60 protein-coding genes and 7 pseudogenes are annotated in these 55,333 nt (G+C 71.3%); 32 read left to right on the top strand and 35 right to left on the bottom strand.

Annotated elements, in window-relative coordinates:
• Positions 1-457: 457 nt before the first annotated feature.
• Complete coding sequence (locus U6N30_RS00355) at positions 458-808, bottom strand: P-loop NTPase family protein (RefSeq protein WP_324275684.1); 351 nt, start codon at positions 806-808, stop codon at positions 458-460.
• Positions 802-1,941: a Wzz/FepE/Etk N-terminal domain-containing protein gene (locus tag U6N30_RS00350; RefSeq protein ID WP_324275683.1), complete on the bottom strand. Its 1,140-nt coding sequence runs from the start codon at positions 1,939-1,941 to the stop codon at positions 802-804. The genes U6N30_RS00355 and U6N30_RS00350 overlap by 7 nt, the downstream gene beginning before the upstream one ends.
• 398 nt (positions 1,942-2,339) lie before the next feature.
• Between U6N30_RS00350 and U6N30_RS00345 the strand changes: the two genes are divergently transcribed.
• Together U6N30_RS00345 and U6N30_RS00340 are read left to right on the top strand one after the other, a co-directional pair.
• Positions 2,340-2,564, top strand: a complete 225-nt coding sequence (locus U6N30_RS00345) for a hypothetical protein (RefSeq protein ID WP_324275682.1) — start codon at positions 2,340-2,342, stop codon at positions 2,562-2,564.
• Positions 2,558-3,586: a CDP-glycerol glycerophosphotransferase family protein gene (locus tag U6N30_RS00340; protein WP_324275681.1), complete on the top strand. Its 1,029-nt coding sequence runs from the start codon at positions 2,558-2,560 to the stop codon at positions 3,584-3,586. The genes U6N30_RS00345 and U6N30_RS00340 overlap by 7 nt, the downstream gene beginning before the upstream one ends.
• 122 nt (positions 3,587-3,708) lie before the next feature.
• On the opposite strand, the gene U6N30_RS00335 is transcribed toward U6N30_RS00340, so the two are convergent.
• The 11 genes and pseudogenes from U6N30_RS00335 to U6N30_RS00285 all read right to left on the bottom strand — a co-directional run bounded on the left by U6N30_RS00335 (position 3,709) and on the right by U6N30_RS00285 (position 15,228).
• Entirely contained in the window at positions 3,709-4,320 is a 612-nt protein-coding gene (locus U6N30_RS00335) for an SDR family NAD(P)-dependent oxidoreductase (protein ID WP_324278582.1), read from the bottom strand.
• A gap of 172 nt (positions 4,321-4,492) precedes the next feature.
• Positions 4,493-5,128 (bottom strand): annotated as a pseudogene (locus U6N30_RS33000) (IspD/TarI family cytidylyltransferase); the annotation flags it as partial.
• A gap of 114 nt (positions 5,129-5,242) precedes the next feature.
• Entirely contained in the window at positions 5,243-5,929 is a 687-nt protein-coding gene (locus U6N30_RS00325) for an alkaline phosphatase PhoX (RefSeq protein ID WP_324275679.1), read from the bottom strand.
• A gap of 14 nt (positions 5,930-5,943) precedes the next feature.
• Positions 5,944-6,530: pseudogene (locus U6N30_RS32995) on the bottom strand (alkaline phosphatase PhoX); the annotation flags it as partial.
• Between the two features lie 182 nt (positions 6,531-6,712).
• A complete protein-coding gene (locus U6N30_RS00315; RefSeq protein ID WP_324278581.1) occupies positions 6,713-10,180 on the bottom strand; it encodes an Ig-like domain-containing domain in 3,468 nt (1,155 codons plus the stop codon).
• The gene (locus U6N30_RS00310) at positions 10,177-10,470 is read right to left on the bottom strand and encodes a hypothetical protein (RefSeq protein WP_324275677.1); all 294 of its coding nucleotides are present in this window, start codon (positions 10,468-10,470) and stop codon (positions 10,177-10,179) included. The genes U6N30_RS00315 and U6N30_RS00310 overlap by 4 nt, the downstream gene beginning before the upstream one ends.
• Positions 10,467-11,336, bottom strand: coding sequence for a hypothetical protein (locus U6N30_RS00305; protein ID WP_324275676.1), 870 nt, complete (start codon positions 11,334-11,336; stop codon positions 10,467-10,469). Before U6N30_RS00305 ends, U6N30_RS00310 begins: the two co-directional genes overlap by 4 nt.
• Positions 11,337-11,695: 359 nt before the next feature.
• A complete protein-coding gene (locus U6N30_RS00300; protein ID WP_324275675.1) occupies positions 11,696-12,622 on the bottom strand; it encodes a hypothetical protein in 927 nt (308 codons plus the stop codon).
• The gene (locus U6N30_RS00295; protein ID WP_324275674.1) at positions 12,619-13,158 is read right to left on the bottom strand and encodes a hypothetical protein; all 540 of its coding nucleotides are present in this window, start codon (positions 13,156-13,158) and stop codon (positions 12,619-12,621) included. The genes U6N30_RS00300 and U6N30_RS00295 overlap by 4 nt, the downstream gene beginning before the upstream one ends.
• Before the next feature lie 217 nt (positions 13,159-13,375).
• Positions 13,376-14,515 (bottom strand): ABC transporter ATP-binding protein, encoded by a 1,140-nt coding sequence (locus tag U6N30_RS00290; RefSeq protein WP_324275673.1) that lies wholly within the window; start codon positions 14,513-14,515, stop codon positions 13,376-13,378.
• Positions 14,512-15,228 carry an ABC transporter ATP-binding protein gene (locus tag U6N30_RS00285; RefSeq protein ID WP_324275672.1) on the bottom strand — a complete coding sequence of 239 codons (717 nt, stop codon included), beginning with the start codon at positions 15,226-15,228 and terminating at the stop codon, positions 14,512-14,514. The genes U6N30_RS00290 and U6N30_RS00285 overlap by 4 nt, the downstream gene beginning before the upstream one ends.
• A 260-nt stretch (positions 15,229-15,488) precedes the next feature.
• Between U6N30_RS00285 and U6N30_RS00280 the strand changes: the two genes are divergently transcribed.
• Genes U6N30_RS00280 through U6N30_RS00265 form a run of 4 tightly spaced genes read left to right on the top strand, consistent with a single transcriptional unit; the run spans position 15,489 to position 17,858 of the window.
• On the top strand, positions 15,489-16,133 hold the full coding sequence (locus tag U6N30_RS00280; protein WP_324275671.1) for a hypothetical protein: 645 nt from the start codon (positions 15,489-15,491) through the stop codon (positions 16,131-16,133).
• A 50-nt stretch (positions 16,134-16,183) separates the two neighbouring features.
• Positions 16,184-16,816 (top strand): nucleoside/nucleotide kinase family protein, encoded by a 633-nt coding sequence (locus U6N30_RS00275; protein ID WP_324275670.1) that lies wholly within the window; start codon positions 16,184-16,186, stop codon positions 16,814-16,816.
• Positions 16,813-17,688 (top strand): phosphotransferase, encoded by an 876-nt coding sequence (locus U6N30_RS00270; protein ID WP_324275669.1) that lies wholly within the window; start codon positions 16,813-16,815, stop codon positions 17,686-17,688. Before U6N30_RS00275 ends, U6N30_RS00270 begins: the two co-directional genes overlap by 4 nt.
• The gene (locus tag U6N30_RS00265; protein WP_324275668.1) at positions 17,670-17,858 is read left to right on the top strand and encodes a hypothetical protein; all 189 of its coding nucleotides are present in this window, start codon (positions 17,670-17,672) and stop codon (positions 17,856-17,858) included. Before U6N30_RS00270 ends, U6N30_RS00265 begins: the two co-directional genes overlap by 19 nt.
• A 292-nt stretch (positions 17,859-18,150) precedes the next feature.
• Here U6N30_RS00265 and U6N30_RS00260 read toward each other — a convergent pair whose 3' ends face one another.
• Positions 18,151-18,303, bottom strand: coding sequence for a hypothetical protein (locus U6N30_RS00260; RefSeq protein ID WP_324275667.1), 153 nt, complete (start codon positions 18,301-18,303; stop codon positions 18,151-18,153).
• A 90-nt stretch (positions 18,304-18,393) separates the two neighbouring features.
• Here U6N30_RS00260 and U6N30_RS00255 point away from each other — a divergent pair, with 90 nt between their 5' ends.
• The 5 genes from U6N30_RS00255 (at position 18,394) to U6N30_RS00235 (ending at position 21,881) form a co-directional block, all read left to right on the top strand.
• Entirely contained in the window at positions 18,394-18,531 is a 138-nt protein-coding gene (locus U6N30_RS00255) for a hypothetical protein (RefSeq protein WP_324275666.1), read from the top strand.
• A 560-nt stretch (positions 18,532-19,091) separates the two neighbouring features.
• Complete coding sequence (locus U6N30_RS00250; RefSeq protein WP_324275665.1) at positions 19,092-19,946, top strand: hypothetical protein; 855 nt, start codon at positions 19,092-19,094, stop codon at positions 19,944-19,946.
• Positions 19,943-20,575, top strand: a complete 633-nt coding sequence (locus U6N30_RS00245; RefSeq protein WP_324275664.1) for a glycosyl hydrolase family 28-related protein — start codon at positions 19,943-19,945, stop codon at positions 20,573-20,575. Before U6N30_RS00250 ends, U6N30_RS00245 begins: the two co-directional genes overlap by 4 nt.
• Positions 20,576-20,595: 20 nt before the next feature.
• Positions 20,596-21,444 (top strand): hypothetical protein, encoded by an 849-nt coding sequence (locus U6N30_RS00240; protein WP_324275663.1) that lies wholly within the window; start codon positions 20,596-20,598, stop codon positions 21,442-21,444.
• On the top strand, positions 21,414-21,881 hold the full coding sequence (locus tag U6N30_RS00235; RefSeq protein WP_324275662.1) for a hypothetical protein: 468 nt from the start codon (positions 21,414-21,416) through the stop codon (positions 21,879-21,881). The genes U6N30_RS00240 and U6N30_RS00235 overlap by 31 nt, the downstream gene beginning before the upstream one ends.
• Here U6N30_RS00235 and U6N30_RS00230 read toward each other — a convergent pair.
• From U6N30_RS00230 to U6N30_RS00205, 6 genes are all read right to left on the bottom strand, one after another.
• Positions 21,815-22,291: a sugar transferase gene (locus U6N30_RS00230; RefSeq protein WP_324275661.1), complete on the bottom strand. Its 477-nt coding sequence runs from the start codon at positions 22,289-22,291 to the stop codon at positions 21,815-21,817. The genes U6N30_RS00235 and U6N30_RS00230 overlap by 67 nt on opposite strands.
• Positions 22,201-22,560, bottom strand: a complete 360-nt coding sequence (locus tag U6N30_RS00225; RefSeq protein WP_324275660.1) for a hypothetical protein — start codon at positions 22,558-22,560, stop codon at positions 22,201-22,203. Before U6N30_RS00225 ends, U6N30_RS00230 begins: the two co-directional genes overlap by 91 nt.
• On the bottom strand, positions 22,557-23,150 hold the full coding sequence (locus tag U6N30_RS00220; protein ID WP_324275659.1) for a nucleoside-diphosphate sugar epimerase/dehydratase: 594 nt from the start codon (positions 23,148-23,150) through the stop codon (positions 22,557-22,559). Before U6N30_RS00220 ends, U6N30_RS00225 begins: the two co-directional genes overlap by 4 nt.
• A gap of 415 nt (positions 23,151-23,565) precedes the next feature.
• Entirely contained in the window at positions 23,566-24,213 is a 648-nt protein-coding gene (locus tag U6N30_RS00215; protein WP_324275658.1) for a response regulator transcription factor, read from the bottom strand.
• A gap of 70 nt (positions 24,214-24,283) precedes the next feature.
• Entirely contained in the window at positions 24,284-24,913 is a 630-nt protein-coding gene (locus U6N30_RS00210) for a response regulator transcription factor (RefSeq protein ID WP_324275657.1), read from the bottom strand.
• 23 nt (positions 24,914-24,936) lie between these two features.
• Positions 24,937-25,656: a sensor histidine kinase gene (locus tag U6N30_RS00205; protein ID WP_324275656.1), complete on the bottom strand. Its 720-nt coding sequence runs from the start codon at positions 25,654-25,656 to the stop codon at positions 24,937-24,939.
• A 292-nt stretch (positions 25,657-25,948) separates the two neighbouring features.
• On the opposite strand from U6N30_RS00205, the gene U6N30_RS00200 reads away from it, so the two are divergent.
• The 7 genes and pseudogenes from U6N30_RS00200 to cysC (U6N30_RS00170) all read left to right on the top strand — a co-directional run bounded on the left by U6N30_RS00200 (position 25,949) and on the right by cysC (U6N30_RS00170) (position 30,731).
• Positions 25,949-26,392 (top strand): sulfite exporter TauE/SafE family protein, encoded by a 444-nt coding sequence (locus U6N30_RS00200; RefSeq protein WP_324275655.1) that lies wholly within the window; start codon positions 25,949-25,951, stop codon positions 26,390-26,392.
• Positions 26,308-26,901, top strand: a complete 594-nt coding sequence (locus U6N30_RS00195) for a sulfite exporter TauE/SafE family protein (RefSeq protein ID WP_324278580.1) — start codon at positions 26,308-26,310, stop codon at positions 26,899-26,901. Before U6N30_RS00200 ends, U6N30_RS00195 begins: the two co-directional genes overlap by 85 nt.
• A 212-nt stretch (positions 26,902-27,113) precedes the next feature.
• Complete coding sequence (locus U6N30_RS00190) at positions 27,114-27,587, top strand: inositol monophosphatase family protein (protein WP_324275654.1); 474 nt, start codon at positions 27,114-27,116, stop codon at positions 27,585-27,587.
• Positions 27,584-27,916, top strand: coding sequence for an inositol monophosphatase family protein (locus tag U6N30_RS00185; RefSeq protein WP_324275653.1), 333 nt, complete (start codon positions 27,584-27,586; stop codon positions 27,914-27,916). The genes U6N30_RS00190 and U6N30_RS00185 overlap by 4 nt, the downstream gene beginning before the upstream one ends.
• A 224-nt stretch (positions 27,917-28,140) precedes the next feature.
• The gene (cysD, locus tag U6N30_RS00180) at positions 28,141-28,749 is read left to right on the top strand and encodes a sulfate adenylyltransferase subunit CysD (protein WP_324275652.1); all 609 of its coding nucleotides are present in this window, start codon (positions 28,141-28,143) and stop codon (positions 28,747-28,749) included.
• 85 nt (positions 28,750-28,834) lie between these two features.
• Positions 28,835-29,890 carry a sulfate adenylyltransferase subunit 1 gene (locus tag U6N30_RS00175; RefSeq protein ID WP_324275651.1) on the top strand — a complete coding sequence of 352 codons (1,056 nt, stop codon included), beginning with the start codon at positions 28,835-28,837 and terminating at the stop codon, positions 29,888-29,890.
• Positions 29,848-30,731: pseudogene (gene cysC, locus U6N30_RS00170) on the top strand (adenylyl-sulfate kinase). The gene U6N30_RS00175 and the pseudogene cysC (U6N30_RS00170) overlap by 43 nt, the downstream one beginning before the upstream one ends.
• 88 nt (positions 30,732-30,819) lie before the next feature.
• Here cysC (U6N30_RS00170) and U6N30_RS00160 read toward each other — a convergent pair.
• A complete protein-coding gene (locus U6N30_RS00160; RefSeq protein ID WP_324275648.1) occupies positions 30,820-31,023 on the bottom strand; it encodes a hypothetical protein in 204 nt (67 codons plus the stop codon).
• A 1,086-nt stretch (positions 31,024-32,109) separates the two neighbouring features.
• Between U6N30_RS00160 and U6N30_RS00155 the strand changes: the two genes are divergently transcribed.
• Positions 32,110-32,568, top strand: a complete 459-nt coding sequence (locus U6N30_RS00155; protein ID WP_324275647.1) for a hypothetical protein — start codon at positions 32,110-32,112, stop codon at positions 32,566-32,568.
• A gap of 430 nt (positions 32,569-32,998) precedes the next feature.
• Here the strand turns inward: U6N30_RS00155 and U6N30_RS00150 are convergent, their stop codons facing one another.
• From U6N30_RS00150 to U6N30_RS00140, 3 genes are all read right to left on the bottom strand, one after another.
• Positions 32,999-34,864: an SDR family oxidoreductase gene (locus tag U6N30_RS00150; RefSeq protein ID WP_324275646.1), complete on the bottom strand. Its 1,866-nt coding sequence runs from the start codon at positions 34,862-34,864 to the stop codon at positions 32,999-33,001.
• Positions 34,861-35,856 (bottom strand): dTDP-glucose 4,6-dehydratase, encoded by a 996-nt coding sequence (rfbB, locus tag U6N30_RS00145; protein ID WP_324275645.1) that lies wholly within the window; start codon positions 35,854-35,856, stop codon positions 34,861-34,863. The genes U6N30_RS00150 and rfbB overlap by 4 nt, the downstream gene beginning before the upstream one ends.
• Positions 35,857-35,947: 91 nt before the next feature.
• Positions 35,948-36,322, bottom strand: coding sequence for a hypothetical protein (locus tag U6N30_RS00140; RefSeq protein WP_324275644.1), 375 nt, complete (start codon positions 36,320-36,322; stop codon positions 35,948-35,950).
• Positions 36,323-36,493: 171 nt separating this feature from the next.
• On the opposite strand from U6N30_RS00140, the gene U6N30_RS00135 reads away from it, so the two are divergent.
• From U6N30_RS00135 to U6N30_RS00105, 7 genes are all read left to right on the top strand, one after another.
• Entirely contained in the window at positions 36,494-36,646 is a 153-nt protein-coding gene (locus U6N30_RS00135; protein ID WP_324275643.1) for a VOC family protein, read from the top strand.
• A gap of 19 nt (positions 36,647-36,665) precedes the next feature.
• Positions 36,666-37,535 (top strand): adenylyl-sulfate kinase, encoded by an 870-nt coding sequence (cysC, locus tag U6N30_RS00130; protein ID WP_324275642.1) that lies wholly within the window; start codon positions 36,666-36,668, stop codon positions 37,533-37,535.
• A gap of 343 nt (positions 37,536-37,878) precedes the next feature.
• Complete coding sequence (locus U6N30_RS00125; RefSeq protein ID WP_324275641.1) at positions 37,879-38,175, top strand: hypothetical protein; 297 nt, start codon at positions 37,879-37,881, stop codon at positions 38,173-38,175.
• Positions 38,172-38,480 carry a hypothetical protein gene (locus U6N30_RS00120; protein WP_324275640.1) on the top strand — a complete coding sequence of 103 codons (309 nt, stop codon included), beginning with the start codon at positions 38,172-38,174 and terminating at the stop codon, positions 38,478-38,480. The genes U6N30_RS00125 and U6N30_RS00120 overlap by 4 nt, the downstream gene beginning before the upstream one ends.
• Before the next feature lie 127 nt (positions 38,481-38,607).
• On the top strand, positions 38,608-40,143 hold the full coding sequence (locus U6N30_RS00115; protein WP_324275639.1) for a pentapeptide repeat-containing protein: 1,536 nt from the start codon (positions 38,608-38,610) through the stop codon (positions 40,141-40,143).
• Between the two features lie 196 nt (positions 40,144-40,339).
• Entirely contained in the window at positions 40,340-40,546 is a 207-nt protein-coding gene (locus U6N30_RS00110; RefSeq protein WP_324275638.1) for a hypothetical protein, read from the top strand.
• 150 nt (positions 40,547-40,696) lie between these two features.
• Positions 40,697-41,434 carry a GAF and ANTAR domain-containing protein gene (locus tag U6N30_RS00105; RefSeq protein WP_324275637.1) on the top strand — a complete coding sequence of 246 codons (738 nt, stop codon included), beginning with the start codon at positions 40,697-40,699 and terminating at the stop codon, positions 41,432-41,434.
• 553 nt (positions 41,435-41,987) lie between these two features.
• Here U6N30_RS00105 and U6N30_RS00100 read toward each other — a convergent pair.
• Positions 41,988-42,269 carry a hypothetical protein gene (locus U6N30_RS00100; protein WP_324275636.1) on the bottom strand — a complete coding sequence of 94 codons (282 nt, stop codon included), beginning with the start codon at positions 42,267-42,269 and terminating at the stop codon, positions 41,988-41,990.
• Positions 42,270-42,753: 484 nt separating this feature from the next.
• On the opposite strand from U6N30_RS00100, the gene U6N30_RS00095 reads away from it, so the two are divergent.
• Positions 42,754-43,485, top strand: coding sequence for an ANTAR domain-containing protein (locus tag U6N30_RS00095; protein ID WP_324275635.1), 732 nt, complete (start codon positions 42,754-42,756; stop codon positions 43,483-43,485).
• Here U6N30_RS00095 and U6N30_RS00090 read toward each other — a convergent pair.
• The 3 genes and pseudogenes from U6N30_RS00090 to U6N30_RS00080 form a co-directional block, all read right to left on the bottom strand.
• Positions 43,459-43,923 carry an inositol monophosphatase family protein gene (locus U6N30_RS00090; RefSeq protein ID WP_324275634.1) on the bottom strand — a complete coding sequence of 155 codons (465 nt, stop codon included), beginning with the start codon at positions 43,921-43,923 and terminating at the stop codon, positions 43,459-43,461. The genes U6N30_RS00095 and U6N30_RS00090 overlap by 27 nt on opposite strands.
• 215 nt (positions 43,924-44,138) lie before the next feature.
• A pseudogene (locus tag U6N30_RS00085) lies at positions 44,139-44,441 on the bottom strand (inositol monophosphatase family protein); the annotation flags it as partial.
• A 127-nt stretch (positions 44,442-44,568) separates the two neighbouring features.
• The gene (locus U6N30_RS00080; protein ID WP_324275633.1) at positions 44,569-45,534 is read right to left on the bottom strand and encodes a GDP-L-fucose synthase family protein; all 966 of its coding nucleotides are present in this window, start codon (positions 45,532-45,534) and stop codon (positions 44,569-44,571) included.
• 85 nt (positions 45,535-45,619) lie between these two features.
• On the opposite strand from U6N30_RS00080, the pseudogene gmd (U6N30_RS32990) reads away from it, so the two are divergent.
• Positions 45,620-46,641: pseudogene (gmd, locus tag U6N30_RS32990) on the top strand (GDP-mannose 4,6-dehydratase).
• A 21-nt stretch (positions 46,642-46,662) separates the two neighbouring features.
• On the opposite strand, the gene U6N30_RS00065 reads toward gmd (U6N30_RS32990), so the two are convergent.
• A complete protein-coding gene (locus tag U6N30_RS00065; protein WP_324275631.1) occupies positions 46,663-46,923 on the bottom strand; it encodes a UDP binding domain-containing protein in 261 nt (86 codons plus the stop codon).
• The gene (locus U6N30_RS00060; RefSeq protein WP_324275630.1) at positions 46,920-47,981 is read right to left on the bottom strand and encodes a UDP-glucose dehydrogenase family protein; all 1,062 of its coding nucleotides are present in this window, start codon (positions 47,979-47,981) and stop codon (positions 46,920-46,922) included. Before U6N30_RS00060 ends, U6N30_RS00065 begins: the two co-directional genes overlap by 4 nt.
• Before the next feature lie 240 nt (positions 47,982-48,221).
• On the opposite strand from U6N30_RS00060, the gene U6N30_RS00055 reads away from it, so the two are divergent.
• Together U6N30_RS00055 and U6N30_RS00050 are read left to right on the top strand one after the other, a co-directional pair.
• Entirely contained in the window at positions 48,222-48,392 is a 171-nt protein-coding gene (locus U6N30_RS00055; protein WP_324275629.1) for a hypothetical protein, read from the top strand.
• 743 nt (positions 48,393-49,135) lie between these two features.
• A pseudogene (locus U6N30_RS00050) lies at positions 49,136-49,485 on the top strand (LCP family protein); the annotation flags it as partial.
• Here the strand turns inward: U6N30_RS00050 and U6N30_RS00040 are convergent.
• Positions 49,470-49,646 carry a hypothetical protein gene (locus U6N30_RS00040; protein WP_324275627.1) on the bottom strand — a complete coding sequence of 59 codons (177 nt, stop codon included), beginning with the start codon at positions 49,644-49,646 and terminating at the stop codon, positions 49,470-49,472. The pseudogene U6N30_RS00050 and the gene U6N30_RS00040 overlap by 16 nt on opposite strands.
• Before the next feature lie 63 nt (positions 49,647-49,709).
• Between U6N30_RS00040 and U6N30_RS00035 the strand changes: the two genes are divergently transcribed.
• Positions 49,710-49,859, top strand: a complete 150-nt coding sequence (locus U6N30_RS00035) for a hypothetical protein (RefSeq protein WP_324275626.1) — start codon at positions 49,710-49,712, stop codon at positions 49,857-49,859.
• Between the two features lie 16 nt (positions 49,860-49,875).
• On the opposite strand, the gene U6N30_RS00030 is transcribed toward U6N30_RS00035, so the two are convergent.
• The 4 genes from U6N30_RS00030 to U6N30_RS00015 all read right to left on the bottom strand — a co-directional run bounded on the left by U6N30_RS00030 (position 49,876) and on the right by U6N30_RS00015 (position 54,116).
• Entirely contained in the window at positions 49,876-50,577 is a 702-nt protein-coding gene (locus U6N30_RS00030) for a hypothetical protein (protein ID WP_324275625.1), read from the bottom strand.
• 327 nt (positions 50,578-50,904) lie between these two features.
• A complete protein-coding gene (locus U6N30_RS00025; protein WP_324278579.1) occupies positions 50,905-51,468 on the bottom strand; it encodes an arsenate reductase/protein-tyrosine-phosphatase family protein in 564 nt (187 codons plus the stop codon).
• 60 nt (positions 51,469-51,528) lie between these two features.
• The gene (locus tag U6N30_RS00020; protein WP_324275624.1) at positions 51,529-52,728 is read right to left on the bottom strand and encodes a sugar transferase; all 1,200 of its coding nucleotides are present in this window, start codon (positions 52,726-52,728) and stop codon (positions 51,529-51,531) included.
• Between the two features lie 533 nt (positions 52,729-53,261).
• Complete coding sequence (locus tag U6N30_RS00015; RefSeq protein ID WP_324275623.1) at positions 53,262-54,116, bottom strand: GDP-L-fucose synthase family protein; 855 nt, start codon at positions 54,114-54,116, stop codon at positions 53,262-53,264.
• A 195-nt stretch (positions 54,117-54,311) separates the two neighbouring features.
• On the opposite strand from U6N30_RS00015, the pseudogene gmd (U6N30_RS32985) reads away from it, so the two are divergent.
• A pseudogene (gmd, locus tag U6N30_RS32985) lies at positions 54,312-55,332 on the top strand (GDP-mannose 4,6-dehydratase).
• Position 55,333 lies beyond the last annotated feature (1 nt).

The raw sequence follows: 55,333 nt of genomic DNA, 5'->3' as shown, positions 1-55,333 counted from the left end.
CTCCGGACGCCGCGAGCCTGATCTGCATCGCGCGTTGCTGTTGGGCTCCGGCTGACGAGCCCGTCGTCACACGTTCGCGAACCGTGCGGACGCCCAGATCGGTGATCAGATCGAAGACGGCATCGGCGTACTGGTACACCGACGTGGCATAGAACGACTTGATGTTGATGGCGTAGTTCTCGCAGAGGTCGTCGGACCAGTGCGCAGGCAAGGCGAGCGTCGATCTCCGACGAACTGGTGCGTCCCCTGCGACGAGTGCAGCAGTCGCTGCGACACCAGCGGTCAGGATGGCGCGTCGAGACCACTCGGTCGTCATCGCCCCGTCCTCGGTCGTCGACACCTCGTCGTCGGCCGGGTCATCGGGCGCGATCCGCACGGCGGGGCGGTTCGGCCCCGGCGTCCGAGACCCGCCGCCCGCGGTGGACCTACGGGTCGCGGCGTCGCCCGATGAGCGCTCCTACGGGGACTGGCGAGGCGACGCGAGCTCTCCAGGACCATGGCCGCCGGCGCCGTTGCCGCCGTTGAGCCGCCTGCCCGACTCCTCCCTGAAGTCGGCGGGAGGAAGGGCCGGCAGCGCGCGCTGCGAGGCGGCCATCGGCCCCACCGGACGAGCGCTCGCCCGCCGCGTGACGTCGCAGACCACGACACCGTCAACTGCCCCTCCCACCTGCTGGATGCGGTCGATCGCAGCCGCCAGCCGCTGCTTGTGCGAGACGTCACGGCGCACGACCAGCAGGGTGAGATCGGCGCTGCCGACGATCTCGAGGGTGTCGACGACCGGCAGCACCGGAGGGGTGTCGATCACCACGAGATCGAAGGTGGCGCGCAGTTCAGCCAGCAGGCTTGCCCATCGGGGCGCGGCCATGAGGTCCCGGGGCCGGGGGTGGCGGTTCCGGAGGGCAGGACGCGCAGTCGCTCCAGGTCGGTGCGCAGGAGAGCGTCTTCCAGCCGCGCCTTCACATCGGAGCTGTCGGTCACCATCTCGCTGACACCGGGGCCAGGAGGGAGCCCGAACATCGAGCCGACGCTGCCGTCGCGAAGATCGGCGTCCACCAGGACGACGTCGAGGCCGGCAGAGGCTGCTGCGACGGCCGTGTTGACCGCTGTCTGGGTCTTGCCCTCCGCGGCCGACGCGGACGTCACCAGCACGACCCGGCCACGATCGCGCTCGCCCGCGTTCGGCGCGATCCGCGACAGCCGGTACCGGAGCGTGGCGACCAGCGCCCGGTACGCCTCACTGGCTCCCGACTCCGGTGCGCTCAGCGTCACCGGGGTCCTGCGAATCGTCCGTCTGCCATGCGGGATCCGACCGAGGACGGGCCGCCGGGTTGCCGTCACCGCGTCGTCCTCGTCGCGCACCGACTCGTCGAAGTACTGGCGCAGGAAGGCCAGTCCGAGGCCGAGCAGGAGCCCGAGCACGCCCGCGAGGACGACGGTCGGGATCGCGCGCGGAGAAGCCGGGCTTCCGGGCGGCGTCGCCGGATTGAGGATCTCGGCGTTCTGGACGGCGCTGGTCGCGCCACCGCTGATGTACTCCTGGGCCAGAGCGTTGGCGATACCGGCGGCCTCGTCCGCGTCGTTCCGCGTCGCCGTGATCCTGAGAACCGACGCCCCACCGGGATCCGGCTCCACCACCACGGAGTCGACCAGTGCGCGAGGTGTCTCGTCGAGTGCGAGGGCCTCGATGGCATCGGAGACGGCGTCGACCGCGGTCACCACCCGGGCTTCGGTCGCGACCTGATTCTCGGTCAGCCCATTGCCGCCCTGGCCGGAAGGCGCGCCGAGCAGCACCTCCGCGGTCGCGACGTAGGTCGGCGTCGCCCGGCTGACGTAGAGCATGCCGAGAGCGAGGCAGGCGAGCAGCGTCACGACGATGATGTACCACCGCCGGCGGAGCACGCCGACCTGGTCACGCAGCTGGATGAGCTCGTCGCTCAGCACTGTCCTTCACCACACCTCATCGCGAGGCCCCCGTATCCATGGCCGGGCTGCGTCCACCTCCGCGCAGACATCGCCCGTCGAGAGCGACGCGCCAAGCTAACCCACTGACGAGCGGCGCAGGGGCTTTCCGCGCACGACCTCGACCTTCGCCCCGAGGGTCGATCACCCGTGCGCGCACGAGATGACCTGTCCGGAGGCCACAGGCTCGCCCACCTGCCATCGGACCACCACGCACCGTGTCGACCCTCCGCCGCACCGGGCATCGACCCCGCCGCCGAGGGCAGACCGGCCTCGGCCACCACCATCGTCGTAGAGCCTCTCCCCGAACATCTGCGGGCAGGGTTCCGGGTGATCGCGGTCGGACGTGGTCAGCGACGACAGGGAAGGCAGGACGCGGCGTGACGGTCAGCGTGACGGCACGGGTCTGGAGCTCGATCGTCCGGCCGCTGCACCAGCTCCTGAGCCTCGCCCCGGCATCCCCGCGCACGGTCTGCGTCAGCGGGCACCCGGACCACGAGGAGAACAGCCTGATGGCCGCGATCCTGCTCGCGGAGACCGGATCCGTCGAGGTGACCCTCCTGGCCGAGAACCCCCGGACGCCCGCCGGTATCTCGGGGTGCTGAACCGCAGCGGTGCGCCCATCGAGGTGGTCGACAAGCAGTCGCTGCGCGGCGTGCTGAAGGCCAGCAGGGCCGGCATGCTCCTGGTGACCCACGGGCTCTACGGATCGCCTGACCTCACCGCCCGCAAGCTGGTCGTCAACATGTGGCACGGCTTCGGCCCCAAGGCGACCCGGGCATCGACGTCCCTGCGCAAACCCGTGGTGGCCAGCGCCATGACGTGCAACTCACCGGTCTGGGCCGCGGCGGCCACGCGGGAGCTGGGCTCACCTGACACGAAGCTGATCCGGACGGGGAATCCACGCCAGCTGGCGTGCCGTACGGCACCGGACCCGTCGGTGTTCGACCGCCTCGGGCTCCGGCCACGCTCGTACGTGCTGTGGATGCCCACCTTCCGGTCGTCCACGTCCGCGGCCGGCCGGAGCTGGCGCGACGCTCCCACGTTGACGGGCCGATCGCCCGACGGCGAGTTCCCCGACGCCACGCAGACGCTGGCACGACTGGCTCGGGACGCCGGCGTCGAGGTCGTGGTCAAGCCTCATCCATCCGACGCCGACCGCTTCGAGCGGAGCGGACTGCGGGTCCTCACGACCGACGAGATATTCAGCTCCGGCATGAGCCTGTACCAGTTCATCGGGGCGTCCGCGGCGATGATCAGTGACTACTCCAGTGTGTGGGTCGAATACCTCGACCTCGACCGCCCCCTCCTCCTCTACTGCCCGGACATCTCGGAGTACCTGACGGGGCGAGGGCTCAACGAGCCGTACATGACCGACGTGGCGAGGGAGCTGATCACCGACGAGCCGGCCGTCGTGGCGGACTTCCTGGAGCGCGTGCGGGCCGGCGGCGACTGGCGCCCGGACGCACGGGCGGTCACGCGAACGGCCCTGGGGCTGGACGGGCTGGCGCTGGACAAGGCCGCCGTGACCGACGCTCTCCTGCAGGAGCTGGCCGACTTCGAGCGCAGCCGCGGTCGCGGTCGGGGGCGGACCCGAGGTGCACCCACCGGCGCCGTGCCCCGGTAGCCGGACGAGCCGACCCGGGCTCACGAACCCGGTGGAGCGGGCTGTGACGACGACGGACCTGGACGTGCGGGCCCGTCACGGGCCTGCTCGTCCACTCCGCGACGCTGCCCGGTCTGGATCGTTCACGCGTCCAGCGCGCCGCTGACGTCCAGCCCCATGCCCTGCCGGACATCGACGACGTGTCCCGTCAGCGAGGACGTGAGGACCTCGAGGGAGGCCCGGGCCACCGTGCGGGGGTCGAGCAGGCTGTCCGGGGCCTCGGCACCGAAGGCCCGGGTACGCATGGGAGTCGCCGTCCGTTCCGGGTTGATGCAGTTGACCCTGATCCGGTCGGGCGCCCACTCGTCCGCCAGAGCCTGGGTCAGGTTGACCGTGGCGGCCTTGGCCGAGGAGTAGAGGCTGTATCCGCTCCGGCCCCGGGTGTGCGAACTGGACGTGAAGAGCAGCAGCGAGCCCCGTGACTCCCGTAGCTGCGGGTAGAAGGCCTGGGCGATGGCGATGGGAGCGAGGTAGTTCACCTCGGTGGCCAGGTACACCGTCTCCTCGCTGGTCGAGGCGAGCGGTCCGATCGGGAGCATCCCGGCCGCGTTGACGACGTAGTCGACGCGGCCGAACTCCTGGAGGGTCTGCTCCAGGGCCCGGTCGATGTCGACCTTGCGTTCGACGTGCGTGCCCGTGGTCGACCGGCTGAAGGACCGCACCTCGGCTCCGTACGAGGTGGCCAGCTCGGCGATCTCCGAGCCGATGCCGTAGGCCCCCGAACACGACCATGCATCGATCGCGGAGTGCGGCCTGCAGTTGCTCGGCCGAGCGCGGCTCGGGCGACGGCGTGGTGTGCAACTGGAACAACCGGTCGGCGAGGAAGACGTCGATCGGTTGGGTGACCTTCAGGTTGCACTCGTCACCGGGCACCACGGCGATCGGTACACCCGGGCAGTAGCGGAGGACGAGCGTGCAGTCGTCCGTGGCCGTGGAGAAGGTCGCGTCCGCAGCCGCTCGGCGATGTGCCCGCCGGATGACGGAGAGCTTGAATCCCTGCGGTGTCTGGCCGCGCCGCAGGAGGGCCCGCGGCGGCACGTCCCTGATCAACCGGCCGTCGGGCCCGTCCACCTCGACGATCGTGTCCGCGGACGGGATGGCGGTGTCGACGGCGTCATGGGATTCCAGCGCCCGGACGCAGTCGGCGATGATCTGCTGGCTCACGAGAGGCCGCACGGCGTCGTGCAGGAGGACGTTGCACTCCTCCTCCCCCAACGCCTCCAGCGCTTTCGCGGTGGTGCCGTTCCGGGTCTCGCCGCCCTCCAGGACCTGGGTCACCTTGGGATAGGCGCCGGACCTGAGAACGTTCCGGATCGCATCGAGGTACCCCGGCGTCATCATGACGATGATCTCGTCGATGACCTCGGACGCCTGGAACGCCGCGATCGTGTGCTCGATGATCGGCTTTCCCGCGACCCTGATCAATTGCTTGGGGACGTTGAGGCCGACACGTTCACCCGTACCGCCGGCCAGCACGACGGCGACCGATCGATGAGCCCTCATGGACGCTCTCCCTGGGGCATCGGAACTCCTGCAGCAGGCGGATGTGGGTCCGGCGAACGAGAGATTGTCACGGCGGCACGGCGCTGAGAAGACGTCCCGGCGCGTTCGGTGAGGTCAGCTCGACCGGTCGAACGGCCCACGGATCATGAAGGTGTACCCCGGCCCCTGCAGATTGGCGAAGAGGCTCTGCCCGTCGGCGGAGAAGACCGGCCCGCAGAACTCCTCGTTCCCGCGCTTCGCGACGTTCCGCCGGGCGAGGACGAACGTCTCACCGGTGTCCGTGGCACCCATCAGCTGGACCGCACCTCGGCCGTCCTCGGCGATGATCACCCCGCCGTGCGGAGAGACGGTGATGTTGTCGGGACCGTCCGGTTCGACGTCGGCATCGTCGGCGACCGCGAAGCGCAGCTGCAACGTCAGCGTCCCGGCGCGCGGGTCGAGGAACCAGACCTGACCGTCGTGCGGATGCCCGCTGCCGTCGCGGGTCCGCGCGTAGGAGGAGACGACGTACGCACCGTCGTCGGCCCACCACATGCCTTCGAGCTTGCGGCCGCGGGTGATCTCGTCGTTGCCGAACTGCCGACGGACGGACACCCGCTCGGCGTCACGGTCGGGAACCGGCACCCACTCGGCGTGGTACGTGGTCCCCACCTCGGTGGCCTCGGACAGGTCGGGCACGTGCCGCCCTCCACTCGTCGACGCGCGGAGCACCTCCAGGGTGCCGGCGTCGTCGGCCAGCCGTCGGAGACTCCCCTGCCCAGAGGGCGGACGTCGGCCGGGGCGGTCCAGCGGTAGAGGCAACCGTTCGGCTCGTCCGCGTCCTCGGTGAGGTAGAGGACGTCCTCCTCGGGATCGACGACCACCGCCTCGTGCGCGAACCGGCCGAGCGCCTTGATCGGCAAGGGGTCGCGGTTGGCGGCCTCGTCGAAAGGGTCGACCTCGAACACGTAGCCGTGCCGTCGGCCGCGCTTCCTCTCGGTCTCCTCGCAACTGAGCCACGTGTCCCAGGGGTACGGCCGCCCGCACAGTTGTCCACGGTGCCCGCCAGGCTCACGTAGTGCCGCACGACGGTGCCGTCGGGGTCGACCACCAGGGTCGTCGTGCCACCCCTGGCGGCCGGGTCGTAGACGAGGCCGTCGACGTGCGGCACCGGGTACTTCTCGCGTCCGCCGATCTCGTGGTTGCAGACGAGCACGGTGCCCGGCCCGTCACGGCGCGGGAAGGCCGCCGCGCCGTCGGGATCGGACGGGGCGACGTGGCCCGTCTCCAGCCGGGTGACCCCTGCTCTGCCAGCACCCGGTAGCGGAAGCCCTGGGGAAGGTCGAGCAGGCCGTCCGAGGCCACCAGGGGCCCTATGCCGGCCGATGCCTCGCCGCCACCGCCGCCGAAGACAGCACGGCACCCTCCGACCAGGACGATTCCGGCTCCAGCGGCGACTCCGCCCAGAAATGTCCGACGCGACATCGCCGCGGCGAGGGCGGACGACTCGAGCGGGGGGACATGACACCTCCGATGCATCTCTCGCACGAGCAAGGGCGGAGCGACCCGTCCTCCGACCGGAGGTCCCCGGACGTCGGCCGGCTGTCACGCGGCCGTGGTGAAGCTCCAGATGACGGTCGAGGCCAGCGGGTTGCCCTCCAGGTCCGTCACACCTCCCTGCCCGCCGTGGATCGTCACGGTGTACTGGGTGGCGCCGGCCAGCGGCTGGGCGGGATCGAGTCTCCACTTGTTGGTCGTACTGGTCAGGGTCACCGACGCGACCACGGGTGAGCCACCGCCGGCCGGCGCGAGCGTGAAGGTGGTGGTGGTGACGTTCTGCACCTCCTCGCTGAAGACCGCAGACACGTTCGCCGTGCGGCTCACGCCCGTCGCGTTGATGCCCGGGTACCGACCCGTCATCGTCGGCCCGTCGGTGGACGTCGCAGCGGCGGTCGTGAAGCTCCAGCTCGTGGCGGCCAGGGCGTTGCCCGCGGTATCGGTGATACCGCTGGTCAGCGTCGCCGTGTACTGGGTGTCCGCGGCCAGGTCGGCGTCGGTGTCCAGCGTGGCGACTCGTGTCGTGCTGTCGTAGGACACCGCGGCCCCCACGGCGGCCCCGCCGCCGGTGGGCGCCAGCGTGAACGTCGAACCACCCACACCGGTGACGTCCTCGGTGAAGGTGGCGGTCACGTCGACGCCCACGGCGACTCCGGTCGCGGCCGCCGCCGGGCTGGTCGTCGAGACAGCGGGAGGCGTCGTGTCGCCTCCACCGCCGGAAGCGGCCACCGTGGTGAAGTTCCAGCTCGTGGCGGCCAGCGCGTTGCCCGCGGCATCGGTGATACCGCTCGTCAGCGTCGCCGTGTACTGGGTGTCCGCGCCCAGGTCGGCGTCGGGGTCGAGAGTGGCGACCCGCGTGGCGCTGTCGTAGGCCACCGCCGCCCCCACGGCCGCCCCGCCGGCCGTGGGCGCCAGGGTGAACGTCGAACCGCTCACACCCGAGACGTCCTCGGTGAACGTGGCCGTCACGTCGTTCCCCACCGCGATCCCGGTCGCGCCCTCCGCCGGGCTCGTCGCAGTGACCGTCGGGGCCGTGGTGTCACCACCGCCGCCGTCGAACATGCCGCCGGGCACCAGCGCCATCTCGGCGTGCACGTACTTCTTCTGGCCGTGGGTCGTCGCCAGGATGACCAGACCGCTGTCACCGGTCACCGGGTCCTTGGCTCCGGACGCGTTGTTCACGCGTGGCACGGCGTCCACGAACTTCTGCACCGCCGTGAAGCTGATCCCCTGGGAGGGATCGGACGGGAGCGCCGACCTCCGGTAGAGGATGTCCCCGCCGGCGCCGGTGTCCGACGTCGCGAAGAAGTACAGGTCGTCGTTCGTGTCGTCGATCATGAGGATCGGCCGGGTCCAGCCTTCCGCCAGGGTGCCGGCCGGATCGAAGGTCCACTGTGCGGGTGCGCCGCTGGCCCCGGGCGTCCGGGTGAGGACCCCGACCAGTGCGGCATCGGGGTCGGTGCCCTCGTCCGCGGAGGTCTTGACGGCGGCGAAGATCCGTCCCTGCGGGTCGCTGGCCAGTTGCTTCAGGTTGATGTGGTCGTCCGCCAGGCTGGTCCCGGCGAGGGCGTCCTCCACCTGCCAGGGCGCGGTGTCGGATGCGCTGACGTCGCGGACGGCGAAGCGGAACGCGTCGGACCCCTGATCGGACCACATCACGCCGATGCTGTCGCCGAAGGTGATCAGCGCGGAGATGTCGTCCTTGGTGATGACCGTGTCGGGCACGTTCGGCTGGAAGCCGGACGTCCAGGCGGTCCTGGCGGAGTTCGTCGAGTGCGCCACCCAGACCCGCGAGGCCCGGGTGTAGGTCACCCAGAGATTTCCCAGGGAGTCCTGGTCGATGGTGGCCGACTCGGAGGTCCCGCCACTGTTGACGGTCACCGGGAAGCCCGGGACCACGGACCAGGACCGGCTCCCGGGGTCGTAGCTCATGGAGTTGACCTGGAGTTTCGAGCCGGGGGCCCGGCTGGCCACGTACAGCCTGCTGTCCAGGACGCTCCACAGCGCGTCACCGGTGTTGTTCTGCCGGGCGTCGACGAGCGTCCCCGTGTTGCGCCAGCTGTGGTCCGGCATCAGCTCGTGGACGTAGACGGAGGTGCTACCCGCGCCGACCATCAGGGCCCACCAGGCGCCGTCGTGGAACCAGAGCTTGCTCTGCGGCTTGTCCGCGCTCGGCGGGGCCGAGGACGGGTACGCGTGCCCCAGGTAGGTGGTGGGCTCCCCACCGCGGCCGAGGCGACCGACGGCAGACCGAGCACACCGACCAGCATCACGACCGCCGTCGCGAGAGCTACCCCGACCAGCCGGTGTCGTGCGCGGCCCGGCCGCCGGGTGTCCTTCGTTCCCATCGCGCTCTCCGCTCCCGAGACAGAAGTGGTGCCGGCCAGGGTCAGGCGCCGGTGGTGAAGCTCCACGTGGTGACGACCAGGGATTGCCCGCGGCATCGGTGATGCCGCTGGCCAGGCTGGCCGTGTACTTCGTGGTGCCCGCGAGGTTCTGGCCGGGGTTGAGGATCCAGGTGTTCGTCGTGCCGCTGCGGGTCACCTGGGCGGGCACCGCCGGCCCGCCGCCGGCCGGCGTGAGGGTGAACGTCGTGGTGTCGACGTTCAGGACCTGCTCGCTGAACTTCGCCGTGACGTTCGCCGAGCGACTGACACCGGTCGCGTTCACCGCCGGGCTGCGGCCGGTCACGCGAGGCGCGGGACCCGTCACGAACTCCCATGACTCGTTCCCCGCCAGCGTGGCGCCGGAGGAGGCCCGGATCCCCGTGGTCAGCGTGGCCCGGTAACGGGTGTCCGGAGCCAGGTTCACACTCGGGTTCAGGGTGGCCACGCGAGTGGTGGCCCTGTAGCTCACGGCGGCGGCCACCGACGCGCCGGTCGCGGCGTTCACCAGCGTGAAGGTGCCGGTGTTCACGTTCTGGACCGCCGTGTCGAAGGTCGCGGTGACGTTCGTGCCCACCACGACGCTCCGGGCCTCGGGGGCCGGACTCCGATTCGTCACGACGGGTCCACCGGACGTGGCGCCCGCCGTGGTGAAGCTCCAGGACGTGGCTGCGAGGGCGTTGCCCGCCCCGTCCGCGATACCGGTGGTCAGGCGCGCGGTGTACTGCGTACCGGCGGTGAGGTCGGCTGCCGGGTCGAGCGTGGCCACCCGGGTCGCGCTGTCGTAGGACACGGTGGCCCCGACGTTCGCTCCGCCGGCAGCAGGCGCGAGGGTGAACGTCGTCCCGCTCACACCGACGACGTCCTCGCTGAAGGTCGCGGTCACGGACGTGCCCACCGCAACCCCCGTGGCGCCGCCCGTCGGCGCGGTCGACGCGACCGTCGGCCGTGTGGTGTCACCACCGCCACCGCCACCGCCGCCGTCGAACCGACCTCCGGGCGCGAGCGCCATCTCGGCGTGCACGTACCGACTCTGGCTCTGGGCCACGGCGAGGATGACCAGGCCGGTCTCTCCGGTCACCGGGTCCTTGGAGCCGGACGCGTTGTTCACGTTGGGCGCGATGTCGATCATCGTCTGCACCGGCCCCAGGGCGACGCCCTGGGTCGGGTCTGCCGGGAGGAGGCCCGCCGGTACAGGATGTCGCCGCCGCTCCCGGCCTCGTCCGAGGTCACGAAGAAGTACAGGGCGCGGTTCGTGGCGTCGATCATGAGGATCGGCCGCGTCCAGTCCTGCGCGACCGTGCCGACCCCGGTGAAGGCCCACGTCCCCTTGGCGCCGTTCACCCCCGGCGTCCGGACGAGGACGCCGACCTGCGCGGCGTCGGGGTCGGCAGCCGGGTCGTCGCCCGTGGAGGTCTTCACAGCTGCGTAGATCCGCCCTGCGGGTCGCCCACGAGCTGCTTGAGGTTGATGTGGTCGTCGGCGAGGCCGGTCCCGGCAAGGGCATCCTCCACCGACCAGGGAGCGGTGTCGGCTGCGTCGACCGCACGGACGGCGAACCGGAAGGCGCCGGATTCCTGATCGGACCACATGAGCCCGATGCTGTTGCCGAAGGTGATCACAGCGGAGATGTCGTCGCTCTTGAGAACCGTGTCCCCCACGTTCGGCTGGAAACCGGAGGTCCAGGTCGTCCGGGCGGCACCCGTCGAGTGGGCCACCCAGAGTCGTGCGCCGCGGGTGTAGGTCACCCAGAGATTGCCCGCCGAGTCCTGGTCGATGGTGGCCGACTCGGAGCCGCCACCGCTGTTGACGGTGACCGGGAAGCCCTGGACCACCGACCAGGACCGGTTGGCGCCGTTGTAGGTGAGGGCGTTCACCTGCAGCGGCGAGCCGGGTGCACGGCTCGCGACGTACAGCCGGTTGTCCATGCCGCTCCAGAGCGCGTCACCGGTGTTGTTGACCCGGCTGTCGACGAGCGCTCCGGTGTTGCGCCACGTGTGGTCGGGCATCAGCTCGTGGACGTAGACGGACGTGCTGCCGGCACCCACCATCAGGGCCCACCACGAACCCTGGTGGAACCAGAGCTTGCTCTGCGGCTTGTCCGCGCTCGGCGGCGCCGTGGAGGCGTAGGTCTGGCTCGACAGGTAGGCAGTGGGCACTCCCACCGCAGCGGAGGCGACCGTGGGCAGGCCGAGTCCGGTCAGCACCATCATGGCTGCGGTCGCGACGCTGATGAGCAGGACGCGGGCTCGTCGACCGGCCTCGGGCCGACCGTGGTTCGTTCGCATCGCTGTCTCCCCGCCGTACGGTCGAGACCGCCGCGGGCCCCGTGATGCCGCGGAACCGTAAGCGACCCGAACGGGTGACACCAGGGTTTGGTGCGGCACTCGTTCCAGTTCGGCGGTCCTTTCGCCGAACGCCCACGGCGGGTGATCGGAGAGAGGCCGGCTGTGCACAGGATCGATGGGGAGGTGCGCGCCGCCCGGCCCGGTGTCGAGTGACGGCCGGGCCATCAGGCGCGGAACGGCGCGCAGGTGCCGCGGCGGCCGGTCCTCGGCCGACCGGGACCCCACGCCGCTCGGGTGAGCGACGCGTCAGCACGATCAGCGCGATACCTGCCGTCGAGCGTCGCGGCCGAGCGCCTGCTTCACCGCCGCAGGTGACGAACCAGCGGGACGAGCAGCAGGAACAGCAGCAACGAACCAGCGATGAGGAACGTGGCGGTCACCCTGCCGCCCACGACGACCCCGGTCGCGTCCACTGCCGAGTTGGTGCCGCCGAAGGTCGGCAGCGTGATGTCGGCACCGCCCTCGTCGAACGTGCCGCCGGGCACCAGCGCCATCTCGGCGTGCGCGTAGCTCTTCGTCGGGTGGGAGGTGGCGAGGACGACCAGGCCGGTCTCCCCGGTCACCGGGGCCTTGGCACCGGTCACGTTGTGCAGGGGGCGCACGTCCGCCAGGAAGCTCCGCGCCGCGGTGAAGGTGAGGCCGTGTGCGGGATCGGACGGCAGGTCCGTCCTGCGGTAGAGGATGTTCCCACCGGCGGGCCTCGACGACGACGTGACGAAGATGTACAGCTGCTTGTTCGTGTCGTCGATCATCAGGATCGGCCGCGTCCAGCCCTGTGCCACGGTGCCGGCGGAGGTGAAGGTCCACCGGGCCGGGGCACCGTTCGCCCCCGGCGTCCGGACCAGGACGCCGACCAGCGCGGCGTCCTCGTCCGCGCCCTCCTCCGCGGCGGTCTTGACGGCGGCGAAGATCCGTCCCAGCGGATCCCCGGCGGACCGCGCGAGGTAGATGTGGTCGTCGGCGACACTCGTGCCGGCGAGGGCGTCCTCCACCTGCCAGGGGTCGATGTCGGACGCGCCGACGTGGCGAACGGCGAAGCGGACAACGTCTGACTCCTGGTCCGACCACAGGAGGCCGATGCTGTCCCCGAACGTGACCAGCGCGGAGATGTCGTCCTTGTCGATCACGGCGTCCGGCACGTTCGGCAGGAATCCTTCCGTCCAGAGCGTCCGGGTGGTATCGGTCGAGTGGGTCACCCAGACCTGGCGGGCGCGGGTGTAGCTCACCCAGAGATGGCCCAGCGAGTCCTGGTCGATGGTGGCGGACTCGGAGGACCCCCGCTGTTGACGGTCACCGGGAAGCCCGGGGACACCGACCACGACCGGCTCGTGGGGTCGTAGCCGAGTGCGTTGACCTGGAGGTTCGAGCCCGGCGCACGGCTGGCCACGTACACCCGGTCGTCCTGCACGCTCCACAGCGCGTCCCCGGTGCTGTTCGCACGGCTGTCGACGAGCGTTCCCGTGTTGCGCCACGTGTGATCAGGCATCAACTCGTGGACGAAGACGGACGCGGTGCCCTGTCCCACCATCGACGCCCACCACGCGCCGTCGTGGAACCAGAGCTTGCTCTGCGGCTTGTCCGCGGTGGGAGGCTGGGACGAGCCGTACGCGTGGCCGGAGAATGATCCGGGAACTCCTACCGCGGCGGAGGCGGCGGGCAGCCATCCGAGACCGACCAGCAGCGTCACGACCAGGCCGGCGACGGCGATCAGGAGCGGCCGCGCTGGTCGGCCCACATGCCGTGACGGGTCCGGCGCGCCCATCGTCGTCTCCCCTCGCACGCACCCGGCGGCGCCGGTCTCGGCCGTCGCTCGAGCGGCGAACGTAGGAGAGCCATCGGGATGACGCCAGGGGTTGGCGCGGGAATCGATGCACGAGGACGTCCGCACCGGCGGTGACGCTCCTGGGCCCCCGGTCGACGCGCGTGACGTCCGCCGCCGGCTGCCCTCCCCGTCCGCGCCGCGTGGGAAGCAGCCGGGCTCACCGGGAGGCCTGGTGCGTCGGGTCCTGGGTCATGCCCTGCCGCTGGGTGATCTCGGTGACGTCGCGGTAGAAGTCGTTGCTCGCCAGGAGCGCCGCAGGCTCGTCCATGGCCTGCAGTCGCCCGTCGACGATCACCATCACCCGGTCGCAGATCGACAGGGTGGAGAGCCGGTGCGCGACCAGGATGAGCAGCACGTCCTGCTTGATCTGCTCCAGCGACTCCTGCACGGCCAGCTCCGACCGCACGTCGAGTGCGCTGGTGGGCTCGTCCAGGATCAGCACGTCCGGCGCTCCCGCCAGCGCCCGCGCCAGGCAGAGCCGCTGCCGCTGCCCTCCGGAGATGGCCGACACCCGCTGGCCGATCACCGTCCGGTAGCCCTCGGACCAGGACATGATCTCGTCGTGGACGTGCGCCAAGCGGGCAGCCCGCTCCACCTGCTCGTCGTCGATCTCCGGGCGGTAGAAGCGGATGTTGTCCGCGACGGTCCCGTAGATCAGTTGCGGGGACTGGGGGACGTAGGACACCCGCCGCTGCCAGTCCTCCCGGCGGAAGCCCTGGGCATCCGCGCCGTTCACCTCGAGTGCTCCGCTGGTGGGCTGCCGCAGCCGGAGCAGGATCTGCACGAGCGAGGACTTGCCGGCTCCCGAGGGCCCGACGATGCCGATCGCCTCGCCTCCGCGGGCCTCGAACGAGATCCCGTGCAGCACGTCCTCGCCGGGGACGTAGGCGTAGTGGGCGTCCTGCATCCCGAGGCGCTCGATCCTGGGCAGGGGCGCGTTCCCGTCCTGGCGCGGGTGGGCCGCGTAGTGGTCCAGCGCCTTGCGGAGCCTGTTCATGAACGGCATCAGCTCGTCGAGCCGGCGCAGGGAGTGCTGGATCTGCTGACCGAAGGCCAGTGATCGGACCAGGATGAGGACGACGGCTCCCAGTTCGGCGATGGCCCGTGCGCCGGACAGGTAGACAGCGGCCAGGGCGAGGATCAGCAGCAGGAAGGCCAGGCTCTGGTAGAGCGCCGGCACCGCCCGGATGAGGAAGCGGGTCATCATCATCGGCCTGAAGACCTGGCGGTTGAGCTCGTCCACGGTCCTCCGGTAGACCGGGGATGCGCCGAAGACCTGGATCTCCTCGGCCATCATGACGACCTCCTCGACCCCTGCGCGTGCTCGACGCTCTCGCGGCTGAGCTTGCGGGCCTGGCGCCGGAGCCGGCGCACGAGCGGTCCGAGGAGCAGGAACAGGACGGCCGACGCGACGATCACGACCACGGCGGTCACCGCGCTCAGCACCACCGCGGAGGCGAGCAGCGTGAAGAACATCAGGCCGGCCGTGAGGCCCTGAGCCAGCGCGCCGACCGCCTGGGACGCGTGCATGACGTGCTGCCCGATGAGCGTCTGGAAGTGCCCGTCCCGCTCCGAGGCCTGCACCGACCACGACGTCCCGGTGAACTTCTCGAAGAGCGCCCGCCGCAGGTCCACCATCACGGTGGCACTGACCTTCGCGGGCAGGTAGGCGACCCAGAGCTGGACGAACCCGCGGACGACCGCCAGGACGACGCCCACGGCGAACAGCATGGGCAACTCGGCGTCCACGGAGACGCCCCCGAACGTCCCCTGGACCCGGGTCGAGCCCTCGGAGAGCGCACTGGCGATCGCCGCCACGAGGGCGAGCAGGGACGCCTCGATCAGGCCGGCGACGACGGAGACGGCGGTGAGCAGGACCAGGCGGCTCCGGGCACCCCCATGAACGGCCGGTACTGCTTCCAGGCCGCCGCGTAGCGACGGATCTTCGAGAAACCGGATCCACGCCGGGGCCGACGGAACAAGGACACTCCTCGGATCGGGAGACGACATTCCCGGTCGGTCCAGGCTCAGCACCGATACCGGTGGACTCGGGCGCCGCACTCTAACCAGAGTGGCGGGGCGAAAGGCCTCGTCCGATCGCGGTCCGTCGATTGCCCGCGACGCATTCCTCCCCTCTCGCCGTACCGGAATCCTCCCGCCCGGACCGTTCGCGCGCCGCCGCCGGACTCCTTGACAGGGCGTCGCCCCCGTGAGGGACTTGCCGCCCGCCGGCCCCGTGCGCCGGTGGAGCGGGAGGGGACGGCCTGCACATGAGCTCCAGCGGCGTGATCGTCGACGTGGCCGCCGCGGTCGACGCAGCGGCGCAGGGACCGGTCCTGGTCATCGGCACCGGGCCTCCCACCACACCGGACCTGCGCCTGCTCGTGCCGGGGAGCGAGGTCGGCGCGATCGCCGACCGCCTGCAGGCCGACGGATTCCTCCGCTGGCGCAGCCGGTGGGCCAGGTTCGACCGCGGTGCGGTCGAAGGCGCGCAGCTGGTCACGGCCGCGGCCTGGGGGCTCGCCCCCGACGGCGCGCCCGGCGCCGACGAGCTGTTCACCGACGCTCGGCTCCTTCCCGGGTGCACCCACCTGGCTCTCCCGGCACCGCACGTCGTCCTGGTCCTCACCGCGCACGAACTGCTGCTGGCGCACGGCCGGCTGGGCGCCGAGGAGCGCGCCAGCGCTGTCGCGGCGGGAGCGGCCGACGGGGCGTGGGACGACGCCGCGGCGCTCGCCGGCCGCCTCCGGCTGTCCGCAGCGCTCCGGCTGCTCCGTCGAGCCCTCGACCGGCCCGACCCCTGGACCGAGCAGCGACGGCGGCGGGAGATGGTCCGCGCGCTGGCGACCCACCCGCGCTCCGCCCGGCGGGTCGTCGTCACGAGGCAGGAGCGCCCCGCCGTCGTCCGCTGCTGATCTCCCTCTCCGGCCCCGACGGCAGCGGGAAGTCCACCCAGGCCGCCCGGTTGACCGAGACGCTCGACGCCCTCGGCATCCCGACCGGGAGGGCGTGGGTCCCGACCACCAAGCGCCCGACGCTGCCGACCTCGATCCGGGCGTGGGCCGCCGGCTGGCGCCGTCCTCCGACCGACGACGCCGACGTCCACGCCGACGCCCGGGAGAAACGGCCGGGCGGCGGCGGGACGACGCCGGCGCGGCCACGGTCGGTACCCCCGCACGTGCGGCTGGTCGAGCACCTGTGGATCACGTCCGCTGCGCTCTCGAACGCCGCCAAGATCTGGGCCGGCGTGTGGCGGGGGCACGGCACCGACGTCCTGGTGCTGGACCGGTTCGTCCTGGACGCCGACGTCAAGCACACCTACTGGTACAGCGTGCGCCGGGGCGCAGACATCAGGATGGAACGCCGGCTGTTCCGGGCGATCGCCCCGACGGTCGACGTGGCGGTCCTGCTGGCCGTCGATCCGGAGACGAACGTGGCCCGGCGCCCCGACGAGTGGAACATCGTCGCGTTCCGTCAGCAGCAGAAGATCTACGCGGACACCGCCCGGGAGCTCGGCGCCGTGGTCGTCGACGCGGAGCGGCCCGTCGGCGACGTGGCCCGCGACGTCGCCGAGACGGTCTGGACCCGGCTGCCATGAGGAGACAGGTCGGGAAGGACGAGATCGACCAGGCACGGGACGCCCTCGTGCGGGCTCTGGACGACACGGCACCCGAGCGCCTCGAGCTGGCCACCGAGCCCATCACCCGGTCCCGGTCCACGGTCTTCGTCTTCGGCGTGGCCGGCGAGCAGCCTCGGTACGTGGTCAAGACGGCCGTGCTGGGCAACACCGCGATCGACGCCACCCCGGCGCTGACCAGTACCGAGCAGTTCCGGGCGCTGACGCTCGCCCATGGCTGGTTCGAGGAGGAGGACCGGCACGCGGCGGTGCGGCCGCTGTCCTACGTCGAGGAGCTCGACGCCGTGGTCATGGACTACGTGCACGGGCAGCCCTTCCGCCGCACGGTGCAGCGCGGCGTCCTGCAGCCCGGTCCGGCACTCGCGGCGGCCACCGCGGCCGGCGACGCCCTCCGGCGACTCCACCGGCACGCACGGGTGGACGAAGCCGTGATCGACCTCGCCGACCTCGCCGACGAGGTGCGCGAGACCGAGGCCACCGTGCTGCGCGAGGCGGGGCTCGGGTTGCCCGAGGACGTCGCCACGGCCGTCGCCGGCGTCCCGAATCGCAAGGTCACCTGCGACCGGGTGGTCCAGCACGGCGACTTCGCGCCGGTCAACCTGATCCTCACCGCCGCCGACCAGGTCACGATCATCGACCCGTCGCTGGTCGACGTCGGGCTGCCCGAGGACGACCTGGCCCGATTCCTGGCCATCCTCTCCGCGTACTCGGTCTTCGTCCCGGGGCAGGTCGTGCGGCCCGTGCGCCGCTTCCGGTGGCAGCTCGAGCGGGCGTTCCGCTCCGGGTACGGCGAGGGGACACCGACACGGCCGTCATGGAGCTGCGACTGCTGAAGCAGCACGTGCTGCGCTGGCGGCGGCGCCGCGACTTCTCGCGGCTGGCCCGGTCCCCGCAGCTCATGCACGCCCGTCAGCGGGCGATCGACCGGCACATGGGGGTGCTGATGTCGGAGAGCGCGCGACGCCTGTCCGCGTTCCTCGACGCCGGCGAGGCGGCTGCGTGAGACGGGTGACCTCCCGGATCCCCGTGCCCGCGAAGCACGCCGTCCGTCGCCTGCTCCGCCGGCCGCCCGCGAACGCGAGGCGCTACCTGCGCCCCGGGCTCTCCGTCGACGACTTCCTGGGCGGCCTCACGGACGCCGGGGTGCGCTACGCCGTCCTGCGGTGGTTCGAGACCCTGCCCGCGGTCGAACCGGGCAATGACATCGACCTGCTCGTCGCGGACGAGGATCTCCCGCACGTCGAGTCCCTCATGAGTGCGTACCGACCGTTCAGGACGGCCCAGAAGGTCGACCTCTACTCGGTCAGCGGCCGGGGGCGCACCCATTTCGGTGGCGCGCCGTACTTCTCCCGGAAGCTCGCGCTCCGGGTGCTCGATCGGGCGGTGCTGCTGCACGGGAGGTACAAGGTGCCCTCCCCGCCGATCACCTCGATTCCCTGGCCTTCCACGCCGTCCACCACAAGGGCGAGGCGTCGGGGCTGCCGCTCCGGGCCGCCCTGCCCGCGCGAGACGGACGGATCGGGGTCACCCTCGACCGGTTGGCCCGTGAGCAGGATCGCGTCCTGGAGCTGTCGCTCGAGGGGCTGGACCGCTACCTCGACTCGGAGCTCCTCCAGCCCGCCGCGGAGGCCCGGGAACTGCTCGCAGCCGAACGACGTCGCCTGTACCGCCTCTGACGTCGGGAGCACACCGGCAGGCCTTGTCGTCGACGCGCCGGGGGTCCAGGACGGGCTCCGCTGGGCAGGACGTTGCGACCTCCTCCTCCATCGCGGCTCCGAAACCGTCGCGCGGCCGACGCCTCGCCGGCAAGGGCGGCGTCCGTGGTGGGGCCGCTGCGCCGGCGCGTCTCCTGTCCGATGCTCCGGCTCCCCGACCGAGGCCGGCGCGCCCACCGCGATGCTCTCCGGTCTCGGGATGCACCTCGACAGTGATGCACGTCATAGCCGTGAGCTCCACGGCCTCGGCGCTGGTCACAGCGGTGCGCCGCTCGTCCCACAGCTGACCACCGTGAGGCCTGAGGCGGCTGTGACGTGTGGGGTGGATGCGCACTCACCGTGACTTCATAGATGCCGAACGTACGTGCAACCATCACAAAGTCACCGATGTAATTTGTCCAATCACTCAGAGTGTCCGGCCCTCCGAGCAGGGCGGTCATACCGACCGCCTGCGGCTGAGCCCTGACATCTGAGTCGGGGGCGACCTGACGGTCCTGCGCCCCCGCCAGCCAAGGATGCCCATGAAACGCGCCCTCGTCCTGCTCCTGACCACGCTCCTCGCCGTCGTCGGCATCGTCCTCATCGGCCCGTCCGCCCAGGCCGACAGCGGAGCCTTCCGGGTCCGGGCCAGCACCGACGATGCCGAGCAACGGTCCGACGGCACCGTGCTCGACAGCTCCGACCTGGAGATGCTGAACGACAAGGGCAGGCAGCAGGCCGTCGGCCTGCGATTCACCCAGGTGGCCATTCCGCCGGGGGCGACGGTCACCCGGGCCTACGTGCAGTTCACCGCGGACGAGAGCACCTCGACGCCGGTGCCGCTGACCATCCACGGCCAGGCGGCGGACAACCCGGGCACCTTCACCCGCACCCCGGTTGACGTGTCCGATCGCCCGAGGACCACGGCCTCGGCGGAGTGGTCGCCTGCGGCCTGGTCCTCGGGCAAGCGCGGTACGGCGCAACAGACCAGCGACCTGACCGCCGTCGTGCAGGAGATCGTGTCCCGGCCGGGCTGGGCCTCCGGCAACGCCCTCGCGGTCATGATCACCGGCACGAGCTCCGGCAACCGGGAGGCCGAGAGCTTCGACACCGGGGCGAGAAAGGCTCCCGCACTGCACGTCGAGTGGACCACCGGCGCGGACGCGCAATCCCTGCCGAGCAGGAGCCGGCACCGGAGCCGACGCCGGAGCCGGCGCCGGCGCCCGTCCCGGCTCCCGAGGCGACGACCGAGCCGGAGCCGACGCCTGCGCCCGTCCCGGCTCCCGAGGCGACGACCGAGCCGGCCCCCGCTCCTCGGCCTGCCGCGTCGAGCGCCGGCGTCCGGTACCCGGCCGACTCCGGGGTCATCGACCTGGCTGCCGCGCCCTACAACGTGACGTGCGACGGCACCACCGACAACACCGCGGCCATCCGGAAAGCGCTGGCCGACCACGCCAGGACCGATTCCGATCCGCTGGAGACCCGCTTCGCATTCCGGACCCTGGTCCTGCCGTCCGGCACCTGCCTCGTCTCCGACATCCTGCACGCCCCCGGCAACGCCATCGCGCTGGTCGGGATGGGAGAGGGCAGCACGACCCTCAAGCTGAAGGACGGTGCCGCTGGGTACGGCTCGGCGAGCACCCCGAAGTACGTCTACCGGCCCGGCATCCAGACCGCCTCCACCGGTGTCGACAACACCGCATACGCCAACTACGTGAAGGACCTGACCATCGACGTCGGCTCCGGCAACCCCGGCGCGGTGGCCCTGCGGTGGGCGGCATGCAACTCCGGCGCCATGGAGCGGGTGACGCTGCGCGCGCCGGCCAACTCCGGGCTGCGCGGCATGACCGTGGAGCACGGCGCAGGCCCGTCCCACGTCCAGGACGTCACCATCGACGGCTTCGCGGTGGGGATCTGGGGCAATGACGGGGCGGTCAACAACGTCGTCTTCACCAGCGTCACGCTGAGGAACCAGCGAACGGTTGCCATCCAGAACGGGGGCGCGTCCTCCAGTTCGAGGGTCTGACGGTCACCGGCAGCCCCAAGGTGTACGAGGCCACCGGGCCGCAGGCGGTCGGCCAGTTCATCGACGCCGACCTGACCGGCCCTGGCTCCGGGACGGCTCTGAGCGCCGTAGCGGACGGCTACCTGTACGTCCGCAACATCACGGCGTCCGGATGGGGCAACCTGATCACGACCGGCACCGCGAACCGGTTCGTGGGCACGACTGCGATCGCCGAGTGGGGGTCGGCGGACTTCCGGCGCGGCAACACCTCGGTCGCGTGGACGGAGACCAGTCCCGTCCAGAGCCTCAACCTGGCTCACCCGATCGCGCCTCGGTCCAGCGACTACGACCTGACCCACTGGGTGAAGGCCAACGCCACGTCCGGCAACCCGGCGGACGACGACGGTCCCGCGATCCAGGCCGCGATCGACTCGGGCAAGCGGGTCGTCTACCTCCCCTACGGCGACTACCTGATCAAGACGCCGGTGATCGTGCGAGGCAACGTCGAGGCCATCGACTTCATGGGCTCGCGGGTCGCCGGCGCCGACACCGGAAAGATCTCGGTCGCCAACAGCACCTCTCCGTTCGTGGAGTTGCGCAACGCGTCTGCCTCGATCGACGTCGAGCAGAACGGGCCGGACGCGATGGTGGTCCGGAACGTCGGGGCGCTCGGGTCGACCCCCGGTGAGGTCATCGACGGCACGAGCGCGACCGGTCCCGTGTTCGTGGACAACGCCTCGGGGCGGCTGCTCACCATCGATCGGCCGATCAGCGTCTACGCCCGGCAGTTGAACCGCGAGGGCCGGGGTGCCGCGATCTCGGGGGTGCCACCGTCTGGCTCTTCGGGGACAACCTGGAGATGCACGACGACAAGGGCAACCCGTTCCTGACGGTCTCGGGCAGCACGCTGGAGGTCCTCGCCGGTACGTGGGACAACCTGGCCGACGCCGGCCGGTTCAACTCCACGACCGGACCCGCGATCTACGACGTGACCGACTCACGGGTGTCCGTCGTGATCCCCGGTGTCTATCGCAGTGCCGCGGTCACCGGCCAGTGGGTCAGCGACGTGGTGAACGGCACCCGCGTCGGCAGCGTCACCAGCTCGGAGGTCGTCGTCGGTCGGGCGTTCAGGGACTTCACGCGGGCCACCCTCCCGCTGTACGTCTCCCCTGACCACAGGAGGCCGGGCCGGCGGAACGCACCCGCCGGCCCGGCCTGCCCCACGCGCGACCTCAGCCACTGGCTAGCGGCCGGCGGCCCTCAGGACCTGACCGGCGGTCCGCAGCAGGATCTTGACGTCCCCCACATCGACCAGTTCTCGATGTAGAAGTTGTCGAAGTGGGCCCGGTCCGCGATCGAGGTGTCGCCCCGCAGGCCGTGGATCTGCGCCCAGCCGGTGAGGCCCACCGGCACGCGATGGCGCGCCCGGTACCAGGGGAACTGGCGGGTGAACTCGTCGACGAAGAAGGGCCGCTCCGGTCGCGGGCCGACCAGGCTCATGTCCCCGCGCAGCACGTTCCACAGCTGCGGCAGCTCGTCCAGGGAGAGCCGTCGCAGCCACCGACCCACGGGACCCACCCGCAGGTCGGCGCCGATGTTCCACATGGTGGTGTCCTCGGACTCGGCAGGCTTCAGCGAGCAGAACTTCAGCAGGGTGAAGGGCCTGCCGTCGAGGCCGATGCGCGTCTGACGGAAGAGCGCCGACCCCGTCTCCCAGCGACTGGCCAGCGCACACACCGCCAGGAGGGGGCGAGCAGGACCAGGACGGCGGACGTGAGGACGACGTCGCTGATCCGCTTGGCCGCCCACGTGCCCGTCCGGAACGGAGCTCGCCGCATGCGGAGCAGCGGCACGCCCCAGAGGACCTCGGTGTCCCGGGTGACGGTGTGCACCTCGTAGAGCCTCGGGACGAAGTAGATCTCGCAGGCGAGCCGGTCGCAGGTCCGGAGCAGCGGGACCATCAGGGGCTCGCGCAGCGATCCGTAGGTGACGATCAGGACGTTCACGGATTTCTCCAGCACGACCTGGCACAGATCGCCGGATCCCCCAGCAGCGGCACCGAGCGTTCGTCGTCGCCGAGCAGCGGGTCGTCGTCGAGCATGCCGACGGGGTCCAGCCCGTACTCCGGATGGCTGACGAGGGTCTCCGCCAGCCTGCCGGCCACACTGCCGGCGCCCAGGAGGAGCGTCCGCTGGCGCAGGTGGTGCCGGCGGCGGGCGGACCGGATGCCGCTGTAGACCACCGCCCGCACCCCGAGGCTCAGGACGCCGAAGAGCGCGCAGGTCTCCAGGCGCGCCGTCCCCGCGACACCGTCGGCGAGCCCACCGAGCACCATCGCCGCGGCGCCCGCGACGAGAGCGCGTCCGACGATGGCGGGGGCGTCGTCCAGGACCGACAGGTTCAGCCGCGCCCGGTAGAGCCCACCGGTCTGGAAGAGCGCCAGGATGAGGAAGAGCAGGATCAGCGTCTTGGCCGACGGTTGGGACGTGAGCGCGACCGCCGCTGCGAAGGCCGCGAGATCGCCGACCACGAGGCTCGCCGGGATCCAGCGGTTGCGCGCGCGGGACCGTCGCCGGGACGGATCGTCCGCGGGCATCGATCCGGATCCGTCCGGGAGTGCCACGGTGTTCCCGCGCATGACGGTCCGCCTGGCGGCCGAGGTCCTCGGCCGGCTCCCGGCGTCGGCCGAGGAGCGCTCCGCAGCGCCAGCCACGGACGGCGCCCGCGGCCCGTCGCCCCGAGGCCGGGCCGTCGGGTCGATCGGGCAGCGCCTGGTAACGGAGCATCGGTCGGCTACGCGCGGATCAGCGCGGGGGCTGGACGGACGTGGCCCGGGTCCGGCCGGGAGCCGGCTACGACGGTTGTCATGGTCCCCCACGTCCGCTGAGCTCACGGATGAATGGCTGCCGACGCTAGGGGAACGGCGGGTGAACGGATCCGCCGCGGTGATGATTCGGAGTACGTAAGACAGCGGAGGTGACTACCCGCTGGCGTCTTCTCATCCGTGCAGCTCAGGGTCCGGCGATGCCCGCGCGGCGGGCCAGGGCCACCGCCGCGAGGGACGTGTGCAGGTCCAGCTTGGCGAGGATGTTCTGCGTGTGCGTGCGCACCGTGTTGGGCGAGATGGCCAGCTCCTCGGCGATCTCGGCACCGCTCCAGCCGTGGGCCATGGCCTCCAGCACCTGCCGTTCCCGGGTGCTGAGGGCGGCGAGACGGGTTTCGGCCGTACGCACCTCCGCCTCCTCCCGGAAGAGGTGCGCCAGCAGCTCGGTGAGCAAGAGCGGCGGGACGTGCGTCTCGCCACGCAGGACGGCCGCCACGGCGTCCAGCAACGCATCCACGCCCTCCGCCTTGGGCACCCACGCCCGGAAGCCGGTCCGCAGCACCCGCGCCAGCGTCGCCACGTCGCATCCCTGCGCCACGGCCACCAGCCGGATGTCCGGGCGCGCGGCCAGGAGCGCTTCACCGGTGCTCAGGTAGTCGCCGCCTGCACCGTCCACGGCGAGGACCGCGACATCGATCGAGCCCGACCGGCCGACGCGCAGAGCCTCGTCGGGCCGGCTGACCGCCACCACCTGGAGGTCGGGCTCGGCGCCGAGCAGCACCGCGAGCACCTCCACGAACGACCGGTGGTCGTCGGCCAGCAGCAGCCTGGTCATCGGGCACGGGAGGGTCGCGACCCGCCCGCCGGACCGCGGGCCGGGGGTCCGCATGGCGGCCGTCCGCAGCTCACGGTTCCCTGCCCATCCCGGCCTGGACGACGAGCGAGACCGCCTGCAGACGGCTGTGCACCCCCAGCTTCAGCAGCACGTTCTGCAGATGGGTCCGTGCGGTGCTCGGCGCGACGCCCAGCGCCCGAGCGATCTCCAGCGTGTCGGCAGCCTCCACGAGCCGGTGCAGCACCTCCCGCTCGCGGCCGGTCAGGCCGGCGACCAGTTCCCGCACGCGACGGTGTTCGTCGGGCTCGGCGTCCTGGAACGCCCATGACGCCGGAGCCAGCTGCTCGCCGGCGCCGAGCCGGTCGAGCGCGTCGAGGACGGCGCTCATCGGCTGCGCCTTGCTGAGGAAACCGGCAGCTCCCGCAGTCACGGCTGCCGCCGCATCCCGCCGGTCGACGGACCCGGAGAGCACGACGACGGGGCACGCCGGGCGGCGCCGGTGGAGCGCGGCCACCCCGTCGAGACCGCTGCCGTCCGGCAGGCGCAGATCCATGACGCACAGCTCCGGCTCGAAGTCGTCGAGGGCCCGCACCGCTCCGGCGAGCGTGGTCACGACACGCGTCTCGTGCCCCCGCGCCACCAGGACCGCGGACAACGGCTCCACGAACAGGCGGTGGTCATCGCACAGCAGCACCCGCACGCCCGCTCCCCCAGCCCGTCGGATCAGACGACCCGCACCGGCCGGTCGGCACGGCGCAGCTCGGCCGCCGCCGCCCGGAGGACCAGCGCGACGGATCCGCCCCCGCCCCGCCCGGGCAGCCCCACCACCAGTTCGCCGCCCATGTCCGCCAGCACCTGCCGGGTGATCTCGAGGCCCAGCCCGGTGCGTCCGGGCACCTTGCCGAAACCGGGCCCGTCGTCCTCCACCAGGACCTTGACCGTGGCCGGCGTGCGCCGGGTCGTCACCACGACCCGCCCGGCCGGCCCGGCCGCGCGGACCGCGTTGTCGAGGACGTTGACCAGGCAGCGGCGCAGCGCCGCGCGGTGGCCGACCACCGGCAGCTCGCCGCAGTGTCCGCTCCGGTCGAGCGTGCCGGTCCAGGTGAGGGCGAAGGCGTCCAGCACGGACTCGACGACCTCATCGGCGTCGACCTCGCCCAGGCGCTGCGGATCCGCGCACGCCTGCGGGTCGACGACGCTCCGCGTCACCTCGGTGAGCTCCTGCGTCTGCTCGATGATGCGGGCCAGCTGGCTCTGCACCTCGGCCGGGACGTCCGGTCGGGTGCGCGCCGCCTCGGCCAGGGCGAAGATCGCCGCCAGCGGCTGGCGGATCTCGTGCGCAAGCACCTTCAGCGTCTGTTCGACGCGCTGATCGGCCTCGTCGGCCACGTCATCACATCGAGGTCGCATTCCGTGCGCCATCCCGCCCCCGGTCACCAGCACGAACGCTCGGCGACTCTCGTCCGGGCGGACCGTAGAGCAGGCGACCGCCGAGTGAACCGGGGATGAATGCGAGGGAACGGAAGGAGCCGACGCGCCGACTCCGGATCACCCCACGCATCCGACGTCGTACAACGCGTGGGCGACCGGGGGACCGTCGGAGCGTTCCTGACCCTGTTGTCCACGGTCAGCGGCGAACCCCTGCCCCCGAGGCCAGGTGAGCCCTATGGTCACAGCCCTCGCGCCGGCGCATCGCCGGAGCGTCGAGGTCCGGAGCCGGCCAATCGGGGGACACATGGACTGGTGGGATCCGTCGATCGCCGTCGCGGGCCTGCTGGTCGGCATGGTCGTCGGCCTGACCGGCATGGGCGGCGGCGCCCTCATGACGCCGATCCTGGTGTTCTTCTTCGGCGTCCCGCCGCTGACCGCAGTCTCGAGCGACGTCGTGGCCAGCCTGTTCATGAAGCCGATCGGCGGCTTCGTGCACCTGCGGCGGGGCACGGTGCACCTCGGCCTGGTGGCCTGGCTGTGCCTCGGCTCGGTCCCCGGCGCGTTCGCGGGCGTCCTCCTGCTCCGGTGGATCGGGGGGACGGCGGCGTGCAGGAGTTCCTGCTGGTGGCCCTCGGTGCCGTCCTCGTGCTCGCGTCCCTGGCGATGGCGGCGAAGAGCTACCTCAAGCTCCGGGAGCGGGAACGACGCCGGGCCGCAGGTGCGCGGGATCTCCCGGAGCGGACGCTGACCGACGTCCGGGTGAACCGCCTATCGACGCTGCTGGTCGGCGCCGGTGGTGGCGTCGTCGTGGGGATGACCTCCGTCGGCGCCGGTTCCCTGATGATCGTCGCCCTGCTGCTGCTCTACCCGGCCATCAAAGCCGGGCAGCTGGTGGGCACCGACCTGGTGCAGGCCGTTCCGCTGGTGGCGTCGGCCTCGCTCGGACACCTGCTCTTCGGGGACTTCGCCCTGGGGATCACCGGCAGCGTCCTGGTCGGCGCCATCCCGGGCGTCTGGCTCGGGGCGCGCGTGTCCTCCCGCTCGCCGGGCGGCCTCGTCCGGCGCGCGCTCGCGATCGTCCTGCTGGCGTCCGGGACCAAGCTGCTGGGTGCCTCGACGCCGGTGGTCCTGGCGGTGGTGACGACGGCGATCATCGGTGGAGCAGCGGCCTGGGCATGGGTGCGCGTCCGGCACGGTGAGGCTCCGCTGGCGTGGCAGCAGCGCCGGCGGCGGCGCGCGGCGGTCGCCGGAGGATGAGAACGCTCGATCGCGGTAGCGGGCCGGGCACGGCGTGTGCCGACGGGGCGGCGAGTCCCGGCCGTCGCGCCGCTGTGGCCGGGCGGCTCCCCGCCCGGAGGAGCAAGTGCCTGGTCGGGCGGGGGACCGGCATGCACGATGGCGCGGCGGTAGCGGCTCCTTCCGGGAGACCGTCGTCCGCCCCACCGGCAGACCCGAGCAGAAGGACGCCGATGCGCCACGAGCCGCACGTGCCCGGCCCGCCGCCGTCAGCCGGGCACGGCCCGTCCGACACCGGCCTGGCGGTCGCGCTCGCCCGGACCGCCGGGCAGCGGCTCCTGGAGCTGCGGCACGAGCTGGCCGATCGCTCCGGCGACGAGGTCAAGCAGCGAGGCGACCAGACCGCCCAGCAGGTGCTGGCCGCCGGGCTGTCCGCCGCCCGGCCCGCGGACGCCGTGCTGTCGGAGGAGGCCACCGACGACCGCGCCCGCCTCGATGCCGCGCGGGTCTGGATCATCGATCCCCTCGACGGCACCCGGGAGTACTCCGAGGGCCGGCACGACTGGGCCGTGCACGTGGCGCTGTGGCAGGACGGCGAGCTGACGGCCGGCGCCGTGGCACTGCCCGGGCTGGGCGCGGTGCTGGCGACGGAACCGGCGCCCGCGGTCCCTCCCCGGGATCCGGACGCCCCCTGCGCATGGCGGTGAGTCGCAGCCGGCCACCGGCGATCGCCACGGCCGTGGCCGAGGCCCTCGGCGCCGACCTGGTCGCCATGGGGTCGGCGGGCTTCAAGGTGGCGTCTGTCGTCCGCGGCGACGCCGACCTCTACGTGCACGGCGGCGGCCAGTACGAGTGGGACTCGGCAGCTCCGGTCGCCGTCGCCCGCGCGGCCGGCCTGCACACGTCCCGGCTCGACGGGACGCCGCTGCGCTACAACCAGCCCGATCCGTACCTGCCCGATCTGGTGGTGTGCCGGCCCGAGGTGGCCGATCAGCTCCTCGCCACGATCGGCCGGGTGCAGCGGGATGTCCGGTGACGACGGGGGACGACGGTGACCGACACGCTCACGCACCTGCAGCGCCTGGAGGCCGAGAGCATCCACGTCCTGCGGGAGGCGGTCGCGGAGAGCGAGCGCCCGGTGATGCTCTACTCGATCGGCAAGGACAGCTCGGTGATGCTGCACCTGGCGAGGAAGGCGTTCTTCCCGGCGCTGCCGCCGTTCCCCTGCTGCACGTCGACACGACGTGGAAGTTCAAGCAGATGTACGAGTTCCGGGACAAGACGGCCGCCGAGCTGGGCATCGAGCTGCTCGTCCACCAGAACCCGGAGTGCATCGAGCTCGGCATCAACCCGTTCACTCACGGGTCGGCGGTGCACACCGACATGTGGAAGACCCAGGGCCTGAAGCAGGCGCTGGACGAGCACCGGTTCGACCTCGCGTTCGGCGGCGCCCGCCGCGACGAGGAGAAGTCCCGGGCCAAGGAGCGCGTCTTCTCACTCCGCTCCGCGCAGCACCGCTGGGACCCCAAGCAGCAGCGGCCCGAGCTGTGGCGCACGTACAACGTGCGGCACGACGTCGGCGAGAGCCTCCGCGTCTTCCCGCTGTCGAACTGGACCGAGCTCGACGTCTGGCAGTACATCTACCTCGAGGACATCCCCATCGTGCCGCTCTACTTCGGGGTGCCGCGGCCCGTCGTGGAGCGCGACGGGGCACTGATCATGGTGGACGACGACCGCTTCCCCTCCACGACGGCGAGGAGCCGCAGCTGCGCAGCGTGCGGTTCCGCACCCTCGGCTGCTATCCGCTCAGCGGCGCGGTCGAGAGCACCGCCGACACCCTCCAGGCGGTCATCCAGGAGATGCTGCTGACCACCACGTCGGAGCGCCAGGGGCGGGTCATCGACCACGACTCCACCGGGTCGATGGAGAAGAAGAAGCAGGAGGGCTACTTCTGATGACCGCCCCGTCGGAGCTGATCGCCGAGGACATCGAGTCCTATCTGGACGCCCACCAGCACAAGACGATGCTGCGCTTCATCACCTGCGGCAGCGTCGACGACGGCAAGTCCACCCTCATCGGTCGGCTGCTCTACGAGTCGCACCTCGTCTTCGAGGACCACCTCGCCGCGCTGGAGGCCGACTCCAAGACCGGGACGCAGGGCGGCGAGCTGGACTTCGCGCTGCTCGTGGACGGGCTGGCCGCCGAGCGGGAGCAGGGCATCACGATCGACGTGGCCTACCGGTTCTTCGCCACCGAGAAGCGGAAGTTCATCGTCGCCGACACCCCGGGCCATGAGCAGTACACGCGCAACATGGTCACCGGGGCGTCGACCGCCGAGGCCGCGGTGATCCTCATCGACGCGCGCAAGGGCGTGCTCACGCAGACCCGCCGGCACAGCTACCTGGTCTCGCTCCTGGGCATCCGGAAGATCGTCGTCGCGGTGAACAAGCTCGACCTGGTCGACTACTCGCGCGACGTCTTCGAGGAGATCGAGGCGGCGTACCGGGACTTCGCCGCCCAGGTGGGGCTGACCGACGTCGTCTGCATCCCGATGTCCGCGCTCCGGGGCGACAACATCACCGAGCCGAGCCCGCGCACGCCCTGGTACCACGGGCCCACCCTGCTGGGGTACCTCGAGACCGTGCCCGTGGGGCAGCGCACCCAGGACGGGCCGTTCCGGATGCCGGTCCAGTGGGTCAACCGCCCCGGCCACGACTTCCGCGGCTTCGCCGGGGTGATCGTGGGCGGCCGCATCAGGGTCGGTGACCGGGTCCGGGTCGTGCCGTCGGGCCAGCAGAGCACTGTCACGCGCATCGTCACGATGGACGACGACCTCGCCGAGGCCGTCGCCGAGCAGTCGGTGACCCTCACCCTCGCCGACGAGATCGACGTCAGCCGGGGCGACGTCCTGTGCGCGGCGGACTCCCCGCGGGCTCCGCCGACCAGTTCGAGGCGCACGTCGTCTGGATGGCCGAGCAGGAGATGCTGCCGGGTCGGCCCTACCTGCTGAAGCTCGGCACGCGGACGGTGCCGGCATCGCTGGGCCGGCCCAAGTACCGGATCGACGTCAACACCCTCGAGCACGCCGCGGCCACCACGCTGGCGCTGAACGAGATCGGGGTGTGCAACCTCAACCTCGACCGGCCGATCGCCTTCGACCCCTACGCGGAGAACCGGGACATGGGCGGTTTCGTGCTCATCGACCGGCTCAGCAACGCCACGGTCGGCGCGGGCATGCTGCACTTCGCGCTCCGCCGCTCGCAGAACATCCACTGGCAGCAGCTCGAGGTGAACAAGGCGGCGCAGGCCGAGCTCAAGGGGCACCGGCCCTGCGTGGTCTGGTTCACCGGCGTCTCGGGTGCGGGGAAGTCGAGCATCGCGAACCTGGTGCAGAAGCGGCTGCACGCGCTCGGCGTGCACACCACGCTGCTGGACGGCGACAACGTCCGGCACGGGCTGAACAAGGACCTGGGGTTCACCGACGCCGATCGCGTGGAGAACATCCGGCGGGTGGCCGAGGCGTCGCAGCTGATGGTCGACGCGGGTCTCGTCGTCCTGGTGTCGTTCATCTCCCCGTTCCGGTCGGAACGGCGGATGGCCCGCGACATGGTGGACGACGGCGAGTTCTGCGAGGTGTTCGTGGACACGCCCTCGCCGTGGCCGAGGAACGCGACGTGAAGGGCCTGTACCAGAAGGCGCGTCGCGGTGAGCTCGCCAACTTCACCGGTATCGACTCGTCCTACGAGGCACCCGAGGCGCCGGAGATCCACCTCGACACGACGGCCACGAGCCTCGAGGACGCGGCCACGCAGGTGGTCGACGCGCTGCGTGATCTCGGGGTGCTCCGCTAGCGCCCCCGGCGGTGTCACGGCCGGTCGGGCGGCACCGCCTCCTGGAGCAGCCACTCACGGGCGGCGTGGTAGTCCTCGGCCACCCCCGTCACTTCGGCGACTCCTGCGCGTGCTCGATGAGCAGCCAGGCGTCGTCGAACGCCTCGATGACCGTCAGGTCGGTGCGGTCCGGAAGCCCCCGGGGAAGCGAGCCGACCGGATCTCGCGGTAGCTGCGCGGCTCCATCAGCCGTCACCGGCCGACGGCCCGGGGAGCTGCTGCCCTCGACCACATCGGCGACGACCCTCGCCATGAGCGAAGGGTAGTTCCACGGCGGCATCGGTGGGCGTGGCCGCCACGCGGCGGCGCCTCCGGTGCCGTGCCCAGCGGCAGCAGGGAGTACATCGGCGCAGCTCCGATCACACTCGGTCACCGCCTGCCGGGACGTCGGCCCGCCGTCGCCCCAGGGGTTGCCCGGAGCGTGCGCCCGGAAGATGGTGGACGACGACGCAGTGAGGCCCGGGGCGGGCTGAACCACGCGGACGGGAGCGGGGCGTCAGTGGTCGGCGGCAGCGGTGTGAGATCCAGGGATCCTGGACTGGCGCCGGTCGTCCTCCCGTGGAGGTCCTGCATCCGGTCGGCGTTGCTGCTCCTGGGCTTGGTGGCCTGCGGGCTGGCCGTGCTGGTCGTCACCGCCGGCGAGGCCCGTGCGGACGACGCAGCACACCACCAGCCGGAGGCCCTTCCGGCCGCCGCGATCTCCCAGGCCGCTGGCCCTCGCAGGCGGGCGATCCCACAGGTGGCGCGGTCGCCGGGGAGAGCACCTCCGTTCCGCCCGCCGGGGCGCTCCCGGACGCGCCACCTGGGGACGCCGAGGCCTCCTCCCCTCCTCCCGCCGACGAAGGCCCGGCGCCGACCCCCGCACCCGCACCCGTTGCCGTGCCGGACATGGGCAGCGAGCCTGACGGCGGGTCCACCGGCCCACGAGGCGACGCCTCCGGACCGGTCCCGGCAGCAGGGGACGGCTCGGACGCCGACGCCGACGCCGACGCCGACGCCGACGCCACGGCTTCCTCGCCCGGGGACGCGCCCGCGACGAACGATGCCGGCGCAGCCCGACCCGACACCGCCGATCCCCTCGCCGCGGAACCAGACACGTCCGGGTTCAGCGCCCTCGACGCCCTCGCCCCCGAGCTGATCGACCCCGACCCCATCGACCCCTTCGCCCTCGGCTCCCCGCCCTCGACGTCCCCGCCCTCGACGTCCCCGCTCCCGAATCCCTCACCCCCGAATCCGCGACCCCGGACCCGACCGCGGACCCGACCGCGGAAGCGTCGGCTGCGGCCGAGCCGAGCCCCCGGCACCCGCAGCGGCCGAGCCGGCTCCCCCGCCCGTGCCGATGGTCGCTCACGACGCCGCCGTCATCCCCGCCCGTCCCGGCGAGCCCATGTCCACGGACGACGCGATCTGCGCGCCCGCGACCGCAGCCACGTTCGCCGCGGCCGCGGCGCGGGCCGGTGACCGGCACGAAATCCACGCCGCGCCCCTGGGAGTTCCGGACCGGCGTCCGGTCGCCCCCGACGGCACAGGCTCGTCCGAGAAGCTCCCGCAGTCGCCGATCCGACCGGCGCAGAGTCCCGTCGCACCCGCACCTGCCGCGCCCTCTCCTCCGGTCGCCGCGGGATGCGTCAGCGCATCGGTGAGCAGTTCCGGCCCGGGCTACGGAGGCGGGCTCGACGAGCTGGCCGTGCTCGACGACGCGCTGATCGCGACGCAGAGCCGGGCGTGGACGCGGGCCGTCATGCAGATCTGCCGCGTACCGGCCGGCGCCAGCTCGCCGGGCGCGCGGCCGGACTAGGCGGCGACCGCCCGCGACGGTGCCGCTCCGGCGCCCGGCAGCACGCAGCCACCCGCCGTGCCGCCCGCCCCTCCGGCTCCCTCGGGAGTCGACCTGCTCCTACCGACTGCTCGTGTCTGCGCGCCGATGTGCGCGCGTGAGGGCTGTGAACCCGATGAGAGATCGCGAAGGCGTGAACCACCCGCGCCGTCGTCCGCCGAGATTGCGGCACCCCACCGCTCCGGGGCCCACCCGGATGGCGGTGTCCCCGCTGCGGCCGCACCGCGCCGGCGACCGCCGGGCCGCGTGGCGCACAGCGCCTCCTGCCTGCCGCCGTCGGCCGGCTGCCTGCCGCCGTCCGCCGGCGCGGACCTGCGCGGGCGGGCAGCTCGTCGGCGTGTGCTGGTCACCGCCGGACGGATCGCGGTAATCGCCGGCGGCGGCGGCCTGGTCACCGGTTCCGTGGTAGTCGTCGCGGTGCTCGCCGTCGGCCTGCTGCTGGCGGTTGCCGGCGCACTGATCCGGCATCCCCGGCCGGCCGAGCGGATCGCTGCTGGGCTCCTGGTCGTGCTGCTGGCGCCGCTCCTCCTGGTGATCGGTCTCGCCGTCCGGCTGACCAGCTCCGGACCCGCGCTCGTCCGCCCGGTCGACGCACCGTGGCGCGCCGCCTCGTCGCTGCGCTTCCGGACGACGTCCGCGGACGGGCAGTCGCCGCCTGCGGCACGGACGGGGGTCCGGCCCACCCCCTCGGACGGCTGCTGCACCGCCTCGCCCTCGACGAGCTCCCCGGCCTGCTGGACGTCCTGCGGGGAGGCTGTCGCTGTTCCGGCCGCGTGGCGGTTGACCACGCGACCGGGCTCGATCGCGCAGCCCGCCGTGTCGACGGGGGTCGGTACCGGAGGGCGACAGCCCGACGACACTCGGCTCCGCCCCTCCGTACCTGCCTCAGGCACCGGCTCTCGACGGGCCTGTCGTCGCGCGTGCGCAGATGCCACCGGCGCAGACTGGGCGGACCGGTGTGGAGCGATCGCGGCCGGCAGTGCTGCTGGAAGACGGGCGGCGGATGGACTGGATCTGGACGGCGGTCCTCCTCTGGGCGGCGCTCGTCCTGCCGCTCGGCGTGATCACCGGCCTCTGTCTGCGTCGGCTGAGCCGGTCCCAGACCCTTCCGGGCGAGGGGCACACTCGGCGGCGGGACGTCGAGGTGCTGTGGGTCTCGGCGCCGGTCCGCGACGTTCCCGGCTTCCCTCCGGCTCGGCCCACCACGGGCCGGAACCGGACGGCCTGCCCCTCGGAGCCGGTCCCCGCCCGGCCGGGCGATCCGGTCGCGAACAGCATCCGGCGGGCGCGGCGGAAGAGAACCCGTCGCGCGCGGCCGAACGGAGGTGCCGTCGGCCACTGACGCGCTGATGGCGCACGACGTCCGGGCGTGCAGCGCCCCTGCCCGCACGCGGCCTCGGGTCCGTCGCGCCGCGGAGCTAGGCGGCCAGGTACTCGGCGAGGGCCTCGCGCCAGTCGCGGGGGTGAAGCCGGCCGCGGTGATCTTCGACAGGTCGAGCACGCTGTTGAGCGGCCGGGTCGCCGCCTGCGGCTTGTCGGCGAAGTACGCCTCGGTGCTGGTCCGCCCGACGTCGTCGGCCGACCGGCCGCGCGCGGCGAAGACCGCCGCGGCGACGTCGGCCCAGGACGCCGGCTCGCCGCCGTTGGTCAGGTTGTAGGTGCCGAACGGCGCCCGGGTGCCGAGCAGGTGGGCGATGCCGGCGGCCAGGTCGGGGGTGAACGTGGGCCGGCCGATCTGGTCGTCGACCACGGTCGGCGAGACGCCGCGGTCGGCCAGCCCGGCCATGGTCCGCACGAAGTTGCCGCCCTCGCCGACGACCCACGTCGTCCGGATCAGGTAGTGCTTGGTGACGTAGCCGGCCTGGACGTCGCCGTCGGCCTTGCTCTGGCCGTAGACCGACAGCGGGTTGGCCGGCCAGTCCTCGGGGTGCGGGCCCTCGTGCTTGCCGTCGAACACGTACTCGCTGGAGATGTGCACGAGGGTCGCCCCGCAGGTGCGCACGGCCCGGGCCAGGTAGCCGACGGACTCGACGTTGGCGGCGCGGACGGCGTCGAGGTTGGCCGGGTCCTCGGCGGCGTCGACCGCCGTCCAGGCGGCGGCGTTGAGGACGACGTCGACGTCGGCCCACGAGTAGTTGCGCACGGCTGCGGGGTCGGTGACGTCGAGCCGGGAACGGTCGAGCGCGACGGCGTCGGGGAACTGCTGCTGCAGCGCCCGGCCGAGCTGGCCGCCGGCGCCGAGGATGAGGGTGGTCACTGGCCCTGGGCGGCGTACTTCGCCTCGACCTGCTGCTTGAGCGGGCCCCACCACGACTCGTTCTCGCGGTACCAGTCGACGGTCGCCGCCAGCCCGTCGCGGAAGTCGGTGAACCGGGGCTTCCAGCCCAGCTCGTCGCGCAGCTTGCTGGCGTCGATGGCGTAGCGCAGGTCGTGCCCGGCGCGGTCGACGACGTGGTCGTAGGCGTCGCCGGGCTGGCCCAGCAGCTCCAGGATCAGCGAGAGCACCTCGCGGTTGTTCTTCTCGCCGTCGGAGCCGATCAGGTAGGTCTCGCCGGAGCGGCCCTTCTCCAGGATCGCGTGCACCGCGGAGTTGTGGTCGTCGACGTGGATCCAGTCGCGCACGTTCTCGCCCTTGCCGTACAGCTTGGGGCGCAGGCCGGCGAGCACGTTGGTGATCTGCCGCGGGATGAACTTCTCGATGTGCTGGTAGGGCCCGTAGTTGTTGGAGCAGTTCGAGATGGTGGCGGTGATGCCGAACGAGCGCACCCAGGCCCGCACCAGCAGGTCCGAGCCGGCCTTCGTCGAGGAGTAGGGGCTCGAGGGGTTGTACGGCGTCTGGTCGGTGAACTTCTTCGGGTCGTCGAGCTCCAGGTCGCCGTAGACCTCGTCGGTGGAGATGTGGTGCAGCCGGACGCCGTGCTTCCGGACCGCCTCCAGGATCGTGTACGTCCCGATGATGTTGGTCGTCAGGAACGGCGACGGGTCGTTCAGCGAGTTGTCGTTGTGGCTCTCCGCGGCGAAGTGGACGACGGCGTCGCTGCGGCCGACCAGCTCGTCGACCAGCGCCGCGTCGGCCACCGAGCCGTGCACGAACTCGATCCGGTCGCGCACCGGGGCGAGCGAGGCCTCGTTGCCGGCGTAGGTGAGCGCGTCGAGCACGGTGATCGTGTGCTCGGGGTGCTCACGCAGCGTGTAGTGGACGAAGTTCGCGCCGATGAATCCGGCTCCACCGGTGACGAGCAGACGCACGGGTGCTCCCTGACTGTTCGGCAATGTACGGAGCAGAGTCTGCCCCATCGCCGCTGCAGCCGTCGGGAGGCCGTCGTCCTGGGAGAGCGGCTCAGCCGCCGAACGGCACCTCGACCGGCTCCGGCAGGCGACAGCGCAGCCGGAGCTCGAGGGTCTGCGGCCGGTCCAGGCTCGCGGTGTCGAAGTAGGTGACCTCGTTCATCCGCCCGGCCAGCGGCATCACGCGGGAGTCGAGCACCGGGAGGCTGCGACCGGAGGCGTCCTCGAGCCGGTAGGCCTGCCGGACGCTGGCGTGCACGTCGTCGAGCAGCCAGGGCCAGGAGAGGTGGAAGGAGATGCTCTCCAGCCACTCGGTGACCAGCAGCAGCCGCACCTCGTGCCCGCCGGCCGAGGAGATGACGACGTCGGGAGTGCTCACGCGGCGGACGGCGGACAGCTCGGCGCGGGGGTCGACCAGGTCGCTCATCGGGCGGCTCCCGGGGTCGGCGCGGCCGCGGTGGGGCCGGTTCCCGGGAGGAGGAGCACGGTCCCAGGCTCCTCGCGCCGGGAGCGCACCGCAACGAGCACTCCCTCCTCGGGGGACGCCGACCTCTCGGGGATGACGCACCGCCGGGGTGGTGCCCGGCAAGATGACCGCATGCCTGCACCCCGCCTCCGGCTCAGCGACGCCCAGGTGGCCGCCGTCGCCCGCTACGGGTTCGGCCTCGACGGCCTGCCGGAGCTGCCGCCGGCCGCGGAGTACGAGGACGCACAGGGGTGCTGGTCGCCACGTCCGACGGCGGGACGCTGACCGTGGTGGAGGTGCCCCGGTGGGAGGCGCCGGCCGCGGTGGCGGCGCGGCTGCGCGTGCGCGGCTGGCACTACCCCGCCGCCTGGGTGGACGACCCGCCGGAGGACCTGTCGGCGCTGCCCGACCGGCTGCTGGTGCTGCTGACCGCCGCCGGAACGACTCCCGATGCGGCCGAGCTGTCGGCCCGGGCGGGCGCCTGGGCCCCGGCGCGCGCCGGGGGCCGCGAGGTCGTCGTCGTTCCGGTGCCGTTGTCGCCGGGCCTTCCGGAGATGCCGGTCGCGGACCTGGCCGCCGCGTACGGGGCGAGCCTGGCCGGCAGCGGGCTGGGCATCTCCCCCACCGCACCGGCGGCCGGGTGGTGTTCTGCACCGGGCTGTCGGGCGCCGGGAAGTCGACGATCGCCGCGCGCGTGGTGGAGTTGCTCGTCGAGGGCGGCTCGACCGTCACGCTGCTGGACGGCGACGAGGTGCGGCACCACCTCTCGGCCGGCCTCGGGTTCTCCCGCGAGGACCGCGACACGAACGTGTTGCGGATCGGCTGGGTGGCCGCGCAGATCGCCAAGCACGGCGGGATCGCGGTGTGCGCGCCGATCGCGCCGTACGCCGAGGTGCGCGAGGCGGTGCGCCGCGAGGTGGAGGCGCAGGCGGGGCCGGGCAGCTTCGTGCTGGTGCACGTGGCGACGTCGCTGGCCGACTGCGAGGCCCGCGACCGCAAGGGCCTCTACGCCAAGGCGCGGCGCGGGGAGATCCCGACGTTCACCGGGATCAGCGACCCGTACGAGACGCCCACCGACGCCGAGGTGACCGTCGAGACCGCCGGCCGCAGCGTCGACGAGTGCGCCCAGCAGGTCCTCGACCACGTGCGAGGGACTGAGCCAGCCACTCGGTGACCATCCTTTCGCACCCACCGAACCAGTCGGGAGGCAGTCGGGGGCGCAGGCGCAGGCCCGAGATGCGACTGTCTGTCGCCCCCGGCACCCGGCACCCGGCGCCCCTCGTCGACGAGGCCTCCTCGATCGATCGGAGTCCACGACGAGCCGGCACGGAACGTCCTCGGCACGCGCTCCTCGCAGACCCGTAGCAAAACTGATCGGCCGGCCGCAGTGCGGACGGACCCGTCACGGCCGTCTCGCGCAGGACGTCGATGCTGCACCGGAGTTGATGGCGGGTAGCTGAGTGTGGGTGGGCTCGCCCCCATCTCCGCAGCCCTTCACGGAGACGTCGGCCCCTGAGATGCTGGCGCCGCCGCAGATCAGGGGGCGCGACGTGACGAGCGATCCCGAGGTCGACCTCTCTCCGTTGTTCGGTGCGCTGCGCCGACTGCGCGAAGCCAATCGAACGCGTCCCCATGACGTGGCCACGTGCAACGCGGCACTGGGCAAGGCGCTGGGACTGCTCACCAGCGGCAGAGTCCGGGATCTGGTGGATCCACTGGTCGGGGACGTCGGTGCTGTCGCGCCCCTGTCTGTCGAGAAGCAGAAAAAATCCTGGAGGTCGAGCAGGAACTTCTCGAGCGCATCGGTGGCGTGAAGGATCGGGCTGCCCTGGAGGACGCGCTCCGGTCGATCCGTCCAGACAATTCCGCCGCACAGTGGTGCCGGTCCGTCGACACCTTGGCCGGTTACCTGGAAGAGGCCGTCACGACCGTCCGCGAATCACTCTCGGAGGCAGCATGGTGGGACGTGCGTCAGCGTCGCCGCAATGCTGCAGCACTGGAGACTGCTGACCGAGCGATCGTTGCCGTCGGCGTGGTGCTTGTGGATGTCTTGAAGAAGCGCTGCCTCCCGGCCTCCTACCACATCGGGCGATACTTGGCCACCGAGGTGAAGAGATGAGGCCGCATCCATCGGGAGGGAGCCTGCGGGTCCCACGGGCGGCCCCATAGCTGGACACACCGAACTCTCGGGGCGGAGCGAGGGCGAGGACGCGTGGCTGGCAACTCGCCGGTACTTCATGAAGCACGTGCCCGAGTTGACCGAATCTGGCCGTCGGTCTCTCACTTTCGCGCGCCTCCACTGGAAGCCGATCGCGACGTGGGGCTTCGCCGGCCTGGCAGTGGCCGTCTTCCTGGTCTGGGCGATCGTGTGGGCACCAGGCGTGCTCGCCCGCCCGGCTCCTTCCGTGGCCGATCTGCAGTCGATGACCGCTAGCGAACGAACGGCGACCCAGGTCGCGTACGCAGGTGCACGCAACGCCGTCCGCAACACTCTGGTGCAGGCAATCGGTGGGGCGGCTCTGCTCACCACGGCGTTCTTCGCCTGGCGCCAGATCGCAGTCGTCCGCCTGGGCCAGACCACCGACCGGTTCGCCAAGAGTGTGGACAACCTCGGAGCCGAGAGCAGCGCAGTCCGACTGGGTGGCGTGTACACGTTGGAGCAGGTCAGTGCCGACGACCGGTTCTCGCGCTCTGTCGCGCATGTTCTGCTTGCTTTCGTCTACGAGGTCACGCGAGGGGCGCGAGAAGACTCAGCCGTCCTGGCTGATGACCTCGACCGAGGCAGCGAGGCAGCGTCGTCGGACAGATCACGACGTCATGCGACGACGACCCCGGCGCAGCGCACCGTCGGGCACGAAGTCCAGCAAGCCCTCACCATCCTGGTGTCAGACGGCCTCTGGAAACGCGTGGCGTCGAAGCCCATCAACCTGGCGACCCTGTCGCTGCGCGGGATCGACCTACCTCGAGCGGATCTGCACGGCGCAGCTCTCCTCAGAGCCGACCTGGCCCTGGCAGACCTGCGCGGGGTGGACCTGTCCTCTGCAGACTTGCGAGAGGTCGACGCCCGAGGAGCCCTCCTGCACGAGGCACACCTGAGCAACGCGGATCTGGGTGCGGCAAACCTCTACAAGGCGCGCCTCGAGGGTGCCACTGGTTCCGACGTCCACTTCGCCGGAGCAGATCTCACGTCAGCCGAGCTTGGTGGAGCCACGTTCGGCGATTGCGATTTCAGCGGGGCCCTGTGTTGCTCGCTGAAAGCCGAGGGTGCGGTACTCACGGACTCGATATTCCAGGGAGCTCTGCTGAAGGAAGCAAACTTCTGCAAAGCGGATCTACGCGGTGTCGACTTCCGTAATGCCGACCTTCGTCTGGCCAACCTGACCGGCGCCCACCTTGGCGCCAACCGTTGGGACGGCGCCCAGATCCTGGGGGCGGAGGGCTTGCCCGACCCCTGTGAAGCGCGGCTATCGACCTACCGCGTCACTGCCGTCCGGCCCCGCGGCTCCCTTTCGCTACGGCGTGCACTCCGGGTGCTCGCCATCGCCGTTCTCCAGAGTGGGAGCTTCGTGCTGGTGCACGTGGCGACGTCGCTGGCCGACTGCGAGGCCCGCCACCGCAAGGGCCTCTACGCCAAGGCACGGCGCGGGGAGATCCCGACGCACACCGGGATCAGCGACCCGTACGAGACGCCCACCGACGCCGAGGTGACCGTCGAGACCGCCGGCCGCAGCGTCGACGAGTGCGCCCGCCAGGTCCTCGAGCACGTCCTCCATGTGAGGTAGCCCACATAACTGTCGGCACCGGCGCCCTACCAGTCGGTAGCGCCTACTTTGCCTGGGACGGCGCCGCCTCCAAGGGCAGTGGAGACGACGCCGCCACTGGACGTCCTACTCCCGTTCCCAGGCTTCAGCGCTGACTCTCGCCGCGGGTGGAGCACACCCGTCGGCGACTGCCCGAGGGCAGCAACGGGGAGTGCGCATGCCGATGTACCGGGTCCTGGCGGGACCGGACGACGTGATCTACGTCTTCAGCGCCGACGACGACGCGCAGGCCGAACGGATCGCCCGGCAGATCTCGACACCGGGGCGTCCACCGGACCCAGAGGCCGAAGACACCCGCTTCGTGAGCGTCGAAGGCCTCGTGGAGGAGCACTGGCGGCGGGTGTCCGCCTGGATCCCGCACTGAGCGCACGCCCGGCGTCCGCACCGAACCCCGGGACCGTCCTCGCGGCGCCGTCTTCCGGACACCGGATGCGCTTGAAACGACACCTTCTTCGCGGTCGTCGACGGCAGCAGGACGCCGCCACAGGAGGACGCGGTCGCCTAGGTTCGAGGGATGACGACGCTCACGCAGAACGGGCACGACGCCGTCGACCCGCGCCATCCCCTGGGTGAGGCGCTGAGCCGCGTCGCACGGCAGCTCCAGGAGGAGCACGGGGACGTCGAGGGAACGCTCCAGGCGATCACCGCAGCGGCCGTGGCGACCGTGCCGCGGGCCGAGGACTGCGGCATCACCTACGTGATCGGGCGCAAGAAGCTGGAGCCACGAGCCTGGACCAGCGACCTGCCCAAGGACGTCGACTCCCTGCAGGACCGGCTGAACGAGGGGCCCTGCCTGGACGCCGTCTGGGAGCAGGAGGTCGTCGAGGTCGAGGACGTCGCCGCCGATGGGCGCTGGCCCCGGTTCGCGCAGGAGGCCCCACGGCTGGGCGCGGCCAGCATGCTGTGCTTCCAGCTCTTCGTCGAAGGAGACCAGCTGGGTGCGCTGAACCTGTACGCGCGCACGCCCGGCGCGTTCGACGACGAGTCGCAGGAGATCGCCCTGATGTTCGCCGCCCACGCCGCCGTGGCGCTGGCCGGCGCGGAGCACGAGTCCAACCTCCGGACCGGGATGGACAACCGGGACGTGATCGGCCAGGCCAAGGGCATCCTGATGGAGCGGCACCGGCTCACCGCCCATCAGGCCTTCGGCGTCCTGGCTCGCGTCTCGCAGGAGATGAACCGCAAGCTGGTCGACGTCGCCCGCGAGGTCACCGACACCGGCGCCGTCCCCGGCAAGCGGGATCAGCGCTGACGACGCGGATCCTCCTGCCGCTCCGACCGTGTCCAGGTCGCCGGCCGGATCCATGACGCATCCGGCAGGACGCCGAGGCACGAACACCTGATGTGCCGTGGTGGGTGTGGCTGCTCGGGTGGGTCGGCGCCGCCTCCGCGGCGGCAGTCCGACTCGGCCGCAGCCTGAACCGCGCAGAGGGCAACGACTGGGCCCGCCGCGGACACCCGGAGCGGCGCACGCGGCGGCGGCCGCCCCGGAAGAGAACGGGGACGCGCCCTCATCGGGCGAGGCCGGGTAGACGCATCCGCGGAACGCGGACACCTGTCCGCCACCCCGTCCGCGATCCGACCGTCGGCGAGCATTCAGCCTGGGCGGCGACGGTCCATCCGTGCGGTCGCCGAGCGGTCCCTCAGCTCTCCAGTAGGAGCTGGGCAGCTGGTCACTGTCTGCCACGCTCGGCGCGCGCCGCAGGAATCCTCCGTACCGTTGGGCTCATCCGCCGGCGCTCGAGACGTGGGCTCGTTTGCGGTGAGGCTCCATCGGTCGACTGCAGGCGTCCGGTGGAGCCGACCTACCCGGCCGGCTTCTCGCCGTGGTTCTCCCTGCCGTAGCGGTCCCAACGTGTTTCGTTGAACCGAGCGCGGTTCTCCTCCGTCGGCCAGCCGTGCGCCCGCCCGTACTTCTGGACGGTGTTCGGTGACAGGCCGAGCTCGGAGACGGCCCGAACAGAAGCTCCGTTCATGAGCCCTCGGGCCACAGCCTCCTCCAGCTCGTCCTGCGCCGCCCGCACGCCGGCGATGGCCGTGCGGATTCGTTCGGCGTCCTCGTCGCTGATGGGCCGGGCATCGGGCACGGCGCCGAGGCTATGTCGGCTCGGAGCGTGTCACCACCTGACATGGAGCGTGCCGGAGGAACGATGTCCGGGAGCGGCGCGGGGCCTCGGATCCCAGGGGCGCACGAGGACCCAGCCGCCGCTTCCCCCGTATCGAGCTGGTCCTCCGCTCTCGAGTCCAGGCTCGCGGCGGCAGCCGGCTCGTGCTCGTCCTCTGCAGGCGTGCCGTCCCCGGCATCGTCCTTGGCAGGCGGGGGCTCACCCGGCGCAGCCCCGCCGGGGCCCCCGCCGCGACTCAGCATGGCTCGGGCGGCGTGCTCGGCAACAGCAGCTGGCCATAGCCCGGCTGGTGGTCGCCCGCATAGGATCCGCCTCGGACGCCGGCTCAGCCGGCGGTCACCGGGTCGTCATACAGCGGCGCCCCACACGCCGGTGCCAGGTCAGAGCCTGCTCCCGCGGCCGAGGTCACGTGTCCCCGGTGATCAGACCGGAGGCCCTCGCGGCCGTGACCACAGACAGCAACGCATCCGCCGACGTCACCCGCGCTCTCGAGCAGCTGGGTTCCCTCGCGCTGCGAGAGCACTCCATGGAAACGCTGCTGCAGCGGGTGGTCGACCTGACGAAGGTCGTCCTACCGGGGCCCATCGAGGCGTCGATCTCCCTGATCACCAACGACAAGCCCAGCACAGCAGTCTTCACCGGGCAGCTCGCCATGGACTGCGACGAGAGCCAGTACGGGCGCGGCTACGGCCCGTGCCTGCACGCCGCCAGCAGCGGGGAACTGACCGAGGTCGACGACACCCGCACCGACCCGCGGTGGCGGGACTACATGGAGCGGGCCGTCGAGCAGGGCGCACTGAGCTCGCTGTCCGTTCCCCTGCCCATCAGCGAGGGTCTGACCGGCGCGCTGAACATCTACGGCCGGGAGGCCCACGCCTTCGACGAGGCCGCCAGGACGGCCGCGACGAGGTTCGTCCCGTACGCCGGCGTGGCCGCCGCCAACATGCAGGCCTACCAGGACGCCCGGAACATGGCCGACAATCTCCAGGCGGCGCTCGAGAGCCGTGCGGTCATCGACCAGGCGAAGGGCATCCTCATGGAGCGCCACAAGTTGACCGCCGACCAGGCGTTCCAGGTGCTGGCCCGCATCTCGATGCAGAAGAACATCAAGCTGCGCCTGGTCGCCGAGGAGCTCGTGCTGACCGGCCTGCTACCCGGAACGCCGCCCCGCGCCTGAGTGGGTCCGCGTGGCACGACCGGCGGAGGTCGGGGGCATTCCAGGCAGGAGCGGCCGAGCCATGATCTCCACGCCGCCCTTGCGGGGAGACGCGAACGTGCTCCCCGCGGTGCCGACGGCTCGGCCCCAGGGTCGGCGAGGTGGGTCAGCTCGTCGTGCGCGGTGGTCGTGCGTGGACTCCCCGTGGTTCGGTCGGGACGGCGCGGCCGTCGAGGGCAGCTCGGCGAGCGCCGCCAGCAGCTGGTCGGCCAGCTCCGGGCGGCAGATCAGCAGGTCGGGCAGCCAGGGATCCGGCTGGTTGTAGCGCAGCGGCGAGCCGTCGAGGCGGCTGGTGTGCAGGCCTGCCGCCGAAGCGACGGCGACCGGCGCGGCGGAGTCCCACTCGTACTGGCCGCCGCCGTGCACGTAGGCGTCGGCCTGGCCGCGGACGACCGCCATCGCCTTGACGCCGGCCGAGCCCATGGGCACCAGCTCGCCGCCGAGCTCGGCGGCCAGGTCCTGGACCAGCGCCGGCGGGCGGCTGCGGCTGACGGCGAGACGGATCGGTCCGTCGACGGCGTCGGGGACGACAGGAATCTCGCCGGTGTTGAGGGTGAGCCCTCGGCGGGGATGGCGACGGCGCCGGCGGTCAGCTCGCCGCGTTCCCAGAGGGCGACGTGCACCGCCCAGTCGGAGCGGTCGAGCTCGGAGAACTCGCGGGTGCCGTCGAGCGGGTCGACGATCCACACCCGGTCGGCGGTCAGGCGGGCGGCGTCGTCGGCCGCCTCCTCGGAGAGGACGGCGTCGCCGGGGACGAGCTCGCGCAGCCGGTCGAGCAGGAAGCGGTGCGACTCCGCGTCGCCGGCGGCCTTGCGTGCCGCAGCGTCGCCGAAGTCTCGGCCCCGGACCTGCAGGAGCAGCGCCCCGGCCGACACAGCCAGGTCGCGGGAAATCTCGTGGTCGCTGCGGGGAGGCATGCGTCGTCCTCCAGATCGAGTGACATGCATCTTGACGGCGGGACGTGTTCAGCGCCGCGGTTCTGCGGCGTGCCCCTTCCCAGGGGCCGGTCCCCATGCAGCAGTCCTGCCTGGGCGACCGGTATGGCTACGCGGCCCGAACCGCGCCCGTGGCGAGCTGCTCCTGGTACCAGGCGTAGGTCTGGGTAAGGCCGTCGCGGAGCCCGATCTCGGCCTGCCAGCCCAGGCCGTGCAGCTTGGAGACGTCCAGCAGCTTGCGCGGGGTGCCGTCGGGCTTGGACGTGTCGAACTTCAGCCGCCCCTGGTAGCCCACGATGTCGGCGACCAGCTCGGCCAGCTCGCGGATCGAGAGGTCCTCACCCACGCCGACGTTGATCGGAGCGGGCTCGTCGTAGTTCTCCAGGAGGAACAGGCAGGCGCGGGCCAGGTCCTCGACGTGCAGGAACTCGCGCAGCGGCGTCCCGGTCCCCCATACGACGACCGACGGCGCATCGGCGAGCTTGGCCTCGTGGAACCGGCGGATCAGCCCGGGCAGCACGTGCGAGTTCTGCGGATGGAAATTGTCCCCCGGCCCGTACAGGTTGGTCGGCATCGCGGAGATGTAGTGGAGCCCGTGCTGCCGACGGAGCGCCTGCACCTGGAGCACACCGGAGATCTTGGCGATGGCGTAGGCGTCGTTCGTTTCCTCGAGCGGCCCGGTCAGCAGGCTGTCCTCGCGGATCGGCTGCGGGGCGAGCTTCGGGTAGATGCAGCTGGAGCCGAGGAAGAGTAGATGCGTGGCGCCGTGGCGGGCCGCGGCGTCGAGGACGTTCACCTGCATGCGCAGGTTGTCGGAGATGAAGTCGGCGGGGTAGGTGCTGTTGGCGAGGATCCCGCCCACCTTGGCGGCGGCCATCACAACGGTGGCTGGCCGCTCAGCTGCGAAGAACTCCTCGACGGCCGCGCCGTCGCGGAGGTCGAGCTCCGAGGAGGTGCGGGTCACCAGCTGGCTGAAGCCGGCGTCTTGGAAGTGCCGCAGGACGGCGCCCCCGACCAGGCCGCGGTGGCCGGCGATGAACGCGGGCGCACCCCGGTCGAGCGGTGAGATCGACATGACAATTCCTCCCCGTGGCATGAACGGCTTAGGCTAACCGCAATCCGAGCCCGGACAAATGTGGGTTCGATAACGGGGAACAGGAGTGCATCTCGTGGCGAAGTCCGCCTTGATCACCGGCATCACCGGACAGGACGGTTCATACCTTGCCGAACTGCTGCTCGGGAAGGGCTACGAGGTCCACGGCCTCGTGCGTCGCTCGTCGTCGTTCAACACCGAGCGCCTGGATGGCATCTACCAGGACCCGCACGCCCCCAACCGGCGGCTGTTCCTGCACTTCGGCGACCTCAACGACGGCACGACGCTGACGAACATCCTGCGCGACATCAACCCGGACGAGGTCTACAACCTCGGCGCCCAGTCGCACGTGCGCGTCTCGTTCGATCAGCCTGTGTTCACCGGTGACGTCACCGGCCTCGCGGCCATGCGTCTCATGGAGGCCGTGCGGGCGGCACGCGTGCGCACGAAGATCTACCAGGCCTCGTCGTCGGAGATGTTCGGCGCGACGCCGCCTCCGCAGGACGAGGACACCCCGTTCTACCCGCGCAGCCCCTACGGGGCAGCCAAGGTCTACGCCTACTGGGCCACCCGCAACTACCGCGAGGCCTACGACGCGTTCGCCGTGAACGGGATCCTCTTCAACCACGAATCCCCCGCCGGGGCGCGACGTTCGTGACCCGCAAGGTGACCCGTGCGGTCGCCCGGATCCAGGCCGGCATCCAGGAGAAGCTCTACATGGGCAACCTGGACGCCGTGCGTGACTGGGGCTACGCGCCCGAGTACGTCGAGGGCATGTGGCGGATGCTGCAGCACCACGAGCCGCAGGACTACGTGCTGGCGACCAACAGCGCCTACTCCGTCAAGGACTTCGTCCGGATGGCGTTCGAGCACGCCGGCCTCGAGTGGGAGAAGTACGTCGAGTACGACAAGCGCTACGAGCGACCCACCGAGGTGGACGCGCTGATCGGCGACTACTCCAAGGCCAAGGACGTCCTCGGCTGGGAGCCGAAGGTCCGCACGCCGGAACTGGTGAAGATCATGGTCGACGCCGACATCAAGCTGCTCGACGACGAGCGGTCCGGACGGCTCGTCCGCATCGACTCCTGACGCTGCTGTCGCCGCGCCGGCTCAGCCGGCGCGGCGGCCCAGGGCGCGGTAAGTCCAGCCGGCGGCGGTCCACGCCTCGCGGTCGAGGGCGTTGCGACCGTCGAGCACACGCTTCTGCGCGACGACGTCACCGAACACCACGGGGTCGAGCTGGCGGTACTGCTTCCACTCCGTCAGCACCAGGACGGCGTCGGCCCGCTCGGCGGCCTCCTCGGCAGTGTCGGCGTAGTCGAGCTGCGGCCACTGCCGGCGGCTGTTCTCGACGGCGGCCGGGTCGGTCACCCGGACGACGGCCCCTGCAGCTGCAGCTGGGCGGCGACGTTGAGCGCCGGGGAGTCGCGAATGTCGTCGCTGTCGGGCTTGAACGCGGCCCCGAGGACGGCGACCCGCTTGCCCAGCAGTGAGCCGTCGCAGACCTCGCGGGCCAGCTCGACCATGCGGATGCGCCGGCGCATGTTGATGTTGTCGACCTCGCGCAGGAAGGTCAGCGCCTGGTCGGCGCCCAGTTCGCCGGCGCGGGCCATGAAGGCGCGGATGTCCTTGGGCAGGCAGCCGCCGCCGAAGCCGAGGCCCGCATTGAGGAACTTGCGGCCGATCCGGTCGTCGTAGCCGATGGCGTCGGCCAGCTGCTTCACGTCAGCGCCGGTTGCCTCGCACAGCTCGGCCATGGCATTGATGAACGAGATCTTGGTGGCCAGGAACGAGTTTGCGGCAGTCTTCACCATCTCGGCGGTCGCGTAGTCGGTGACGACCTTGGGAGTGCCCCGGGCGACGATCGGACCGTAGACCTCGTCCAGCATCGACTCGATGGTGGCCGCCTCGGCCCCGTCGGCGATGCCGTAGACCAGCCGGTCCGGGTGCAAGGTGTCGCGGACTGCAAAGCCCTCGCGGAGGAATTCCGGGTTCCAGGCGACGAGGGAGCCCGGAACTTTCTCGCCGTACATCTGCGCCAGGCCGGCGGCGGTGCCCACGGGAACCGTCGACTTGCCCACCACGAGCTCGCCCGGCTCGAGTACACGCAGAAGTGACTCCGCGGCGGCCTGGACGAACTGCAGGTCGGCTCCGTACTCGCCGTGCTTCTGTGGCGTCCCCACGCAGATGAAGTGCACTCGAGCGCCTGCGGCCTGCGTGACGTCGGTGCTGAAGCTCAACCTCCCCGACGCCAGGCTGTGCTCCAAGAGGTCCTGGAAGCCCGGCTCGTAGAAGGGCGATCTTGCATGACCGAGGGCTGCACTCTTGCGCTCGTCGACGTCGATGCCCACGACTTCATGGCCGAGCTCGACCAGCGACGCGGCGTGTACAGCGCCGAGATAGCCGCAGCCGATGACCGAGATCCGCACCTTTGCCCGCCTGACCAGTGGATGCCTGCCCTTCGAGTGGATCACTTCCTCGGAGGACTCGCCTGCTGAGCAGGAGCCCTTGGCCCACCGCCGTGCATGGAAGCCCCTCGATGCAGCCGCAGTCGGGACCCTTTGCGCGCTGGGCGTGCACTCCACACCACAGAGAGTCATCGTTCTTCTTGGCAGGTCTTGCGAGCGTCGAATCAAGGGGTGAGCCCGCCTTCCGCCTAGGAAGGACACATGAGCTGGATGCTGATCCTCCTGAGCGCCTGGGTGGCCCTTGCTGTGCCGCTGGCGCTCCTGATCGGCCGCTCGATCCGGACGGCAGATCGGCGCCTGGCGACGGTCACCGTCCGACCCGTTCCGGACTTCGTGCCCGAGGAATGGACGAGTTCGGCGGCCCCTCGCTAGACAGCACGCCTCACGGGCGTCATCCTCCCTCCGGGAGGGAGCGCCCGTGATGACCGGTCGACGTCGCTTGGAGCCCGCGCAGGTGCTGCGCCGGGCTCTCGAGAAGCCGACCCCGTCGCACGTGCATTGGTTCCGCTGGAACGGCGACGACCCCTACGGCAACGGCTCCCTGTACCGGTGCCGTTGCGGTGTGGTCCGCGCTGGCTTCTGACGGGCCAGCGCCCTGGGAGACCCTCGCTCGCCGGAGTGAGACGGCGCCGATGCGCCCCGTTGCCCCCGTACCCTCGGTCCCGTCATCGAGCGGACGGGGGTCCTATGAGCGCCGAGCCACCTGGCGGTTCCGGCAGGGGCGCGGAGGAGCGATTCCGCGCCGATTCCCGGTACACGGATGACCATGCCCGCGGCGATGCCGGCGATTGGCAGCCCGAGGACGACCTGAATTACGACGACGAGACCCCGAGGCCGCGCCGGCCCATCCGTCGGGTGCTCATCAGCCTGGGCGTGCTGAGCCTGGTGCTCGCCCTCGTCGCCGGCGGCGGCCTGTGGTTCCTGACCGAGCGCTACGCGGGCAGCATCGATCGGGTCGCCGATGTCTTCGACGGTCTGGAGGACGAGTCGCGCCCCGCCCCGGCCACTCCTCAGCAGGCAGCCGGGGAAGAGCCCATCACCTTCCTGCTCGTGGGCTCGGACACCCGGGAGGAGCTCGAGCCGGGGAACTCCCGGACGCCCGCTCGGACGCGATCATGCTGGCCCGCTTCTCGGCGGACCGGCAGCACGCGCAGCTCATCTCGATCCCGCGCGACTCCTGGGTCGACATCCCCGGGCGCGGTCGGAACAAGATCAACGCCAGCTATGCGTTCGGTGGCCCGACGCTGCTCATCCAGACCGTCGAGCAGCTCACCCAGGTGCGCATCGACCACTACGTCGCGATCGACTTCGACGGGCTGATCCAGGTTACCGACGACCTGGGGGTGTCGACGTCGTCGTCGCGGAGACGACCAGCAACGGGCCGTTCACCTTTCCGGCCGGCCCCAACCACCTGAACGGCGAGCAGGCCCGCTGGTACCTCGCGCAGCGCTACGGGCTGCCGGGCGGCGACTTCGACCGGGTGCGGCGCCAGCAGCAGTACCTGCAGTCGATGTTCGGCAAGCTGTTCAGCTCGAACACGTTCACCGACCCGGGCCGGCTCGACGCCGCGCTTCGCGCGGTGACCAGCGCGGTGAGCGTCGACGACACCCTGGGCAATGCCGACATGGTCGCGATGGCCTACTCGCTTCGGAACGTGCGGCCGGAGAGCATCGACTTCTTTACCGCCCCGTGCTGGGCACGGGAATGGAGGGGCCGGCCAGCGTTGTGTACCTGGACACCGTCTCCGGTGAGCGGATGTGGAGCTATCTCCGCAACGACTCGCTCGCGCAGAACGCCGAGGAGTTCCAGCGGAACGCTTTGCCCGACGTCCCCCGCTGACCGCCGGGAGCTAGCCTCAGAGCTGGGCGGGCCCCTCGGCGACGCGAGCGGGCTGAACCTCGGGGAGTTCCAGGGTGTGCGCGTCGGCGGAGCGGCGCAGCGCCCACGCCGCGGGGAGCACCACGCGCGGTGCGACACCGACGAGCACGGCGATGAGGAAGGAGACGGCGGCCAGCGCCTCTCCCGACTCCTCGACGAAGGTGGCCGCGGCAGCAACCTTGCTGGCCCCCGTAGGCGCCGGCCGCGACGGACGAGAGCGCGGACAGGCCGACCGAGGCGACGGCGTAGAGCGACAGGACGCCGAGAATCCGGCGCCGGTCACGGCGCTCGGTGCGGCTGAGGAACCACAGCCCGCCGACGACGACGCCGGCCATGAGAACGCTGACGGCCAGAGCGCCGGTGGTTCCGAGCTGCGCCTCGAGCGAGGTGAGCGCGACGGCGTGGACGGTGCTGCCCGCCTTGACCGCGGCGACGGTGCCGGCCACGAGCCCGACGGCCACCCACCAGGTGCGCCGGCCCGGGATGCTGCCCGCCCCGGCCACGGCCGCGAGGGCGGCGGCGGCGAACAGGGCCGCGATGAAGAGGCGGGGCAGGGACCAGGGGCGTCCATCGAGAGCAGATTCGCGGTGGGTCCGGTGGCGTCGGTCAGGCGGACGACGTAGCCGACGGTCTCGAGCCCGACCGCGATCGCGAACAGCGCGATGCCAATCGGCGGCACGGGAATGACTCGACGACGCACCGGTGCTGCCACTGCGCGGGAAGCGGGCGCGAGGTCGGCGGTGCTCAGCACGGAAGGAGCGGCGGCGCCAGGCGCCCTGCGTTCAGCTAGACGGATGCTCCTGCCGATGACGACCGCCACCACGAACGCCAGGAGCACCCACACAGCCAGGGCGGCCAGGACCCACGTCACCCACACCTGACCGTTATCGGCAGGCGGAGCGGCGAATGTGACCACGCGGTCACACTCTCGCCCGATCGAGTGAGCAGGTACCCGACGCGCCGCACCCTCAGCCGCCGATGGGCCGAGGTGTCCCACCCATCCCGGCTATCGCAGCGGTTTCAGGTCTGCGAGGCGCCGGAGGATCGGCAGCAGGGCTTCGACGATCGCTTCGCCGACCTCCTCGTGCACGTCCACCGGATGACCGATGGGGTCGCGCACGTCGTCATCCTCACCGCCCTGCCGATGCGAACGCGCGGAGGCCAACGCCGCCACGAGGGTGCGCGCACGCTCAGCGAAGTTGGCCCCGGGAGGATCGTCATCGGGCAGGAGTGGGAGCAGAGCGGCCGCCTCGCGCAGCGTGAAGGTGTGCCCCAGGCCGCGGGGCGCGAGCGCCAGCACGTCCCGACGGTGCGACCGCGTCATGGTGAGCACGAGGTCGGCCTGTGCGGGCTGCGCCTCGGTCAGCTGCTGCGCCCGGAAGTCGCCCTCCTGCGCGCCGAAGCCGGCGAGAACCAGGGCGCTGTGCGGGTGCATCCCGGAGCCGACGACGGCCCGCGTGCCGGCGCTTGTCAGCCGGAGCTGCGCCGCCGCATCACCGAGCACCTCGTTCAGGTAGGCGCGGCCCAAGCGTTCGGCCAAGGCGGAGCGGCAGATGTTCCCGGTACACACCAGCAGGATCGTGAAGGCCGGGGGCAGACCACCGGAATCACTCACTGGCACATTGTGCGGTCAGTACGCCCCTGAACCGCGCAGCACTGCGCCGACCGTTTTCCAGAGGATCATGAAGTCGAACGTCAGAGACCAGTTCTCGACGTAGCGGACGTCGATCCGCACCGAGTCGTCCCAGGAGAGGTCCGACCGCCCGCTGACCTGCCACAGGCCCGTCAGGCCGGGCTTGACGAGGAAGCGGCGGTGCATGTCGAAGCCGTACTTCTCGACCTCGGTGGGCAACGGTGGACGGGGACCGACCAGCGACATATCGCCACGGATGATGTTGAGCAGCTGCGGCAACTCGTCGAGCGAGTACCGGCGCATGACTCGGCCGACGCGCGTGACGCGGGGATCGACCTTGAGCTTGAAGAGAACGCCGTTGCCCTCGTTCTCAGCGACGTAGGATTTCACCATGCCGTCGGCGCCGACGACCATACTGCGGAACTTGAGCATCTTGAATGTCTGCCCGTCACGGCCCACGCGCTCCTGACGGAAGAACACTGGGCCACGACTGGTGGCTTTGACGGCCAGCGCGACGCCGAGCAGCACGGGCAGCAGGAAGAAGACTCCTAGCGAGGCGGCCGTCCGATCGAAGAGCTCCTTGGTGAGCCGGCGGTGGCCTGTCAGTTCGGGCCGTTCCATGTGCATCAGCGGAAGGCCGCAGACCGGACGAATACGGACGCGGGTACCGACGATCTCTGTGATGGCCGGGGCCAGCAGCAGCTCCGCCCGGGTCTTCTCTAGGTCCCAGCCGAGGCGGCGCAAGGCCGGCCCATCGAGTTCCGGGCAGGGAAGGACGGCGACGGTGTCGACCTCGTACCGCTTCACCACATCGGCGACCTCGTCGAGGCCGCCCAGCACGGGCAGGCCGTTGAAGGCGTCCGCGTGGGGGCTGAACTGGTCAGTCGGCAGGCAGGTCCCGATGACGCGATAGCCGTGAAAGGCCTCACGGTCGAGCTGCTCGTCAAGCGCAGCGACAGCGTTCCGGTGACCGACCAGCAGCGTCGTCTGCAGGTGCTCTCCCGCTGACGAGCCCGGTGCAGGAGCCGGCGCTGCGCCTGCCGATGCGCCAGGGTCAACACCAGCGCGAGCGGAACGGCGAGGATGACGAACCCGCGGGCAACGTCGAGCTTGAACGCCCAGGAGACAGTGCCGAGGGTGGCGAGCAGCATCATGGCTGCGAAGAAGACCCGTCGGAACTCCTCGGCGCCGACCCACAGGAAACGCTCCTCGTAGCTGCGGGCAATCAGCATGGAGCCGACCCAGATCACCGGCAGCGCGACGGCGGCCCAGGTAGAGGCATGAGGAGTCACGACCTCACCGCCGAATCGGACGAGATAGCCGCAGAGACCCGCGAGAACCGCGCACACGATGTCGCCGGCGACGATGCGCCGCACATAGGAGCTCCGCCAAGCGCGCCGCGCCTCGGTACCTTCACCGCGGAATCGGGCGGCGTAGGAGTACCAGCCGCGCGTCACCGACCGCTGGTCGTGACGGCCCAAGCCATCGCGAACGTCGAGCATTGAAACTGGGCACCCCGTGCACCTAACCGGACGCTGAGCGCCCTCCATTCCCCCGGCTTCGCCAGGAACTTCATCGTTCAACCGGCTAGTAGACCGTACAGGCCCGTCAGTCCGCCCGAAAGAGAAAGTGAACGGCGATCTCTCGCACGGTGAGCCCTCGATCCGGCAACCCCACGATTCTCATCGGACACCGGGAACTACCGCCGAGATCAACCCACGTCCGGGCCGCTATGCGGTGCGGACGGCGCCGGTGGCGAGCTGCTCCTGGTACCAGGCGTAGGTCTGGGTAAGGCCGTCGCGGAGCCCGATCTCGGCCTGCCAGCCCAGGCCGTGCAGCTTGGAGACGTCCAGCAGCTTGCGCGGGGTGCCGTCGGGCTTGGACGTGTCGAACTTCAGCCGCCCCTGGTAGCCCACGATGTCGGCGACCAGCTCGGCCAGCTCGCGGATCGAGAGGTCCTCACCCACGCCGACGTTGATCGGAGCGGGCTCGTCGTAGTTCTCCAGGAGGAACAGGCAGGCGCGGGCCAGGTCCTCGACGTGCAGGAACTCGCGCAGCGGCGTCCCGGTCCCCCATACGACGACCGACGGCGCATCGGCGAGCTTGGCCTCGTGGAACCGGCGGATCAGCCCGGGCAGCACGTGCGAGTTCTGCGGATGGAAATTGTCCCCCGGCCCGTACAGGTTGGTCGGCATCGCGGAGATGTAGTGGAGCCTGTGCTGCCGACGGAGCGCCTGCACCTGGAGCACACCGGAGATCTTGGCGATGGCGTAGGCGTCGTTCGTTTCCTCGAGCGGCCCGGTCAGCAGGCTGTCCTCGCGGATCGGCTGCGGGGCGAGCTTCGGGTAGATGCAGCTGGAGCCGAGGAAGAGTAGATGCGTGGCGCCGTGGCGGGCCGCGGCGTCGAGGACGTTCACCTGCATGCGCAGGTTGTCGGAGATGAAGTCGGCGGGGTAGGTGCTGTTGGCGAGGATCCCGCCCACCTTGGCGGCGGCCATCACAACGGTGGCTGGCCGCTCAGCTGCGAAGAACTCCTCGACGGCCGCGCCGTCGCGGAGGTCGAGCTCCGAGGAGGTGCGGGTCACCAGCTGGCTGAAGCCGGCGTCTTGGAAGTGCCGCAGGACGGCGCCCCGACCAGGCCGCGGTGGCCGGCGATGAACGCGGGCGCACCCCGGTCGAGCGGTGAGATCGACATGACAATTCCTCCCCGTGGCATGAACGGCTTAGGCTAACCGCAATCCGAGCCCGGACAAATGTGGGTTCGATAACGGGGAACAGGAGTGCATCTCGTGGCGAAGTCCGCCTTGATCACCGGCATCACCGGACAGGACGGTTCATACCTTGCCGAACTGCTGCTCGGGAAGGGCTACGAGGTCCACGGCCTCGTGCGTCGCTCGTCGTCGTTCAACACCGAGCGCCTGGATGGCATCTACCAGGACCCGCACGCCCCCAACCGGCGGCTGTTCCTGCACTTCGGCGACCTCAACGACGGCACGACGCTGACGAACATCCTGCGCGACATCAACCCGGACGAGGTCTACAACCTCGGCGCCCAGTCGCACGTGCGCGTCTCGTTCGATCAGCCTGTGTTCACCGGTGACGTCACCGGCCTCGCGGCCATGCGTCTCATGGAGGCCGTGCGGGCGGCACGCGTGCGCACGAAGATCTACCAGGCCTCGTCGTCGGAGATGTTCGGCGCGACGCCGCCTCCGCAGGACGAGGACACCCCGTTCTACCCGCGCAGCCCCTACGGGGCAGCCAAGGTCTACGCCTACTGGGCCACCCGCAACTACCGCGAGGCCTACGACGCGTTCGCCGTGAACGGGATCCTCTTCAACCACGAATCCCCCGCCGGGGCGCGACGTTCGTGACCCGCAAGGTGACCCGTGCGGTCGCCCGGATCCAGGCCGGCATCCAGGAGAAGCTCTACATGGGCAACCTGGACGCCGTGCGTGACTGGGGCTACGCGCCCGAGTACGTCGAGGGCATGTGGCGGATGCTGCAGCACCACGAGCCGCAGGACTACGTGCTGGCGACCAACAGCGCCTACTCCGTCAAGGACTTCGTCCGGATGGCGTTCGAGCACGCCGGCCCGAGTGGGAGAAGTACGTCGAGTACGACAAGCGCTACGAGCGACCCACCGAGGTGGACGCGCTGATCGGCGACTACTCCAAGGCCAAGGACGTCCTCGGCTGGGAGCCGAAGGTCCGCACGCCGGAACTGGTGAAGATCATGGTCGACGCCGACATCAAGCTGCTCGACGACGAGCGGTCCGGACGGCTCGTCCGCATCGACTCCTGAC

Origin of the sequence: Blastococcus brunescens, from assembly GCF_035320885.1 — a bacterium.
GTDB lineage: Bacteria > Actinomycetota > Actinomycetes > Mycobacteriales > Geodermatophilaceae > Blastococcus_B > Blastococcus_B brunescens.
The sequence above is the reverse complement of the archived record's forward strand: the minus strand, read 5'-3'. Positions and strand labels throughout refer to the sequence as shown.

Coding starts and splice junctions, on each gene's coding strand:
- U6N30_RS00315 (WP_324278581.1), bottom strand. CDS start 10,180: ATGATCGACATCGCGCCCAACGTGAACAACGCGTCCGGCTCCAAGGAC.
- U6N30_RS00305 (WP_324275676.1), bottom strand. CDS start 11,336: ATGCGAACGAACCACGGTCGGCCCGAGGCCGGTCGACGAGCCCGCGTC.
- U6N30_RS00295 (WP_324275674.1), bottom strand. CDS start 13,158: ATGGGCGCGCCGGACCCGTCACGGCATGTGGGCCGACCAGCGCGGCCG.
- U6N30_RS00290 (WP_324275673.1), bottom strand. CDS start 14,515: ATGATGGCCGAGGAGATCCAGGTCTTCGGCGCATCCCCGGTCTACCGG.
- U6N30_RS00285 (WP_324275672.1), bottom strand. CDS start 15,228: ATGTCGTCTCCCGATCCGAGGAGTGTCCTTGTTCCGTCGGCCCCGGCG.
- U6N30_RS00280 (WP_324275671.1), top strand. CDS start 15,489: ATGAGCTCCAGCGGCGTGATCGTCGACGTGGCCGCCGCGGTCGACGCA.
- U6N30_RS00270 (WP_324275669.1), top strand. CDS start 16,813: ATGAGGAGACAGGTCGGGAAGGACGAGATCGACCAGGCACGGGACGCC.
- U6N30_RS00265 (WP_324275668.1), top strand. CDS start 17,670: ATGGAGCTGCGACTGCTGAAGCAGCACGTGCTGCGCTGGCGGCGGCGC.
- U6N30_RS00250 (WP_324275665.1), top strand. CDS start 19,092: ATGAAACGCGCCCTCGTCCTGCTCCTGACCACGCTCCTCGCCGTCGTC.
- U6N30_RS00235 (WP_324275662.1), top strand. CDS start 21,414: ATGCACGACGACAAGGGCAACCCGTTCCTGACGGTCTCGGGCAGCACG.
- U6N30_RS00220 (WP_324275659.1), bottom strand. CDS start 23,150: ATGCCCGCGGACGATCCGTCCCGGCGACGGTCCCGCGCGCGCAACCGC.
- U6N30_RS00215 (WP_324275658.1), bottom strand. CDS start 24,213: ATGACCAGGCTGCTGCTGGCCGACGACCACCGGTCGTTCGTGGAGGTG.
- U6N30_RS00200 (WP_324275655.1), top strand. CDS start 25,949: ATGGACTGGTGGGATCCGTCGATCGCCGTCGCGGGCCTGCTGGTCGGC.
- U6N30_RS00195 (WP_324278580.1), top strand. CDS start 26,308: ATGGCGGCGAAGAGCTACCTCAAGCTCCGGGAGCGGGAACGACGCCGG.
- U6N30_RS00190 (WP_324275654.1), top strand. CDS start 27,114: ATGCGCCACGAGCCGCACGTGCCCGGCCCGCCGCCGTCAGCCGGGCAC.
- cysD (WP_324275652.1), top strand. CDS start 28,141: ATGTACGAGTTCCGGGACAAGACGGCCGCCGAGCTGGGCATCGAGCTG.
- U6N30_RS00175 (WP_324275651.1), top strand. CDS start 28,835: ATGACCGCCCCGTCGGAGCTGATCGCCGAGGACATCGAGTCCTATCTG.
- U6N30_RS00160 (WP_324275648.1), bottom strand. CDS start 31,023: ATGGCGAGGGTCGTCGCCGATGTGGTCGAGGGCAGCAGCTCCCCGGGC.
- U6N30_RS00155 (WP_324275647.1), top strand. CDS start 32,110: ATGGTCGCTCACGACGCCGCCGTCATCCCCGCCCGTCCCGGCGAGCCC.
- U6N30_RS00140 (WP_324275644.1), bottom strand. CDS start 36,322: ATGAGCGACCTGGTCGACCCCCGCGCCGAGCTGTCCGCCGTCCGCCGC.
- U6N30_RS00135 (WP_324275643.1), top strand. CDS start 36,494: ATGCCTGCACCCCGCCTCCGGCTCAGCGACGCCCAGGTGGCCGCCGTC.
- U6N30_RS00125 (WP_324275641.1), top strand. CDS start 37,879: ATGCTGGCGCCGCCGCAGATCAGGGGGCGCGACGTGACGAGCGATCCC.
- U6N30_RS00110 (WP_324275638.1), top strand. CDS start 40,340: ATGCCGATGTACCGGGTCCTGGCGGGACCGGACGACGTGATCTACGTC.
- U6N30_RS00105 (WP_324275637.1), top strand. CDS start 40,697: ATGACGACGCTCACGCAGAACGGGCACGACGCCGTCGACCCGCGCCAT.
- U6N30_RS00090 (WP_324275634.1), bottom strand. CDS start 43,923: ATGGCGGTCGTCCGCGGCCAGGCCGACGCCTACGTGCACGGCGGCGGC.
- U6N30_RS00080 (WP_324275633.1), bottom strand. CDS start 45,534: ATGTCGATCTCACCGCTCGACCGGGGTGCGCCCGCGTTCATCGCCGGC.
- U6N30_RS00055 (WP_324275629.1), top strand. CDS start 48,222: ATGAGCTGGATGCTGATCCTCCTGAGCGCCTGGGTGGCCCTTGCTGTG.
- U6N30_RS00040 (WP_324275627.1), bottom strand. CDS start 49,646: ATGTCGGCATTGCCCAGGGTGTCGTCGACGCTCACCGCGCTGGTCACC.